Origin of the sequence: Paenibacillus sp. Aloe-11, from assembly GCF_000245715.1 — a bacterium.
Taxonomy (GTDB): domain Bacteria; phylum Bacillota; class Bacilli; order Paenibacillales; family Paenibacillaceae; genus Paenibacillus; species Paenibacillus kribbensis.
This window is the reverse complement of sequence record NZ_JH601039.1, coordinates 13,391-57,270: the sequence shown is the minus strand read 5'-3', so window position 1 is coordinate 57,270 and position 43,880 is coordinate 13,391. Positions and strand designations below refer to the sequence as shown.

Below are 43,880 nucleotides of genomic sequence, written 5' to 3'. Positions count from 1 at the left end.
CGCCAGTCCATAGGCTCCTCCTTCCACAAAAAAGCTGCGCAGACCGGCTGATACTAATTGCAGATTCGGGTCCTTGGTAATGAGCATCGGCCAAAAGTAGTTGTTGTACTGGTCGATGAACGTAATCAATACCATCACGGCAAAGGTCGAGCGAACCAGCGGCGCTATAATGGTCCATAAAATACGGAAGTGAGAAGCTCCATCCAACTGTCCAGCTTCCACCAGTTCGTGAGACACCTGCAGGAATGCCTGCCGGATCAGGAAAATAGAGAAAACACTGACACAGTTGGTTACGATTAATCCCGTATAGGAATCCAGCAGTTTAAGCTCGCTGAGAACCAGATAGCTAGGCAGATAGACGGCTGTACTCGGAATCATGTAGCCTACCAGAATCAGTCCAGTGAGTACACCTTTCATGCGAAAACGCATATGGGTGAGTGCATAGGCCATCATGCTGGAATTAACAATCTGCAACAGACAGATCGCCGCTGCTACAAACGTACTGTTCAGCATGTAGCGAGCAAATGGGGCAGAATTCCATGCATCCATATAATTGCTCCAGCGGAACGCTTCTGGCCAGAACGTTGGCGGGAACTGCCATATCTCGTCATTGGTCTTGAAACCGCTGATGGCCATCCAATAGAAAGGAAATGCCACAGTCAGACTGATCATGCCAAGCAGCAGGTAACGGATTACTTTACTTAGAGCTGTCATATTCATCAATAGTGCACCAGGCGTCGGCCAAGCAGGAAGGATATCCCTGATAGCAATACGCAAATCAGAATAATAACGACGGCAATGCCAGAAGCTTCGCCTACATTGAATGATTCAAACGCAGACTGATAATACATGTAAAGCAGTGTCCTTGTTGCCCCGGCCGGCCCTCCCTGTGTCATCACATTAATCTGGTCGTAGGCCTGAAGCGACTGAATCGTAAGGATGATGGACAGGAAGAATGTTGTTGGCGAAATCAACGGCAAGGTGATACTCCTGAATTTGTCCCAGCTGCCTGCCCCGTCAATCGACGCCGCTTCCAGCAAATCGGATGGCAGGTTACGCAAGGCTACCAGGTAAAATACCATCGACCAACCAATTGATTTCCACAGCGTAACGATCAGGACAGCTACAAGTGCCCAATTCGGATCTTGAAGCCAGCCAATCGGGGAAATTCCGAGCCAGCCGAGCAAAAGATTCGCGAGGCCTACCCGGGGCTCGAAGATCCATGACCATGCAATGGAGACGGCTACGGTTGGCGTGACCCAGGGTGAGAACAGCAATGTCCGAAACAGACCAGATGATTTAATATTTCTGTTCATTAAAAGGGCCAGCGCCAGTCCACCAACAATCGTTGGTATAACACTCCCAAGGCCAAATAGCAGAGTCACTTTCAGAGACTGATAAAATTCAGAATTCGTTAACAGATAGGTATAATTCTCCAAACCAACAAACCTTTTTTCCGGACTCATAAAGTCCCAATCTGTAAAACTCAGATAAACAATGTATCCCAATGGTCCCAGCCAAAAAACTAGCAGTGGGATCAAAGCAGGTAGGGTGAAAAGAATCGCTTCTGTCTCCCTCCATAGTCTCACACGCACTTCGCACACTCCTTGTTGTTCAAATTTTGTTTTACATTGATACGAAAATACTTCAAAACGTTCGTTTTTTCTATTATGTACAAAAATAATTGTACAGCACATTTGAAAAATTTAATTCCTGGTTATGTTAAAATAACGGGAGTCATGTAAAATATGAAGAATTAAAAGGAAATCCCATCCTTATAGTAGAGGTGAGATTGTGGGTAAAGAGGTTATGGAGGATCAGAATCATTCAGCGTTGCCTTGCCGGAGTGAATTGAGGGAGAAAGTGATTGATGCAATTGCCAATACGATGGATTTGTACGGGGTCAATCATTCATTTGGACAGTTGTATGGCATTATGTATTTCGAAGATAGGCCTATGACGCTGGAAGAGATGAAGACGTCTATGAACATGAGCAAGAGTAATATGAGTTACGCTGTACGTTCTCTTACCGAATCGCAAATGATATATAAATTGGAGGAAAAGCAGGAACGAAAGGACCTTTATTGGGCGGAGACCGACTTTTTTCGCACCTTTCAGAACTTTTTCGGAGCTAAGCTGCAAAGGGAAATTGACGTGATGGAGGAAAGTCTTCAAGAAGCTATCCCAGGATTATCCAAAATCATTCTGGCGGAAGCAACCCTGCCTGAAGAGAGGGAGAAAGCTTTGCAGGACCTGCATAAACTCCAGCACGCAGAGCGGTACTACATGTGGTTGCAGAAATTCGTAGACCAGCTGCGGAATGGTGCATTTTACGAAAATGCGTAGACTAAAAAGCAGACACGGAGAACAGACAGCAAAAAGAGTGAGCTTCGGGGTCAATCCAAACCTCGAAACTCACTCTTTTCTTCACGAAAAATGATCAGTTACACGCTCAATTTCTGCCCACAATTCGGACAGAAGTTAGCTCCTTCGTTTTTGGTACCGCAATTCGGGCAAAAATTAAGCTTTTTATGATCGCCAGAAGGAGTAGGAGCCTCGGAAACAGGCCTAGTCTCAGCCGGTGGCTGTTGGCCCTGGTTCACATTTTTCATCATTTCATTCGCTATATTCATCCCCATCATCATACTCGCCATATCGGCAGCAGCTCCGCCGCCTTTTACGTTGCCAGATGCAATACCGTCCGTCATCGTCACCTGCTGATACTTTTGCAGATTACCGATCATTTCATGAGAAGCTGTCTTCGTAATCATATCCTGGATCTCTTGCGGATAGTTGAAGCTCATCACATGGAAGCCGGTAATCGTCATGCCGTTGTCCATCACTTGCATGTCCAGGTCTTCTTGAATACCCTTCGAGATATCGGAAGCATTCGCCTGCAAATTAAACATGTCCTTCCCTTCTCTGCTGATCCACTTCATTAACAGCTGATCCAGCACAGAAGTAATCCGGATCTTCACATCTTCAACCAGATAGCTGTCTTTCACCCCGGCGATCTTGTCGATGAGTGTAACATAATCGTTCACTTTAAAATTAAATGTGCCATTGGCGCGAATAGGCATACCGCCCGGAAGCTGGGGAGTCGGGATTAAAACTGGATTCTGCGTCCCCCATTTGACGGTAAACTCCTTTGTATTAACGAACAAAACCTCTACCCTCATGCCGCTGTTAAAACCAAACTTGAACCCTTTTAACGTAGACAGGAACGGGATAATATCAGAGTCAATGCTATACGACCCTTCATTCTCAAAAATCCCCTCAATCTTGCCGTTATTTACAAAAATCGCGTCTTGACCGGAGCGGATAACCAGCTTGCTGCCTTTTTTAATCTCACGATTGCTCCACTTCCAAAAAATCATATCATCTCTGAATTCTTCCCATTCTACAACATTCGCAAATTGATTTCTAAAGAACCCCATTCTGCATCCATCCCTTCAGTTAAAATGATCCTCTGCTGCCGCTATGCGAATGACCGCCACTGGTGGTTCCGCCACCACCGCCTGAGCTGCTGCTACTGCTGCTCTTTTCAATCTTCCGCTTTGTTGTCGTTGTGTGAAGGTACATATCCCGATGCTCCAGAACCCCTGAAGTGCTTGCATCCTCGTAGGTCTGCCGATTTACCGTAACCCGACCCCCGGAATTGGACACCATCTTGCCGACGATAATGGCCGCCAATCCCAGTGCAATCGCCAAATGAAGCCAGCCTTTAAAAAATATACTGTCCGGATTCACCCCTGGGCGGATGGCCAAATATCTGTGCGCACCCAAAATATACTTTTGAAATGCCAGTCCATAGTTGCCGTTCGTCAGATCCGGGGTAATCTCATAGCGTATTTTATCTAGTCTATCGTCATCCAGATACCGTTCTGCCTTATAAAATCCGGCCAGGTACACCTCTCTATTTCTCATATCCATCGTCAAAATGACCGCATTACCATGTGATCTGTCATACCCCGGTCCATGATCATCATAAAAATCCTGCGTCATTTTCATAACATCCATATTGTCGGGATTCATAGTAGTAACAATAATAATGTCCGTTTCTCTTTCGGCTCCGTATTGATTAGCCATCGTGTTCAACACGTCATACTCTTCCTGATTAAGCAGTCCTGCTTCATCATAAATCAGTGGCTTCATGTCTGTCGTAGCTGCTTCGCCCTTCATTTCCATCGGAACAGCCAGAAAAACAGCGAAGAACAACGAAATGATAACAATCGCTCTAAGTCTTTTCACTAAGATCCCCCTCCCATGATCAGCCAAGTGATTAGCCTCAATGAAAAGAGAGTAATGCCGAAGATACCTGCAAACCAGGCCGTCACCTTGAACTTGCTAATCGGAGGCTTACCAACTACTTTACCCGTCTGGCCGTTCATCGCAAACGTATGCTCCAATTGGTTATAATCATAGTGTATGACCCATACCGGGAGCAGGACATAATCCGCTTGCTGTAATGTCGTATCAATTTGCTTTTCCGTGTAGTTCACGGACGTATACTCTGACACCGTAGATTGAATATAAGAATCAATATATTCCTTCACTTTGTCTTTCACTCGCGGGAAAAGCTCCTCTTCGTTATAGCTGTACTTCTCCGCAATATAGCCCGCCAGATATGGCGTTTTAAAGGGTTTTAGCTGATCGTAAGGAAACGGCTCCAATTTATCCATCAGCTCGTCATTCATTTTCTCCGCAGCATCAATCGGAACCTTCACATAATCCAGGCGGATTTTCCGATATACATCAAAATGCTGCGTTTCCTTATACTCGTAATCCCCGCTCGTATAGGTTCGTACTTTCATACCCTCGCCATAAGCCTCAATTTTATTATGTAAATCATATAACCAGAAGGGCACATACATCCCGGTTATCCCCTTGATCCGATCTGCTGTCATGAACCGGTTCGGCGTCAGCCGTCCGTTCTTGCACCATTTTTTGAAAGCATCTATCGCTTCTTCCTTGCTGATCGAAAAAGGAATCACCTGCGCCGGAGCCAACTCCCCGGTCAGTCGATCACCGAGAACCACGGCTGAACCGCAGAAGCTGCACACCGTTGCACTCGTCTCCATTTCAGTCATAATCACTGCTCCGCAGTTATTGCAATGATACTCCTGAACCTCATTTTCTGAAAAAATACGATTCATCAGAGGATCAGGAATGGATTCAATATTGTCCTCTCTCCCACAACTATGACAGGATAACATCCCTGTCTCACCGTCAAAGACCATGCCACTACCGCAGTTGGGGCATTTGTATTCAATAACCGGCATCTGCTCACCTCTATCCTGTAGAAACTGTTATGATTCCTTGTTGTTTATTTTCTCTTTGATTGCAGCCAGTTCATCTTCTGCATTCATACTCTTTTCATATTGTGCGAATAAATCATCCAGGTTGTCCTTCGTTCCTGCCCGGAGCTCGGCTATCGCCATCGCTTCATCATATGCCCTGTTCACCTTCTCTTCCATCGCTTCGAAAACAGAACCCTGGCTGCTCATGGAGTTCAAGGCTTGCTGTGCTTTGGCAACCGCCATTTTCCCTTTAAGCTCGGCACGCCGCGCTTCCAACTGCCCCATATCGGACATCAGCTTATCGTGCATTTGTTTCATACCTGCGGCGTTTGCCGAAGCTAAGTCATAGGAGGCTTGCAATTGTTCCAGCTTTTGCGCCTGCAAAGCTTTTCTCTCCAGAAACTTTCGAGCTTCCTCTTCATTTCCAGCTTCCACGGACTTACTGGCATAATGCTGGAGCTTCTTGATCTCGGCTCTGCATTCATCCCATGCTCTTTTCGCCCTTCTCTCATCAGCCAGTACTGAAGCAGTTTCCGCTCTCACCTTGCCCAGATCACTGCTCAAATTCCGCATATAATCGTCAATGGTCTTCTCTGGATCTTCCACCTTATCCAATATGGCGTTGACATTCACCTTCATAATATCCTTAAACCTCGACAAAATTCCCATGATGACCTCCTTCGAAAGGACTACATCCCACCATATCATACATCAAATCCGGTAAAATTTGTTCATCATAGCTAAATTCCAAAAGCTAATCCCATCTAGCCATCCATCCTCACTACGCGGAAATCAAAAAAAGTGCCTGAGCCCTGTCGAAATCATACGTTCAGACACGGGGTCAGGCACTTTGCATCGCATGAACAAATCATGTATTTCATTTTCTTGTGACGCTCGAAAGACACATCCGCAATAAGACCAAGCCTGTTTCGAACCTTGGGAGGTGTTTGACCAGACCACGCTAAATCCATTGAGTATATTGTTATTATTCATGTTATCCAAGGGCTTTTATAATCAATGGTGGAGGGGGAGATCACATTGGCTATCCGCTACAGCGTCATCATTCCAACCTATAATCGAGTCCAGCAGTTGTTGCTCACACTCACTTCATTTGAAACACAAACCTATCCAAAACACCTATTCGAAGTGATTGTAGCTGATGACGGCTCTACAGACGGAACGAAAGAAATGGTCGAAGGCTTCAAAGCATCCTATCCTCTTATCTACGTATCCCATCCGGAACAACGCGGTCGGTCTGCCGTTCGAAATTTGGGACTGCACCGTGCAAAAGGGCTATACATCATTTTCTGCGACGCTGACTTTTTGGTGTTGCCTGATTTCATTAGAATCGTGAGCCGTTATCACCGCAAATATCCCAAATCCGTGCTTTCAGGCATTCCTCACTCGTGGGACGATGCTTTTACCCATTATCACCCAGACTTTTCTCCGGAAGAAAAAGAGCATTGTCGGAGGATACTTACACAATCAGACCTATGGAATCCCGACTTTGAAGCAGCGAATGAAATCATTCCGATCATAACGACAGAGGATATCCTTCATCATACAGGTGCATTGTCAAAAGTAGTTAGCCCCACAAGAGTTCCCCCCAATATTAAAAAGCAATTCGCCACTACAGATGTAGCTCCCTGGCTGCTCCTGATTACACGTTGTGTATCCATCAGGCGCAGCCAATTGATCCGTATTGGCGGCTTTAATGAACGATTTGTACTCTATGGACTCGAAGACTGGGACCTTGGCTACCGGCTGCATCGATTGGGAATTCCTTTTTATTCCATCAAAGAGGTTGTCGGATATCATCAGGAACACCCAACCTACCTTAGAGGGAACGTTTTAAATACGGAAAATCTGAAAATCATGTTTGAAACCTACGGATTCAATGATTCCTCCTTAAATCTGCTCGCCCTTGTCCCCCCATCCGCGGATTTGGAAGTCTACAAAAGTACACTGCGAGTATTACACAGGGGATTCCGTTCCAAGCTGACACGCTCATCAGCCCTGCTGTTAAGAAGGACGCTGCGTTTGGCAGCCAAGCAGTTCTTTTATCAAAAAAATAATCCAGCATACCAAGAATCATTGAACCTGATCAAAAGAAAAGCAGCAAACCGAAAAAGCCGAGTCGCTCACGTGCTGCGAGAAATGCTGCTAAAGTCTGAAAAGCTGGTGGAATAATAGCTACTCATTTACAGCGTACAAAATCGCGTGTATTAAATCTTCCTTACGGGGATGAAAAGCCTCCTCCATAAGGATGCGAGCCCAACTTGGCAAGCAGCTTTATGGAGGGGCAGTCGGGGCCCTGTCCGAGGATAACGACAAAAATGTCGCTATTAGTTTACTATTCCTCAGGAAACTCCAGCATGCTTTCTGATTATTCATTACATATGGATTTTACCAGCGCTAAGAACTCAATACTTTAATGCTTTCATCGCACCAGTTGATTAAGCTGCTGAACTGACTTTTACCATAGCTCATTGTGATCATCCAATATTTGTGATTATGGTCTTTATGCTCTACATTAATAAGCCAACGTTCAAGTTCTTCAAAAATATGCAGGCTTTCCATTAGCTTTTCTTTATGCTCCTGTATGTGCTTTATAATCGTTTCAGGCGAAGAATTGCCGCCAAAAAACACCCTCAATAGCAGCTCATTTTTTTTGAGCATCACCACATGCTCCATGGGCTGAGAAAGCCAGTCGGACAACGTCTGCCTTCCCTGATCGGTAATGCTGTAGAGCTTCTTGTCAGGCTTCCCTTTTTGACGAATAACCTCGACCGTAATGTCCTTTCGGTCCAGTAGCTCTGCCAGGCTGGGATAGATCTGGCCGTAGTTCTCATTCCAAAAGTAGCTAGTACTTTGTTCCATATGTTGTTTTATATCATAACCGGTATGAGGACCCAGACTCAGAATTCCTAATACCGCAAACATTGTATTGGTTTTCCCTGACTGTCTCGCCATTATATATTATGCCTCCTAGTACCTCTAGCGAATCTCCGTAGTATGTCATGTTTTTATTAGACTAGACATAATTATAGCCCATTTGGACCAGCTTCACACTCAATCTATATATTATAAAAATATATATTATTATAATAATTAGTGTTGACAGGGATTTTACACCGTTTTATATTAACGATATCAACAAAACATCAATGAGCTTGCCAAGATGATGCCTCGGGTACACATATCATAAAGGTTTCAAGACATTGCTTGGTTAAACCTCAATAAGGAGATATCCGATTATGACCATAATCAATGTAAATTATCCAGCAGGCCGCATAACGCTTGAACAGCGTCGACTTTTGGCAGAAGGCTTGACGGATGCAGTGCTCGTTCCAGAGGTAGGTCAATATTGTCCGCCAGCAAGAGAAGGGTTCCAGGTCCATTTCACCGAACGTCCAAGAGATTACATGGCAATTGGCGGGCAATTGCTATCGGATCAGCCTGAACGTGATGTTATTACTGTCAATGTTCTGGTGATGGATGGTGACTGGCCTAACGACGTCCGCAAAAAAGTGCTTGAGAATATTCTTGGCAGTTTGACTAAAGTACTTGGTGTACCGGAACCATCCCCGACTTGGTGGGTATCTTTCCAGGTCATTGAAGAAGGCAGTTGGGGTTCCCGCGGCGGTGTCCTCTCCATTCTGGACTTGCTGGATTCAGGGGTATTTACGGAGGAGAAAATTAAGGCTATCAAGCAAAACTTTACACGATAACACATGAGGCTCAGCACTTCTAAAGGTGGGAGGAGCATTAATATCTTGTCGGCTGAAGGACTCGGGAAACACTGGGGAACCTTCCAAAAACGAAAAAACACCCATAAGGGTGTTTTTCATAAGAGTGCTCTTTATTTTCCTGTTAATGTTCTCACTTCAATAGGAAGCAAGTTCGCCTCGATTTGAGCCCGCTCTGGTTCATACCACTCTGGCAGCATTAATTTTTGCCCCAAAGAATCAGCAGGTTCATCGTTAGCAAATCCCGGTGGATCTGTAGCAATTTCAAATAGTATGCCGCCCGCTTCTCTGAAATATATAGCATTAAAATATTGGCGGTCTATGATTGGAGTCGTGTGATAGCCATAATTCTGGACTGTGTTTCTCCAGTCTTCATGTTGTTCGAAATCTTTTGCACGCCATGCAATGTGATGTACCGTGCCTGCTCCACCAATGCCTAAACCCATTTTGGCGAGTGGAACATCCACGATGTTGCCGATTTCTCCTACGGACTGATAACGGGCATATTCGGCGTCTTCACCGATTTTCGTAAATCCGAGTATGCCTTCCAATGCATCCATCGTTTTCTGTGGGTTGACGCTAAATAGCACGGCACCTCCAAACCCCTTAATTGCTTTATCGGCCGAAATACCACCGTAAGACCAAGTACTGTTCGCCCCCGCTTCACGTTCAACAAGCTCAAGACGTAGCCCCTCATTATCCTCGAATTGAAGATATTGTTCAGAAAAACGGCTCGTTTTCGTAACTTGAATATCAAAGCTTTCCAAACGCTGCTGCCAAAAATCAAGTGAACCTGGCGGTACCACATACGAGGTAATGCCCACCTGGCCACCTCCGATTCGCCCTTTGGGGGTTCCTGGTGCAGGGAAAAAAGTAATGATGGTTCCAGGGCTTCCTGCCTCGTTACCAAAGTATAAGTGGTAAACTTCAGGAGCATCGAAGTTGACTGTTTTCTTCAATAACCGAAGTCCAAGGATGCTAGCATAGAAGTCGACATTTTCCTGCGGATTACCCGCAAAAGCTGTAATATGATGGATACCTGTAGTTTGAAGTGACATATGAAACCCTCCTTTAATAGTAGGAACCTTTGTTTTTCGTGCTTAGTAATTTTTAATGGCCTGCATTCACGCTTTATTTAAGTATTGCATCGATGGAATATGAACCTGCTCCTGTCAACGCAATACCGATTACGATGGCCATAAGAACTAGCGGATATTCATAGCCGTTAGCTGTTGACCAGATTCCATTTGGTCCATGTACTTTGACAATCGCTCCGAGCATAGTTACCGTAATTAAGAGTGCAGCCAGCGGAGTGAGCAGTCCTAAAGCAAATAGAGCTCCTCCCAGCAATTCCATCAGCCCAGCGGACACTGCCATGAATACTCCGGGCTTAATTCCGATCGATTCCATCCAACCGCCGGTACCCTTTGGACCATAGCCGCCAAACCAGCCAAAAAGTTTCTGAGCTCCGTGCCCCACCAATAACAATCCAACCACCAAACGTACTAATAACAATCCACTTGCCAACATAAAAATCACTCTCCATATTATATTTTATTTAAAGATTTTTAAATTAAAGGTATTTGGCAAAAATTAAATTCATTGTTTAACTAATTGAGCCTGCTCTCTTCTTAGTTTTTCAGGAGTAACATCATCTCCATTCGGATCATAAATAGTGGAATTCAAGAGGATGCTTTTTACTGAACCCCGAAAAATTTGAAGGTATTCTTTGCGAAGATCGGTTTGTTCAGTCTTTTCAATTTCAGTTAATCCGACTTCTTGTGCTTTTTTTGCAAGCTGATTAATTCTGTTTAAAATTGTAAGCATGTGTATACCTCCATATTCAAAATGTTCTGATCAGTTATATCTTTAATTTATTTATCTTGATATAAAGATATAATATTTTTCTATCCGTGTCAATACTTTTTTAAAAAAAGATCAACCTTGGATTGCTTCACACACCAATATGAGAATCTTTAAACATTTCTGTTGGAAAAAGGTGTAATATTATGAGTGACAACTCGCAAAAATGGGCAGAAGTTACAATCAATGGGACGTGCAGAAAAGCCAGAAGAAATTGCCAAAAATTTTTTTCTTACAAACTATTAACCGAAAGAAAGGGGAAATCAACATGACAAACCAGTTACAAACAAAAGTATTTATTAGTAGCGATCAACATGATGGGTTCGGTGTAAGCTCGACTATTATATATGGTCCTACTGAAGCGTTACTCTTCGATGCTCAATTTAGCCGTTCTAACGCACTTCGTTTAGTAGCCGAAATTCTTGAAACAGGTCGTGAACTAAAACAAATCTTTATCAGTCATTTTCACCCAGACCATTATCTAGGATTGGGCGTAATAAAAGAAGCATTTCCAAACGCACGTGTAATGGCATACAAAGAAGTAGCTGAAGAAGCTAATGAGGCTTTCAGCTTCAAAATCGATTACTGGGGAACTGAGGTCCTAGGCAATAACGGCTCTAAAACGCTGGTAAATATTGAACGCATAGAAGAACCGCATCTCACAGTTGATGGTGAACAAATAGACATTCTGGGATTAATGCGAGGCGACGCTGAACATGAAGCCATTTTGTGGATTCCATCCATTAAAACGCTAGTCGCTGGTGATCTGGTTTTCTCCGATGCACATCTTTGGGTAGCTGATGCTCGATTCCCAGAGGATCGACAGGCATGGCTTGATAACCTCGACACATTAGAAGCATTGAAGCCAGAAGTCATCATCCCTGGGCATGCTCCAAATGACAGACCTTACAATCCAGATGGTATCAAATTTACACGATGTTATTTGAAAGATTTTATGCATCATCTCAAAGAATCAACAGATTCTGCCGACCTAATAGCAAGAATGGAACAACTTTACCCAGACCTGGTAGTGCATATTTGTTTAGAATTGAGTGCCAAAATTTTAAAAGATAAATACCGTTGGGAAGGCGACTGGCCTCATTCACTTCGCGACACGGATGCTGTAATCTGAGATGACGAGTAACAAGCAGAGATGCTGGTGCAAAAGCCATTAGCTTACATCTGGGAAAGGTGAGTTCATGGCTCTTATTAGTACAAACTACAAAAAAATCAGTTAAATTTTATATATTTAGCGAAATAGGAAAGTATAATAACAGAAAAATGCAGGATGTCAAAACATAGGAGGAAATCATGGGCCGACTCGTTCATTTCGAAATTCATGTAGATGACATGGAACGTGCCAAGAAGTTTTATGGCGAGGTATTTGGATGGACATTTGAGGATTGGAGTGACTATGCTGGAACGCCTTATTTTGGAGCTGTGACAGGCGATGCAAATGAACCCGGAATCAACGGGGCCTTGATGCAACGTCAAGGTGCTTCCCCCCAACCTGGTCAGGCTATGAATGGTTATGCATGTACTATGGGAGTGGAAGATTACGATTCTACTGAAACAAAAATTCTTAATCTTGGAGGCAAACTTGCACTGCCAAAGCATGCACTGCCTGGAATGGCGTGGCAAGGGTATTACATGGACACAGAAGGAAATATTTTTGGTATTCATCAGCCAGATGAGCATGCAAAATAGAGTTATACAACAATAGCCCGACCTCACACGGTCGGGCTATTATACGTTCGTTCAAGTAGCGATAGAGCCTCTGTCGGTAAACAATACAGCTACGGAAAAGGACCTGAGCATTCATAAACGTGTGCACATCAATTCATATGCAAACAAAACTAAATAAACCAGTCGCCGGTTCAATTCCGGCAACTGGTCACTTAAACTTGAATGGTGTTTTGGTCCCTGTCTCATCAGATAATCTATTTCAATTCCATGTAATAAAGATTTGTAGGATTATCTTTTGTAATGGTATGTGCGCCAGGAGCAAGTGATACGCTGACAATACCATCAGTTATTGGATAACTGGTTCCATCAACCTTGATTTTTGTTCCGTCTGCTGAATTAAACACTAATGTTAATGTTGAAGCTTCCGTAGTGGTAAACCCAATACTGGTCGAGCTCTCGATTTTTAAGCATTGAGTTAGAGTCAAACCATTATACTCCACAGTTCCCTTGTTTGCCGACAGATTCCCTTTAATATCAAAGAAGTCGCTGTCGGTTCCAGCTATGGTGAAGTTATGAACTTGTTCTCCGGGTGTTGGTACCGGAACAGGAGTCGGTGTCGGTTCTGGGGTTGGTTCTGGAGTTGGCCCCGGTGTCGGTTCCGGAATAGGCGTTGGTGCTGGCTCTGGTGTTGGTTCCGGAGTTGGTTCTGGAATAGGAGTCGGCGTTGGCTCCGTTGAGATTGAATTCCCCCCTACAGACACAAGTTGAGTTGTGTAGCTTCTTATTTTAGCCATTAGAGCTGAATTAAGTGCATACGACGTGTCATCAACGGAATTATCAAATTCCCATGTAAAGTCTCCGTTATTCAGGCGTCCAGCTTTTGCAGTAACAATTTGTTCAACATCGCTTACATTATCAATGTCAGCACCATTTACTCCAGTATCGACGCTTGTATCAAAGTTGTTATACGCTGTTCCTCCTTTTAGTGCTTTGTATGAGCTTGGTACGGTCTCATTTCTCGACGAAGCTAAGTACGCATCAAATGAGCTTTTATTTGCCGGAGCTGTCCCGTTATTGGAGTTGGCATAAATCAGACTGGCAGCATCAACTATACTATTGTTGTAGGCCTTAATCACACCTCCGTTTTCGCCCGAAAATGTACCTTCCCCTAAAGCATCCGTACCTTGCAAAGAACTCAGCATTGGATATTTAGCATGTCTAAAATAATTAGATTCTACAAAGGCTGAAGCTCCCATTGTAGCACCGACACCATATTTTGAAACTCCATCAAAGAAGTTATTATATATATGAACAGATGCCACTCTTATACGTGGATGACGGGAGTCTGAATGATCAAACCAGTTATGGTGGAAGGTGACAAAGAATTCTGACGATTCACTTAAGCCGACCAGAGCCGATTTTCCTGAATCCCAGTAGTGATTATAAGAGATTGTAATATACGTTGATCCATTTTTAACGTCTGTGGAACCATCTCCCTTTGCTTGGTCAGCATCTCCTCCTGCAGATCCATAGAATATATCATTATTATGCACCCAAACATTGGCATTTCCTGTATCCATTGAAATACCGTCATCAGGGAACAACATCAGACCCAGGTTTCTCACTTCCACATTTCCGGTATATCTAAGAAGCATTCCCCATCCGTAAGCATAAGCATCGTCTCCGATACCTTCAACCGTCATATTCATTTCCGAATAATTTTTTTTGCCTTTTACTTGAAGATATCCGCTGCTATTCAGTTGTCCCTTCATGTCATCTTTTGTAACTTTTCCAATAAATCTGATTGCAAGTGGTGTTGTATCATAGCCTTTTTGTCTTAATGCCAAAATCTCGCCTAGACCTTTACCTGTTTGAACACGACCTGAGCTGTTGGTTTTCACATCGAGAGTCACTGTTTGTGCAGTCTCGGATGTTACATAAAGAACCTGGGCACCACTCTTAAGTGTTCCGTCAGCATTATAAGCACCTGAGCCTGTGCCATATTGCGATTTTGATGAGAAAGCAAATCCGGATCTATCATATGACGCTACGGATAGCTTTTTTGAAACAGCACTTACCGTTGATCCGCCTGGCAGCCTGGCTTCAACCTTCATTACATAATCTCCAGCTGCAAGACCTACGGCATCAGCTCTCCAATAGGAAGGGTATTTTCGGATTAATTCATTATCAATTTGTTGATAGTAAGAATCTGACGCGTTTACAGGTTTAACATATACATTATATCCCTCCGCATTGCTTTCAGGTGACCATTCTACATACGCAGTTTCATTCCAGCCTCCACCGTCGATGATCGAAAGACCAGCAGCATAAGCTGTAGTACCTTGCAATCCTATTAAAGATATTACAAGAGAAAACAATAAAACAATACTCATTACATTTGTAATCCTCTTTTTCATTTCCAATCCTCCCAAATTTGATTTGTTGCATACACCATTGAACCGTTATCAAAATACCGACAAGTTTCTCGATCCACCTCCCCTCGTGTAATCATATTAATGAAACACTTATCCAAACTTTATAATGAGAAAAAAGTCACAATACATGAGTCAAACTAATGCGACTTACATTCAAACTACAGCGTCTATCCATAATCTTCAAGGGGGAGAAATTAGTATTATATAAGCCCCTTTCCCATAATTTCGAACTAATTCGTCATCATTCGTCAATATCCCCCTCCTTTCAACGTCCTGAATTGCGGTGTATATTAGGAGATATTTCCTGGTTCATTTTTGCTAGAAATTAATTGGATGAATATCCCTACGGGTAGAAATATGACACTAACCAGTGCATTTTCCATAGTAATAAAAGGCCAAAAGTTTAAGACGTATGCAGAGGAACTAAAGTTGGAAGCGATCCGCCTGCACGTTAAGGGAAACTGGACGTACCGGCAGTTAACGACCACTTGGGAATACAAAGATAAAGCTCAGATGAAGTGCTGAAAGCGTAAATACCAAGAATGGGTGAATTGGGTCTGTTGGATCAGCGGGGAAAATGAGCCCAATATACTGATCAGAACCGCAATGTTTAAAAGCTCCGACTGAAAAATGGACTCCCAAGAAATTGTTGGGAAATCTGGAGTCGGGAGGGAAAGTCGGCCGAACCAAGCATGCCGAGAGCTTCACGGTAGACATGGTCAATCACAAATACGCATTTGAGGAATTGGCCGAAATAATTAAGAAGTATTGTGTGATAATTAAATCATACGGAGATGTAAAAAAGCGACCGATCATGGTCGCTTTTTCTAGTGGTATAAATGGAGGAAAGGGGAGTCGAACCCCTGTCCAAAAATATCGCCACACAGGCTTCTACGGGTGTAGTCACGGTTTTGATGTCACCCTAGCAAGGGTTCGTTGTATAGCTCGTTTACTTGCCTTAACCTACTACTAATCTTTTCGGCTGGGGATGATCGTCCGAGCCAACTATTGGAGGCACCGAGAACTGCACTTGGATACAGCTAGTATAATCACTCCCTTTATATGGATAACTGCCAGCATTCACTTTGACAACAACACAATATTTTGCAAAGATAAATTTTACAAGAACCGTGAACCCCAAATTAACCCCCAGTAGGAGGAATTATGTTTAAGATAGAAACCTATGATTATACCAATAAAAACTTTGATGAATGGGACATCCCTTTTGACTATCACTGCGTCTACATATTAGAAAATGGTAAAGAGGCCTACATTGGTGAAACCAACAACTCCATCAGAAGAGCGAAGGAACACGATAGCAACTCCCAAAAAAATAAGAATAAAAAATACCTTTTTAACAAAATGCATATAATTACTGGATCACCAATGGAGGAAACACCAGCCAAGCATTATGAAAACCTGCTAATAAAACTAATGAAGGTTGATAAAAAGTTTCATATTGTAAATGGAAGTGACGGCCAAAAGCCGCATTACCAAAGAAAGAATGATTTTGAACGGTATTTTGATAAGCTATGGTTCCAACTTGAAGAAAAAGGGCTGGTAAAAACGAAAGAATTTAATACGATCATTAACTCAAATGCATATAAGTACTCTCCTCATACTACCCTAACCGAAGAACAACACAAGACCTTAACAAGTATTGTTCACACCATTGATTCAGGTGAGACTCTACCACATGAACCGACTTTCAATACAAGGCCAATTCTCATAAGAGGTGATGCGGGAACCGGGAAAACTGTTGTAGCCACTTCACTGTTCCATTATTTAAAAAGCAATGAGCGTTATAGAGATAAAAAAATCGCATTGGTGTATGCAAATCCCTGCACTCGCAGCGAAATTCAAGAAGTTTTTAAGAATACGGAGGGGTTGAGCAAAAAAGACGTTATCAGCCCAGTGGAAGTCACCAAACAACACTACGACATTATTATTTGCGATGAAGCCCAACGACTGAGAAGAGGTAAAAATCTCGGAATGTATCACGTACATTTTAAAACAGGGAATGCCCGACTCGGATTCGATAAAACACACGATGAATTGGATTGGATTATGGCTAATTCCAACTGCCAGATTCTATTCTATGACGGAAAACAAAGTACAAGTCCTTCCGACATAACACGCGAACAATTTGAAGAAAGACTGTATGAAAGAAAGCGGGGGATTCGTCCTATAGAGCTAGATGAACAGATGCGAATAAAAGCTGGCGATAGCTATGTCCCTTACATCTACGATGTGCTTTATCAAAAAACTACTAACAATCTTGCATTTGAAAACTATGATTTTAAACTTTTCACCTCGTTTTCCGATATGGTGAACGCCCTTGATGTAAAGGAAAAAGACATGGGGCTATGCAGGCTTTGTACGGGATATGCCTGGGAATGGAAAGGTAAAGAAGACAACAAATTAGTAGATATCAGTATTGACGGTGTTAACATTAAATGGAACAGTCAGACAGGCGGTTGGTTAAGCAATTTAAATGCTAAAAAAGAGATGGGTAGTATTTATACATTGCCTGGACTTGATTTAAACTATGCTGGAGTTATTATTGGTCCAGATCTCGTTTTTGATAAATTGGACAATATGATAAAAATAAATAAGGATAATTTTTTCGACAACAAAGTAAAGAATGGAATAACTGTTGAAGAACTGAAAGCTTACATTCTTAATACATATGCGGTTTTTCTAACTCGTGGTATCAGAGGAACATACATCTATGTTTGTGACGATAACCTAAGAGAGTATTTTGAGAGGTATATTCCTTATTACTAACTACATAAAGTTGCACTCCGGTTGACTTTACCACCGATGCTTATTCTACGAGTCAACCCGCTGCTCTCCGTAGACAGCAAAACCCGCTAACCATCAGGTCAGCGGGTTTTGTTGTAATTTCCATATGGAGGCGAGGGGAGTCGAACCCCTGTCCGAAGATAACGACACATAAGCTTCTACGGGTGTAGTCACAGTTTTGATGTCACCCGAGTACCGCCCCGTAACCGGCTGTACGTTGGGTCAGCCTGATTGTCTTCTTCAGCACACCCCAGGCGGAGATGTGACAGCGTATCCCACTATAGGTTAGCCCCTACATCCGGCACATGGGCGATGCAGGAGAGGAGCACGCTCACAGGTTATTAAGCTGCGAAAGCGTAGTTGTTTTGTTGTTTGCCGTTTAATAGGCTTTAGCGTTGATGAAGTGGACGCGTCCCCACTACCCGCTACCCATGCTCGAACTATCCCCGTCGAATCCATAAACGCCCCCTCATTAAAAAAGGGCTCCACGGATAACCGGAAATACCGGAGCATAAGCATGCATAATATCGGAAGCTGAATCCTGAGATTCAACAGTCGAACCAAGTTAAGCACAAAATACATTGAAAGCTTACTACTTCGTTAGTATACCATATTACATGTCATAACGAAACGGAATAAAGCCATTTCAGCTCGATAAAATAGCACCATTACAGGAACAAGTAGCTTATCCACGTAATTTGTACCATACATGATAATGCAGCAGCTTATCTCGCAATTTTTTGCTTCTCACGCAGAGCGCGTTGGATATCACGCTGTGCATCACGTTTGGCAGCCGTTTCCCGCTTGTCATACTGCTTTTTACCTCTACCCAATCCAAGCAGCAGTTTGGCATAGCCGTTGCGTACGTAAATCTTGAGCGGTACGATCGTATAGCCTTCCTGTTTGGACAGACCTATAAGCTTACGAATCTGCTCTTTGTGCAGCAGTAGCTTACGCGTACGCGTCGGATCGGTTGGATTGTTGCGATTACCTTGCTCAAAGGGACTGATGTGCATATTGTGAATATGAATCTCGCCATTACGGATCGTAGCAAAAGCATCACTGATGTTGGATCGACCATTCCGCAGAGACTTAATTTCCGTTCCCGTTAACACCATGCCCGCCTCGTAGGTGTCCTCAATAAAATAGTCATGGGAAGCTTTTTTGTTCTGGGCGAGCACTTTCCCGTCTGCCTTCTTACCCATGAATACCACTCCTTTGAATAACGTAATCAACTTCTAAATCCAAGCATTTCATCCGATGGCTACAAAGCTCCGCCTAGAAACATATTGTAACAAAATTCAGATGGTAAAAGCAAGAAAGACAAGCCCTCACTCCAATACTCACGGATTCATATGATGGACATACTTCAAAATCAAAGTGGCCTCCATCTAATCACAGCAGACGGAAGCCACCCTCATACATACCTTCAAATCAGTTTTACACCCTGACAGAAACGCTTCAGCCAGCAATAAGCATAAGCGGTCTATCCTGCTTACTTCTTCTTTTTCCTCACAAATCCAGCAGTGCTATTGCCGCCTCCGCCGCCTTTATTCTTCCGTTTGCGACGCCCGGCACCTTCACCGCTTGATCCGGCGTCACTGCCTGGTGTAGCCGCACTGCCGATAAAAATACCGCTAGCAGATGTCTTCTTCTTCCGGCGTTTGCTCGTACCGGCGATTGGCGAATTATATCCGCCCTTGCCACTACCAAAGCCAAAACTGCCTGCCGAGCCGACTCCGGCTCCGTTTCCACCACCGCGGCCTGTGCGACCTGTGGTGCTAATGCCTCCGCTGCCGGCCTCTTTAGGCTTCCCAGCCGCCTCACGACCGCCTTTGCGCTCTCTGCCAGCCTTGTCCTTGCCGCCTTTGCGGTCACGTCCTTCGCGGCCTTTACCGCGGCCCTCGCCACGTGCAAAGCCTCCGCCTTGTCCCGAACCGCCCGTCCGCTCACGGCGTTGCCGCTGCTTCATATCGACAAGCTCGAAGTCAATCGTGTAATCCTCCATATTAACGCGCGCGACGCGAACCTTAACCTCATCTCCGATGCGGAATACCTTGGAAGTGCGTTCACCGATTAACGCCATATGCTGCTCGTCAAAATGGTAATAGTCATCCGTAAGCGCACTCAGACGCGTCAGACCCTCCACCGTATTGTCCAACTCGATGAATATACCAAAGCTAGTTACGCTGCTGATGATGCCCTCGAACTCCTCGCCAACCTTGTCCAGCATGTATTCAGCCTTTTTCATTTGCTCTGTGTCGCGCTCTGCATCCACAGCCACACGTTCTCGCTCGGAGGATTGCTGCGCAATATCCGGCATGCGTGCAGTCAGATATTCCTGACGCTCATCTGTCAAAGCCCCGCCATTCTCCAATACCTCACGAATGACACGGTGAATCACCAAATCAGGATAACGGCGAATTGGCGATGTAAAATGAGAATAATACTCCGCAGCCAGTCCAAAATGCCCTGTAGACTCTGCATCATACTTGGCCTGCTTCATCGAACGCAGCATCATCGTGCTAAGCACTGTCTGCTCCTTCGTGCCCTGAATGTCCTCCAGCAACGTTTGCAACGCACGCGGGTGAATGGAATTCCCACGGCCTTTGATCTGATGTCCAAAATTAGCGGCAAACGCCATGAAATTTTGCAGCTTCTCTGGGTCCGGGTCCTCATGAATCCGGTATAGGAAAGGCACCTTGAGCCAGTGGAAATGCTCGGCCACAGTTTCATTGGCCGCCAGCATAAATTCCTCGATAATTTGCTCGGCTATCGTACGATCTCTTTTTACGATATCGACAGCTTTACCTTCATCGTCCACAATCACTTTCGCTTCATCAAAATCGAAATCAACCGCACCCCGGCGCATCCGGTTAGCACGCAGCTTCAATGCCAGTTCCTTCATCGTACGGAATACTTCTACTAGATCTTTGTACCGTTCCATCAGTTCGGCATCTTCCTCTTCGAGGATTTTGCGAACGTTGGTGTATGTCATTCGTTCCTTCGTTTTAATCACACTGGTGAAAATATCATGCTTTACAACCTTCATATGCTCGTTGAATTCCATTTCACAGGACAAAGTCAAGCGATCCACCTGCGGATTCAAAGAACAAATCCCGTTGGAAAGCCGGTGTGGAAGCATAGGAATGACACGGTCGACCAAATAAACGCTACAGCCGCGGTTATAAGCCTCCTGATCCAGCTTGGAGTTCTCACGCACATAATACCCTACGTCGGCAATATGAACGCCCAGACGGTAGTTTCCGTTCGGCAGACGCTCTACATTAACCGCATCATCCAGGTCTTTGGCATCCTCGCCATCAATTGTTACAATAATCTTATCACGCAAATCGCGACGTCCCTGACGTACAATTTCTTCTTCCGTAATCGCATCGGGAGCCTGATCTGCTTCCGCTGTCACTTCATCGGGAAAAGCCTCTGGAAGCTGATGCTTGCGAATCACCGACAAAATGTCGACGCCCGGATCGTCCTTGTGACCCAGCACCTCCAGCACTTCGCCTTCCGCTGCCGCCCGTCCTTCCGGGTAGCTCACAATACGCACAACGACCTTTTGCCCGTTCACAGCTCCGTTGAAGCTGTCCTTTGGAATAAAAATATCCCGATTAATGCGCTTATCATCCGGCAAAACAAAACCGTATGCTTCGTGGCTCTGAAACACCCCCACCACTTGAAGCACAGCGCGCTTCACGATCCGCACGACTTCGCCTTCCAATCGGCCACCCGCAGGTCCCTTTGACGTCACTCTTACCAGCACCGTGTCTCCATTCATCGCGCTCTTTAAATCGTTAGCATGAATGTATACATCCGGGTGCTCCCGGTCCTCTGGAATCAAAAAAGCAAAGCCCTTGGCATGAGCCTGCAAGCGCCCGCGCTGCAAATCCATTCGTTCCGGCACACCATAACGGTTTGTGCGGGTCAGCAGAATTTTCCCATCTTCCTCCAGCGCGTTCAAGAGCTTAAGAAATTCGCGAAACTCTTCTGCGTCCTTAATGTCAAAATGCTGCTCCAGCTCCTGGTATGTCATAGGCTTGTATGCGGTCTCTCGCATAAAATCAAGTAGTTGTTGCTCTGTTATCATAATTTTGTCCACCTCGGGCAACCTTTAATTTTCAGTAATAATCCGCATGTTCCTTGTTCCTGTTACAAGGCTCTTATATACTCATACCCTAGTATACACGAATTTAATCGACGGCATCCCTGCCTGTCTAAAATCCAAAAAAGCCTCCGTTTCCAGTGAAACGAAGGCTTAATGTACATATTTATCTTATTTTGCAAAAAATGCAACCAGAACGGCAACAATCATAAAACACGCACCCAAAACAGCAGTTGCACGTTGCAAAATCAAATCCATACCGCGAGCTTTTGTCTTGCCGAACAGATGCTCAGCACCGCCAGAGATGGCACCGGACAAACCTGCACTTTTCCCCTTTTGCAGTAAAACGACCGCAATAACAGCAATCGAGAACACAATGAGCAGCACTTTCAAAAAGATTTCCATGAAAAATCCACCTCCTGAGCTTATACATCTGTTTTGCAAAAAACACAGCCTCTTTTATGAAAACATGTCCATATCATGTTATGATAGCCGGAAATTAACGCAAAACACTACTTTCATTCTACCACAACTTCCAGTAGATAACAACCAGCTATGGAGATTACCCCCTATCAGGCCTTTACAAAGATGCATCTACATGCTCATCTACTTATTTACACGTATACATGCAGGCAGATAACAAAAACAGACCTGCTCACAGTAGCGTGCAGGTCTGTTGGATCATTGCGTAAAAGCTTCGAGCGTCCAAGCCTCGTGATCATCAACCACAAAGCTTGAAACACCGTCAGCATGTTGGCGCAATATTATTTTTTCAGGTTGTAGAAAGATTTCAGGCCGTGGTATTGAGCCAGTTCACCCAGTTGATCCTCAATGCGGAGCAATTGGTTGTACTTCGCAATACGGTCAGTACGGGAAGGAGCACCTGTTTTGATTTGGCCTGCATTTGTTGCAACAGCGATATCAGCGATTGTGCTGTCTTCGGATTCACCGGAACGGTGAGAGATTACAGCTGTGTATCCTGCGCGTTTAGCCAATTCGATAGCGTCGAATGTTTCAGTCAGCGTACCGATTTGGTTTACTTTGATCAGGATGGAGTTACCGATGTTTTCTTCGATACCTTTAGCCAGACGTTCTGTGTTCGTTACGAACAGGTCGTCACCAACCAATTGGATTTTGCTGCCCAGTTTCTCAGTGAGCAATTTCCAACCTTCCCAGTCATCTTCGGAGCAACCATCTTCGATGGTAACGATTGGATATTTATCAACCCAAGAAGCAAGCAGGTCAACGAACTCAGCAGAAGTGAAGGATTTGCCTTCGCCTTCCAGTGTGTATTTTCCATCTTTGTAGAACTCAGTGGAAGCAACGTCCATACCGAGGAATACGTCAACGCCTGGTTTGTAACCGGCTTTTTCGATTGCTTCGATAATCGTGGACAGAGCTTCTTCGTTGGATTTGAAGTTAGGAGCAAAACCGCCTTCATCACCAACAGCTGTGTTCAAACCTTTAGAGTTAAGTACAGATTTCAGGTTGTGGAAGATTTCCGCACCAATACGCAGAGCTTCTTTGAAAGTAGGAGCGCCTACAGGCAGAACCATGAACTCTTGAACGTCAACGTTGTTGTCGGCATGAGCGCCACCGTTAACGATGTTCATCATTGGTACTGGCAATTGTTTAGCGTTGAATCCACCCAGGTAAGTGTACAGCGGCAAGCCCAGAGCTTCAGCAGCAGCGCGAGCAACAGCCATGGATACAGCCAGAATTGCATTTGCACCCAATTTACCTTTGTTATGTGTACCATCCAATTTGATCATCAAAGTGTCGATTTCTACTTGGTTCAAAGCATCCAAGCCGATCACTTCAGGAGCGATGATTTCGTTCACGTTTTTAACAGCTTGCAGAACACCTTTACCCAGGTAACGGGATTTGTCGTTATCGCGAAGCTCTACAGCTTCGTGAGCACCAGTGGAGGCACCGGAAGGAACGATGGCACTACCGATAGCGCCGGATTCCAGATATACTTCAACTTCAACCGTAGGGTTACCACGGGAGTCGAGGACTTCGCGAGCGTACACGTCAGAAATAATAGTCATTTGTACTTAATCTCCTTTGTGAATCATAATTTATTGGTCAAGCCTATATTTATTAAATCAAGCTTACTTGCGGGATGCAATCATAGATTTTCCTGTCATTTCCGCAGGCTGCGGAAGCTGCATTAAATCCAGAAGCGTTGGAGCTACGTCAGCCAGAATTCCATGCTCACGCAAAACGATATTTTCGTCAGTCAAAATGAACGGAACCGGATTCGTCGTATGAGCTGTGAACGGGCGTCCCTGCTCATCAATTTCCATATCCGCGTTACCATGGTCGGCAATGATAATAACCACGCCGCCTTTGGCTTTAACCGCGTCAACAACACGTCCAACACATTCATCCGTCACCTCTACCGCCTTAATAGTTGGTTCCAGCATGCCGGAGTGTCCAACCATATCGGGATTGGCAAAGTTCAGGATGATTGCGTCATGCTTGTCAGCTTCGATTTCCTTCACTGCTGCATCCGCAACCTCATACGCACTCATTTCAGGCTTCAGATCATACGTAGCTACTTTTGGCGAATTGATCAAAATACGAGTTTCGCCAGGCAGTTCTACATCGCGTCCGCCACTGAAAAAGAAAGTAACGTGCGGATACTTTTCTGTCTCAGCAATACGCAATTGCTTTTTGTTGTTTTGTACCAGCACTTCGCCAAACGTATTATCCAGGTTTTTCGGTTCATAGGCTACAAAGCCTCCAACCGTTTCACTGAACAAGGTCAGGCAAACAAAGTGCAGATCCTTAGGCCATTTTGGCCCACGGTCAAAACCACGGAAATCCTCATTGGTAAATACTTGAGACAGTTGAATCGCACGGTCAGGACGGAAATTCAAGAATACAACAGAGTCATTGCTTTCGACCAGCCCTACAGGACTTCCGTCGGCCTTTACAATCACAGTTGGCTCCACAAATTCGTCGAACACTGATTTTTCATACGATTCCTTTAATGCTTCCAGCGGGTCAGTATATTGAGGACCTTCCCCGTATACGATTGCACGGTAAGACTTCTCAACACGTTCCCAGCGTTTGTCGCGGTCCATTGCGTAATAGCGTCCTTGTACGGTCGCAATTTGGCCAATGCCCACTTCCTGAATTTTAGCGATCAGCTGTTGCATGAAGCCTACACCGCTGTCAGGCATAACATCGCGTCCGTCCATGAAAGCATGAACGTACACTTCAGTTAAGCCTTCTTTTTTCGCCAGGTCCAGCATAGCGAACAGATGGCTGATATGGCTATGCACGCCGCCGTCGGACAGAAGTCCGTACAGGTGAAGCTTGGTATTGTTCTTCTTGGCATGCTGAACTGCTTTAACCAATGTTTCGTTATCGAAGAATTCACCCTCGCGAATGGACTTCGAAATACGAGTCAAGTCTTGATACACAGTGCGGCCTGCGCCGATGTTCAAGTGACCTACTTCGGAGTTACCCATTTGACCTTCCGGCAGGCCCACTGCTTCACCAGAAGCGGTCAGCGTTGCATGAGGATATTGTTTTAAATATCGGTCGTAATTCGGTTTGTTGGCCTGTGCAACCGCATTGCCTTCCACGTTGTCGCGCAGTCCGAATCCGTCCATAATAATTAAAGCTACCGGTTTTGGTGCTGCCATCTTACTTCGCCCCCTCAACAAGCGCGATGAACGACGCCGGTTGAAGACTGGCACCGCCCACAAGCGCGCCGTCGATATCGCTTTGACCCAGGTACTCAGCAACATTTTCAGGTTTTACACTGCCACCGTATTGAATACGTACAGCATTAGCTGTACTTTCATCATACAGCTCTTTAATCAGACTGCGGATATAGGAGATCACTTCATTCGCATCCTGCGAAGTGGAGGATTTTCCTGTTCCGATCGCCCAAATTGGCTCATAAGCAACAACGACTTGTGCAGCCTGATCCTTGGCCAAGCCAGCAAAAGCTGCTACAGTTTGCACTTTTACAACCTCTTTGGTTTGACCTGCTTCACGGTCTTCCAGCTTTTCCCCTACACATACGATCGGAGTCAGGCCGTGGCGGAATGCCGCATGAACCTTTTTGTTTACCGTTTCGTCTGTTTCGTTGAAATACTCACGGCGCTCGGAGTGTCCGATCACAACGTAGTCTACGCCCAGATCCTTCAACATTCCGCCGCTGATTTCACCTGTGAACGCACCATCTTCTGCAAAATGCAGGTTTTGTGCGCCAATTTTAATAGATGTGCCTTTTACTGCTTCAACCAGAGCAGGAAGATTTGTAAATGGAGCACAGATTACACTTTCCACTCCTGCAACCTCTGCTTTACCTTTGACCTCTTCGATGAAGGTCTTAGCTTCTGGAACGGTTTTGAACATCTTCCAGTTACCCGCGATAATCGGTGTTCTCAATGGTTTCAACTCCTAACTATTAGATGCCCTAAAGCCTTTATTACGCGTTAAACGCTTGATTACTTATCGTTAAGTGCAACAACACCCGGAAGTGCTTTGCCTTCCATAAATTCCAGGGATGCGCCGCCGCCAGTGGAAATGTGATCCATTTTGTCAGCCAGGTGGAATTTCTCAGCCGCAGCCGCAGAATCACCGCCACCAATGATGGTGTATGCTTCTGTTGTTGCGCAAGCTTCCGCTACTTCACGAGTACCGCCAGCGAAAGGTTCCATTTCAAATACGCCCATTGGTCCATTCCAAACAACCAATTTGGAGTTTTTGATCACATCAGCATAGATTTTACGAGTTTTCGGTCCGATATCTACGCCTTCCCAATCTGTAGGAATACCGTCAATGTCCACAATGTTCGTGTTCGCTGTAGCGCTGAAATCGTCAGAAATAACGATATCTACCGGAAGATAGAATTTTTTGCCGAGCTTCTTCGCTTTTTCGATAAATCCAAGAGCTACGTCCAGTTTGGATTCATCCAGCAGGGATTGACCCACTTCATAACCTTGAGCTTTAAAGAATGTATAAGCCAAACCGCCGCCAATGATTACGTTATCTGCAATGTTCAGCAGGTTGTCGATCACGTCGATTTTGTCTTTTACTTTGGAACCACCGATAATGGCTGTAAAAGGACGGTCTGGGTTCGAAAGAGCTTTACCGATTACAGACAATTCTTTCTCCATCAGCAAGCCGGAAACAGCAGGAAGAAAATGCGCGATACCTTCTGTGGAAGCATGAGCACGGTGTGCTGCACCAAATGCGTCATTCACGAAAATGTCAGCCAGTTCAGCAAATTGCTTCGCCAGCTCAGGATCATTTTTCTCTTCTCCTGGGTAGAAGCGTACATTTTCAAGCAACAGCACGTCGCCGTTTTGCAATTCAGCCACTTTTGCTTTAACAGCCTCACCAACTGCTTCGTCCACCTTAACAACAGGCTTTTTGAGCAGTTCAGACAGACGCACACCAGCAGGAGTCAGACGCATGGATTCAACGACCTGACCTTTTGGACGTCCAAAGTGACTCGCCAAAATAACTTTTGCACCTTTTTCAATCAGGTAGTTAATTGTTGGCAAGGTTTCGCGAATACGCTTGTCATCCGTAATTTTACCGTCCTCAACCGGAACGTTAAAATCTACACGAACAAACACCCGTTTTCCATTCAGTTCTATATCACGTACGCTCTTTTTGTTCATCTCCATATTCCTCCGCACCCTTTTAATTTTACGAAACAGGAATTTAAGGCACATTTTGATATATAAAGAGCGGAAACAATAACTGCTGTTTCCGCTCTATGATGTTGCTCGATAAGAAATTTCTTATTTAGCCAATTTAGCGAAGTATTCCAACGTACGGATCAATTGTGCAGTGTAGGACATTTCATTGTCATACCAAGCTACAGTTTTAACCAGTTGTTTGTCGCCAACAGTCAGAACTTTAGTTTGAGTTGCATCAAACAAGGAACCGTAAGTGATACCTTTGATGTCGGAAGAAACGATTTGATCTTCAGTGTATCCGTAAGTTTCAGGATCGGAAGCTTCTTTCATCGCTGCGTTGATTTCATCAGCAGTTACATTTTTCTCCAGAACTGTTACCAGCTCAGTCAGGGAACCTGTTGCTACTGGAACACGTTGAGCTGCTCCGTCCAATTTACCTTTCAACTCAGGGATAACCAGACCGATTGCTTTAGCAGCACCAGTTGTGTTAGGGATGATGTTTTCAGCTGCTGCGCGAGCACGACGGAAGTCACCTTTAGCATGTGGAGCATCCAAAGTGTTTTGGTCGCCAGTGTAAGCGTGAATTGTAGTCATCAAGCCTTCAACGATACCAAATTTGTCTTGCAGTGTTTTAGCCATAGGAGCCAGGCAGTTTGTTGTGCAAGAAGCACCGGAAATTACAGTTTCAGTTCCGTCCAGAATTTCATGGTTTACGTTGTAAACGACAGTTTTCATGTCGCCAGTAGCTGGAGCGGAGATAACAACTTTTTTAGCGCCGCCTTTCAAGTGTTTCTCAGCAGCTTCTTTAGTTGTGAAGAAACCTGTGCATTCCAGAACGATGTCTACACCCAGGTCTCCCCAAGGCAGTTCTTCAGGGTTGCGGTTAGCCAAAACTTTAACTTCTTTGCCGTTTACTTTGAAGAAGCCTTCATGTACTTCTACTTCTCCTTGGAAAGTACCTTGTGTTGTATCATATTTCAACAGATGTGCCAGCATTTTGGAATCTGTCAAGTCATTGATTGCTACTACTTCAATACCTTCCACGTTTTGAATACGGCGGAAAGCAAGGCGTCCAATACGTCCGAAACCGTTAATACCAACTTTAACTGTCATGAGTGAGTTCCTCCCAAAGTTCGTTTAGTTTAGTTTTATATATTCAAGACAGGCCCGAAAGCCCGTCAAGACAACACATTTAATCAATCCGTATTAACCTTTTAAATAATGGCTTACAATCTCGGCAGCAGCGCCTTCATCGGTGACAAGAATGTCTTCTTGGCCGAAACGCAGCACTGCATGAATAGCAGCCGCCTTGCTCTTGCCTCCAGCTACACCTAGAACCGTCTCCGTACGCTTGATGTCCTCCAGGCGGAGTCCAAGCGTCAGCATTCTGTGAACAACGACGCCGTCTTCGTTAAAATAATAACCAAACGATTCGGCAACCGCGCCCTCATTGCTGATCTGATTAAAGGTTTCAAGGTCAAGCTTGCGTCTGTGGGCCATCGCTATGGCGTTGCCTATCCCGTGAATGATAATACGACTCTCTCGAATCAGGCTCAATATATCCTGAATATTCGTATCCTCAAGCAAGGAGTTGTAAGCATGATTGCTGAGCAAATCCGGTACATGGAGCAGACGGTATTGAGCGCCGACCTTGCGAGCCATCGTGGAAGCAATGGTGTTAGCCTGCATTTCCATGCTCTCTCCCAAACCCCCGCGTGCCGGTACAAACCATCCGCCCTTAAGCGGGCCGTTAGCAGGTAATGTCAGTTGTTCCGCCACATCTGCAATCGTCGTACCACCTGTTACAGCGACCACGTCCTCGTCATCCATAACACTCAGCAGCGCCTTTGCTCCAGCACGGCCCAACTCCTGCTTCGCCAACGGTGAAGCATCCGAATCCCCTGGAACGACAACCACCTTCTTCAAGCCGTAGGCTTGACGAATCTGATCCTCCAGTTGGGACAGGCCGAACAAGTTGTTCGCAATCGGCTCCAGCTGTTCCAGCAGATCCAGTCCTGCTTTGCTCACCTTCATGCCCACACTCTCAATCTCAATGAGCCCTTGGGCCTTGAGGAGATCGGTTTCGGCGCGCAGCACGCGCTCGGTCATATCCAGTGAAGCTGCCAGCGTTCTGCGTCCAATGACATCGGACAACATGATCTGGCGCAGGATCGTGTACCTTTTTTTCAAAACATCCATGAGGTCGGGCAGAAGCTGCTTCTGTATTTCTAATATCTTTCGCATGCTTTCCACTCCCGCACACTTCTAAGTTCTTTCTCTAATACTATATCTTCGTCTGGTCTTAAAATGTCCCGGGATAACTTTTTAAGTCCCACGTATATCTTACCCAATATTTGCTTCACTTGCAAGTCTATCTGAACCTATATTTCTCAACTTTTTATGTGAATATGCGCACATAATAAAAGCTTGCAATTCACTGCCGTATATCATATAATCATCTTTGTTTCCAATTAGCTGATGAATTAGCTTTTAATTGTACAAATTACTTTGCGCCCGTGGTCCAACGGATATGACGTAGGCCTCCGGAGCCTGAGATCGAGGTTCGATTCCTCGCGGGCGCGCCATTTTAAATGAACACTTTAATGCTTCTATATCATCATTTTAACCAACAAGAGCCCTTTGCGCTCTTTTTTTTGACCATTAGTTTGACTTTCTTTGACTTTTTGTTTGAAATTGTTTATCATGTGGTTATTACGGCAACAGTTTATAAAGTAGGGGCATGTAATCGGCATGTCCACCAAATCCATTAACGATATTTAAGGGAGGTTTTTTGACGTGAGCTATGTTCCTATGGTAGTAGAGCAAAGTAACCGCGGCGAACGCGCCTATGACATTTATTCCAGACTGTTGAAGGATCGCATTATTTTGTTGGGCTCGGACGTCAATGACGTTGTAGCCAACTCTATTATTGCACAAATGCTGTTTTTGGCTGCCGAAGATCCTGAAAAAGATATTCACTTGTATATTAACAGTCCTGGCGGCTCCATTACAGCCGGTATGGCCATTTTCGATACGATGCAATATATTAAGCCTGACGTGTCTACAATTTGTGTAGGTATGGCAGCCTCCATGGGTGCGTTCTTGCTGAACGCTGGTGCCAAAGGCAAACGCTTTGCTTTGCCGAACAGTGAAATTATGATTCACCAACCATTGGGTGGTGCACAAGGTCAGGCAACGGATATCGAAATCCGCGCCCGTCGCATTCTGAAAATGCGTGACAAATTGAACCGCATTCTCGCAGATCGCACAGGTCAACCACTGGAACGCATTGAAAAAGACACAGACCGTGACTATTTCATGTCCGCTGATGATGCCAAGGAATACGGTATTATTGATAAAGTGCTAACTAGCTCCACTACAGCAGGTATTTAAGAGAAGTTAGTACCTCGGAAAAGCTAGAAATAAAAAAGCTGCCCCGGATATTCGTATCCGGTAGGCAGCTTTTTTGGTACTATTCATTTTGTCCTGCAAAAGGCTTGCCGCCTTGAGGCAGCAGTTGAGCAAACGAGTAGGTGAACTCTGGAATTCCATACGCGTACGGTGCATATTCATATAAATCAAACACGATTGTTACTCCACTGTTGGTCACATAAAAATTTTGATCCGCCTTCAGCTCTTTAAATTTATCAAAACCTTCGCCGCCCTGCAGCGCATCGACTTTTTTCTTCAAATCAGCATTGAGGAACTTTTTGTAGTTCGGATTTGCTTTCAATACGTCAGATAATTGCAGCTGTTTACCATCAGCGAGCGAGAACGTATATCCTTTACGTGCCGTCATACCGTGTGCGCCACCTGTATACGAATAATCCTGCATAATCACACTCAAAATACCATCCTTGTTATAGGCAATCGCAAAATCATTCCAGAACTCATACGGTCTTTCTGTTGTAGCCTCTCCCTCAGCCACCATCTTTTTGCCTGCTGCCAATACTCCCTCCGCATGCTTTTTAAGCACACTGTTAATCGCCTGCTGAGCCTCAGGATTCAACTGACTGCCGCTGATTTGCGGGTACTTCACCTTGTAAGACACCTTCGCATTACTCGAAGCGGGAAGCGTTTGCGACGTAACGGTGATCGGATTTAGCTGGCTTTTACTCAACGTTACTGTTTTTTGGGCTGCATTCCACTGAGCATCGATACCCAGATAGTCTTTCAGGAGACTCATAGGAATGTATAACTTCCCGGCAATCTGTTTAGCGTCCATGCTGCGCGCGTTGATTCCGTTCACATTGACATTGGCTTCTGAGGAAGAGGACATGATGTAAAGTTTGTTGTACCCACTGCCTACAGTGTAGGTAGCCTCCTTGGCATCATAGCTCACTGGAATCCCTAAGCTGTCTCGCAGCGCTGCTACTGGAATCAACGTACTTCCGTTTACCTGGACTCCTCTGGTCGACAATGTTTTGCCATTCCATTGAATGGAGACTCCCGGTTGCTGTACTGCAGTTTGTTGTTTGGTCGACGCTGCTTCAGTATAGGAAACGGGAATAACTGCGACTCCTGTCAGAATTCCTGCTGCTAGCAGAGCAGAGCCCCATTTTTTCGCGTGCTTGTTCATCATTAAGTATTCCTCCTATTACATCTCTGTCTCGTCTATGTGTTTTGATTACCTGTCTTATTATATCTATACCTCACTGTATGTAGTTTACAATCTGTATACGCTCTGATTTCAATCTATACATCTAACACCCCCTAGCTATGACAGACTCATTACAAAATGGTTGCGATATGGAAAAAAAGCCAGCAAGCTGACCTGCAGAAAGACAGGCCGCTTGTGGCTTCGTTTAAAGATCTGTATTAGTTCATTTCGTATTGAGCCGACACCTGAACTTTCACCGTCACTTGGCCTGACTGAATCTCTGTTCCACTCCCTAAATCCAGCATCGATTTTGCCATTGCATTCTCACGTTGTGTAAAAATCTGAGCCTCTCCGCCATCTACCGTCACATTCACAAGCGACCCTAATCCGCGTTTAGCTGCCTTAGCTACAGCACTGGCTTTAGATTGAGCGTTGCCAAGCGCCTTGCCAATAGCCTCTTCTTCATACACAGAAGGATTTTCTACTGAAAATTGTACATTATCCACATTGTTCGCCCCGGAATTTGTAGCTTCATCCAGCAGCTGGCCGATTTTGTCCAAATTGCGGTATTTCACGGAAAGTGTATGGTTTGCGATATAGCCCTTGAGCTTTTGCCCTTCTTTTTCGTTATAGATATAGTTAGGCTGCACATAGAATTGGCTAGTCTGAATGTCGTCTGCACTAATGCTCCATTTTTCTTTCAGCAATTGTGTAACCTTGCTTATTTTCGCAGCATTGGCTTTTTGGGCAGCGGCTGCTGTATTTCCCTCTGATTGCACACCGATGGAAAGATAAGCAATATCGGGCTTAACCAGTACTTCTCCGCTTCCATTCACATTGATCACGCTGTTTACCGTCGTGGCTGTGGATGCGGCATAAGCGCGATCTGCCCCTGTCCACAATCCCCCAGCTACTCCCCCTGCCAATAATGCTCCTGCAAGAACTGCTGTGCTTATCGTTTTTGTCCAATGTCTCATCGTACCCAACCTCTTTCATGAAAATGTTTGTACCTTTCAGACGGAAAAGACGAAAAAAGGTTGCAGTCAAGGTTTCACATTTTTAAAACAAGCATGAGATATAAATGATATGTAGCTTAGACCAATTCCATATGTCCTATCCACAAAACTAAAAAAGGGATTCGGCCCTTTTTATGGATATAAAAAAAGCCCCTAAGGGCTTTTCACGAAAAGAGCGTATACCGTACTACAAAATAGACAGCCGCTTACTGATTTTCCAGCTCTACCTTGCTAACCAGACTTACTAAAGCGTTTACAGCCTGTTCGGCGTCCGCGCCTTCAGCACTAATATAAATTTCAGTACCTGTACTGATGGCAAGACTCATAATACCCATGATGCTCTTGGCATTAACCTTCTTGTCTTCTTTTTCCACAAAAATTTCAGATGAATATTTATTCGCTTCCTGTACGAATAACGCAGCAGGTCTGGCGTGCAGTCCTGTTTTCAAGCGTACGACTACCGGATGTTTTGACATGTCAGCTTACCCCCTCATCAAATAAATCTGGACACTACTTACTCCATTTTATTTATCACATTATAACATTAACCCGGGACAGACACTAGAAAAAAAACTAATTAAAGCGGCAAAAAGCCCCAAAGACATTCTTTTTTTACGGAATCAGGCCATTTTCTCCCCTGATTTTGTCCGCCATCTCGTCAATCTTGCGAAGACGGTGATTTACACCGGATTTACTGACGACCCCTTTGAGCATTTCCCCGACCTCTTTCAAGTTCAAATCAGGATGGGCCAGTCGGATTTCTGCCACTTCCCGCAGCTTGTCCGGCAAGGTCTCCAAACCAACTTCCCTCTCCAGCAGCTTGATGTTCTCAATTTGCCGGACCGCAGCGCCGATCGTTTTGTTCAAATTGGCTGTTTCGCAGTTGACAATGCGATTTACGGAGTTGCGCATATCGCGCATAATACGTACATCCTCAAATTTGAACAAGGCTTGATGCGCCCCAATGATGCTTAGCAGCTCAATGATCTTCTCGCCTTCCTTGATGTAGAGAATAAAGCCCTTTTTTCGCTCAATACAGCGGGCATTCAGATGAAACTCATTCGCCAGATCTACCAGTGCCTGACAATGCTCCTCATACATCGAGGAAATTTCAAGATGGTAAGACGATCCCTCCGGGTTGTTCACAGAGCCACCGGCCATAAAGGCCCCTCGCAGATAAGCCCGCTTACAACAGTTTTTCCGAATAATCTCCCGATTAATCCCGTCCGTGAACAAGAAGCCTTCTGACACGATGTACAAATCCTTCAACAGCTCTTGTACACCATTAGGAATACGGACAATGTACACATTATTTTTTTTCAAGCGCATTTTTTTCCGTACAAGCAGTTCAATGTGAAGCTGAAAATGCTTTTTGATCAAGGAGTAAATCCGCCTTGCAATCGCGGCATTTTCTGTGGACACGTCCAATATCACCCTTTTATTCGACAGTTGTACGGATCCGAGCATACGTATAAGCGCAGACAGCTCCGCTTTTTCACAGCAGGGCTGGCTTTCAATCATCGTAAGCTCTTTTTTCGTTTGTGCCGCAAAGGACAAGGGACTCACCTCCTTCTTAATATCCAGTTTTGTACCAATTGGTAAATGTGCTGGCTCAGTTTATCTGCATCATGCCGTAAATACGTGCGGAACAGAACTAACGTATCTGCCACCACTTTATATCCCCGGTCATTCAGTTCGCCCATGTCGACTTGGACTGGCTTGGCACCCTGCTCGGCATACATTTCCTGCACTTGAGGGGGGATTTCTCCGTTATTTACAATGACATAGTCGAAGAGATGGTGACCTACATGGTCGAAAATAGCCTGCAGATGATCTCCCACCGTATAGCCATCAGTTTCACCCGGCTGGGTCATGACATTGCAGACAAAAATTTTGATAGCGTCGGATTTCACGACAGCCTCAGCGAGCTTTGGAACGAGCAGATTGGGTAAAATACTGGTATACAAACTGCCGGGCCCAATCAGAATCGCATCGGCTTCATTAATGGCCTCTACAGCCTCAGGCAACGGCTCCACGTGAGTCGGTTCAAGAAAAACACGCTTGATTCTCTGACCCGCTTCCGGGATTTTGGACTCTCCGGTAATCACCGTGCCATCCTCCATTTCCGCACTCAACACAACGCCCTCTTCGGCTGCCGGTAGTACACGCCCCCGAACAGCAAATACACGGCTAAGCTCACGCACCGCCGTCACAAAATCACCTGATATATCGGTCATCGCCGCCAAGATCAGATTGCCCAAACTATGGCCTGATAATCCCGATCCTGCGCCGAAACGGTATTTTAGCATATCTGACATCACTGGTTCTACGTCAGCCAAGGCAGTCAACACATTGCGAATGTCCCCTGGAGGGGGCATCTGCAGCTCACTACGCAATATCCCGGAGCTTCCGCCATCGTCAGCGACTGTCACAATAGCCGTAATATCCAGCGGCTTTTGCTTCAAGCCCCGCAGCATGACAGACAAGCCGGTTCCCCCGCCCATAACAACAATACGCGGGCGCTCCCGTTGTGATCCGGTCTCTTTCATCATTTCACCTCATTAATGCCGGTCCCGGTCAGCATCCCGATGCGAAACAGAAACGGATTCTGTCTCGCTGGCACCCAGCATTTTTCCTAAATATTCCGATATTGCAACAGAACGATGCTTACCGCCGGTACAGCCAATACCGATAATAACCTGGCTCTTGCCTTCTTTACGGTATTGTGGGATCAAAAAATGTAACATATCCAGCAGCTTGGTCAGGAATGCCTGAGTCTCAGGCCATTTCATAACATAATCATACACATCGCTGTCCTGTCCCGTGTTGGGACGAAGATGGTCCACATAGTGAGGATTAGGCAGGAAGCGCACATCGAATACAAGATCGGCATCAATGGGAATACCATATTTAAAGCCAAAAGAAGTAATGTTCACGGAAAGCATACTGCTCTCCAGATGCGAAAATCTCGAAATGATCCGAGCCTTTAAGGTTGCGGGCTTCATCGTGCTTGTATCAATAACCTCAGAAGCGGAGCTTTTCAGTTCCTCCAGCATTTTACGTTCCAGGCGGATTCCGTCCAAAGGCATACCGTCTGGAGCAAGTGGATGACGTCGACGACTTTCCTTGTATCGTTGTACAAGAACGCCGTCATTGGCATTCAAGAATAGAATTTCACAATGAATCGTAAAGTGATCTTTAATATAATTTAATGATTCCGATAAAGCAGTAAAAAATTCTCGTCCGCGCAAATCAATGACGAGTGCCACTTTACCTATTTTTCCGTTAGACTGCTCGATCAGTTCGGCAAATTTGGGAATCAGCACAGGGGGCAAATTGTCAACGCAGAAGAAGCCCAAGTCTTCCAGGCTCTGCACCGCAATGGTCTTCCCTGCACCTGACATCCCCGTAATAATAATGAGCGTTGCCCACGGCGCAGCATTTTTTAGGTTGTCTGTCATATGGACTTCCCTCTCCTTTTGCTTCTTCGCTCTATGTGAGTACCCGTTATCAGCAACCTGTAGATCAGGAACGCAGCAGCAAGCCCGCAGCTCCTACGATACCCGCGTCATTACCCAGCAGTGCCGGGGCAATGGATACTCCTTGCTGAAGCGGCTCAGGTGCCAGCTTAGCGTATACGCGACGCATTTCTTCAAACAAGAAGTCACCTGCTTTGGACACACCGCCGCCTACAATAAACAACTCCGGATTGAGCACCGCCGCCACGGCTGTCATCGATTTCCCCAAATAAAAAGCAGCCCGGTTTACGATACGTAATGCGACCTCATCACCAGCTTTGGCAGCATCAAATACTTCTTTGGCAGCAATTTGATCCTCCAGTGCCAGAGAGGTCCGATCACCACGCTCTACAGCGTCTTTTGCCATACGAATAATGCCTGTTGCGGAAGATACGGTCTCCAGACAACCCATTTTACCGCATCCACACTGAATGGCCTCCAAATCAGGCACTACGCTCATATGTCCAATTTCCCCGGCCATACCCGAGAAGCCTTGATATATTTTACCATTAATAATAATGCCGCCGCCAACACCTGTTCCCAGGGTATAGCATACGCAGTTTTCTATGCCTTTGCCTGCTCCGGCCCATGCTTCGCCAAGTGCAGCAACATTAGCATCATTGTCTATCTTTACCGGCTTGCCGATCCGTTCCTCCAAAATCGCACGAATCGGTACGTCACGAAAGCCAATATTGGGCGCGAGGACAATAACACCTTCGCGAACATTCGTAAACCCCGCAACACCCGCACCGACACCCTTTAGTTTATCCCACTCATAAGGAGATTGCTCAACAATGTGACGCACATATTTTTCGATATTGCTGATTACAACATCTACGCCCTTATCGGTTTCGGTTGGCCCCTCGTAAGTGTGCAAAAGCTGTCCGTTTTCATTACAAATGCCTACTTTAATCGCTGTACCGCCCAAATCGACACCCACATAGATACTTTCAGACATGTTTCAAGCCACCTTTATGTTTACTTAAAAACTTTGTATGAAACATATAAATAAAATCATGACTTCGTAATCGTGATCCTACGTTCCAACTATAATTGAAGCCCCCGTTACGGTCAAGGACACTTGCCTATTGAAAGATGTACGATTAGCGGAACTTTTGACCTCAATGATCCACAAAAAGGAAAAAGCCTGTGCAAACGCAGCAGGCTTTCTCTTCCTGAACATCGGGGATCGCATATAACAGGACTACCCTTACTCCATCCTAGCCATATTCTGAGCTATAAGCTGTCTTTATTGATCCAGTGTTTTGCTCCAGTCATGAACAGCGCTGCCCTCGAGATACTTCTCGCAGTCCATAGCCGCCATGCAGCCCGTACCCGCAGCCGTAATAGCTTGGCGGTAACGATTATCCTGCACATCTCCACACGCAAAAACGCCGGGGATGTTCGTTTCCGTCGTGCCTGGCTTTACTTGAATATAGCCGTGATCATCTGTATGGATTTGACCGTTCAGAAAGCTTGTATTTGGTGTATGCCCGATCGCTACGAACACGCCATCCGCCTCAATCAACTCATCCTGATTGTTTTCATTATTGTGTACCTTCAAGCCCTTCAATCCGGTTTCTCCCGTTACGACTTCCAGAGGAGTCCGGTTTAAGGCCCAGTGTACTTTTTCATTCTCACGTGCGCGGTCTTGCATAATTTTAGACGCCCGCAGCTCATCACGACGATGAACCAGGGTTACACTGGAGGCAAACCGGGTCAAGAAGCCCGCTTCCTCCATCGCCGAATCGCCGCCGCCGATCACAATGATCTTTTTCCCACGGAAAAAGAAGCCGTCACAGGTTGCACACGTGCTGACTCCGCGCCCTACATTGTCCTGCTCACCCGGAATGCCGAGATATTTGGCAGACGCGCCTGTAGCAATAATAACCGACTCCGCCTCAATGATGCCTTTACCCTCTACCTTCACTTTAAAAGGGCGCTTGCTGAGATCGACTTCCTCTACCCAGCCGGAAGTAAATTCAGCGCCAAAGCGTTCAGCCTGCTTGCGCATGTTATCCATCAATTCAGGCCCAAGGATACCTTGCTCAAAACCCGGGAAATTTTCAATTTCGGTCGTCGTGGTAAGCTGCCCGCCGGGCTGCATTCCCTCAATGATCAGCGGATTCATGTTAGCGCGCGCCAAATAAATAGCGGCCGTGTAGCCTGCGGGACCTGTACCAATAATTATGGATTTATACATACGTTTGTTGCCTCCTTTAAGTGATGTTTGGAGCAGGTCTCAGACCTGCTTTTTAAACGTGGAGAGCGGCTGCTTCAGCTTCTGCTTGATACCACACACACTGTCAATCTGGCGTGCATAGCGGCTTACAGTCGATACGGAAATACCGTAGCGGTCGGCTACTTCCTGATAGGTGACTGGATGATGATGCATTTTGGCTGTCAAATATTCCAGCGCCGCTGCCCATCCCTCGGTATGCTGAACCATCGGAACTTCCGGAGCAAGTCGATCCGAATACTCCAGCCAAAGCGATCTTAAATCGTGCTGCATGGCCGGATCTGACGGTTTGCTCATGACGGTCAGCACCTTATCGAGCACTGCTTGCCATTGCGGATCGACCGGAGAAGCAGATACATCCCCTTCGATTGGATGACAATCCCTTTCGGCTTCCAACCGCTCCATCTGTTCTGCTTGCGGAGCCATTTCCTGCACGCCATGCTCCTGATCCGTCAGCTCTTGCAGGACATGCAAGGCACGCTGTTTCAGCTCATCCTCCTGATCCGGATCTTCTACAAAGGACTCCAGTGCCTGGCGCACCTCATCATCACCGATCAGACTCAGCGCCTGAATGACCTGCAACTGAGTTGCCCGGTCTCCGTGGCGCAAAGCCCAGAAGAAGGATGACCGTATAAGCGGGTCCTTCTTCATGCTGTCAGGCACTTGCTCAGCACCGAACTTCTCCCACATGCGGAATTGTTCCTCAAAAGGGAGATGATAATGGTAGCTGAGCATTTGCAGCGGTGTACCCTCCTGCTGGAGCTCCTCCAGCCGGGACAGGAAAAAGCGCGGAACTTCTGAGGAAGCATCCTGCTTTTGCAAATGACTCCACAGCCGCCGGGCTTCCGCATATCTTCCCGTATTGCTGGCAGCTACCGCCGTGTAATGGTACAAGGAAGCGTCAGCACTGTTCTCTCCAGTGCCATGCAGCAACCTGCGGAAATGTCTGTAGGCCTCCTCATGGCGTCCAAGAATCCCCATGGTGGTCGCCAGCTTGAATACCTGCTCCTCCTGAAACGGGATGGTGACCGCCAAGGTTTGAACCAGGCGATCCAATTCGGGGCCGCCTCCCTCATGCTGATAAAAGATTGCCAGATTGCACAAAGCGTGCAAATTCCCCGGCTCATCCTCCAGCACTCGAAGAATAACGGTTTTGGCATTTTGGAACAATCCCATGTAGTAATAGGCCAATGCCAAATTATTACGCGCAGCGAACATATCGGGCTGTTCCTCCGAAATTTGCTTGAGCAATTGAGCTGCCTGCGCGAATTTCCCTTCCTCCAGCAGGACGCGGGCCTGATCATGCTCGACCACTCCCTGCCGGGCCTTAATGCGGTTCAGCTTGGTTGGACGGTCCAGCTCATAATAGAGCAGTTCCATCATTTCCTCGGCTTCATCAAGAAACTGCCCTTCCTCGTCCTCCTCCAGGTACGTGACCAAGGCTTTCTCCGCTTCTTCAAATTGCTCCATATTAGCGTAATTATTCGCCATATAGAAATAACACTCTGTCATCGACGGATCTACGTCGCTCAGAACAGAGGACAGGATCTCATTCGAGCCTGCATAATCCCCCATCTCTGATAATATACCCGCCATATTGCAATGATTCACCGGATTATCCGGTTCATATTCAACGGCTTTACGAAAATATTTCAATGCCTTGTCATAATGATTGCGATCAAGCGAGCGCACAGCTTTCTCAAAAAAGAAAGATGCGTCGAAACGCAAAGCAATAATCTTAGGGCTAAGTTGTTCCGATGCTCGCAGATGTTTCCCTTTCATAAATAACCAAGGCACCTCCTTTAAATGTAACTGGCATGTTCATACCCTCCAGTATACCACAACTTCAAAACGACTTGACAGTCAGTTGTGTCCCATTCCAAAAAACGGATGATGTTTGTTTTTCAATAAACACGTACCGCTAGACACGTGCAAGCGGATGCGCCAATAGCCGAGCGCATTTCCTCTTCAGAAGGCAGCGTTCGGCTAGTTGCTAGATATATATTTAGACCAAATCAACACGAAAATTAAAGTGTCAGCGGCACCATCGCACGCTCGCGATGCTGAAATACTGCAAGCTCGCGATAGCGGACTTCATATAGGAGAGCACGCGCCTTCTCCAAGTGCTCGGACAGCTTCGCCGGATCATGGGCATCCGAGCCTACAGTCAGCGGGATGCCTAGCGATAAAGCCGCCTCCAGCATGCGGCGGCTCGGGAACATTTCCGCACAGGGCTTGGATAGCCCTGATGCATTCAGCTCCATCGCCCGACCGCTGCGGGCAACGGCTGAGAGTGCGGAGCGCTCCAGTTCACGCAGCTCCTCCTCTTCCTCCGGCTTCGGATGATGGCCGAAGCGCTTAATGACATCCAAATGACCCATGATGTCATATAAACCGGTAGCTGCCGCCTTGGAAACCGCATCGTAATACGTGCGGTATACCTCCAGCACATTTTTGCCCTCCCAATGGTGTACCTGACGGAAGTCCGTGACATCCCATTCACCTAGGAAGTGGACGGAGCCAATCACATAATCCCACGGATACGCGGTGATCATATCTTCAATTTCTCGTTCCCAGCCCTCAATGTAGTCGCCTTCCAAGCCGACACGAATGTCAATTTGGTCTTTATAGCGTTCCTTCAGCTCCAGACACTCTTCTACATATCGGGGCAGCTCCTCCATTGGCATCGCCATTTCCGGGTAATAGTCAGCTGGTTTTACATGCAACAGCGGCATGTGATCCGATAAACCGAGCTGATCCAGACCCAGCCGAATCCCCTGCTGCACATACTCCTCCAGGCTTCCTATCGCGTGACCGCACCGGGCATGATGCGTGTGATAGTCAATTTTCATGCGGCCCTCGCCCCTTTCTGCACCATAAGACCCATTTTAATCACGACGAGGACGCTCATGACGACGATTCAGCTCAGCCAGCACATCATCCAGCGGCAGCTTGCGCTCTTGCAGCAGCACCAGCAGATGATAAATTAAATCGCTGACCTCCAGACGCAGCTCCTCATTATCTTTATTTTTGGCGGCAATGATCGTCTCGGAAGCTTCCTCGCCAACCTTTTTCAGGATTTTGTCTACGCCTTTATCAAAAAGATAGGTCGTGTAGGCTCCTTCGGGGCGTGTCTCTTCGCGCTCCTTAATGATCGCTTCCAATTGGGCAAGCACCTCAAAGCGGTTTGCCGCAGCATTGGCCGTTCCACCCGTCTCTACCGCCTCTGCTTGCCCCGCCGCTGCATTGCCAGTGGCAGAAGCTACAGTCGTTCCCGGCGCAGAAATCTCACGGAAAAAGCAGCTCGTCGCTCCTGTATGACAGGCAGGACCGTTCGGAATAACACGCACAAGCAGAGCATCACCGTCACAATCCAGCTGGATGGAGGTGATTTTTTGCGTATTGCCGGAGGTTGCCCCCTTATGCCACAGCTCCTGTCTGGAACGAGACCAAAACCAGGTCTCTCCCAATTCCAGAGACAGCTTCAGCGACTCGCGGCTCATATAAGCCAGGGTCAGCACCTGAAGCGTAGCATCATCCTGTACAATGGCTGAGACAAGTCCCGCTTCATTCCAGCGGATATTATCCAATATCTGCTCCAGAGATAGCTGCTCGTTTAATTCATTGCTCATCGTATCTCCACTCCTCTGCGCTTCAAATCCCGTTTTAGCTCAGGGATTCCTACTTCTTTATAGTGAAAAATCGTTGCCGCCAGTCCAGCATCCGCCTTGCCTGCCGTAAACACGTCATAAAAATGCTCCTGCTTGCCAGCTCCACCGGAAGCAATGACCGGAATCCCCACTGCATCCGACACCGCAGCCGTGAGTGGCAGGTCAAATCCATCCTTGGTTCCGTCCGCATTCATGCTGGTCAGCAGAATTTCTCCAGCCCCCAGCTGTTCGGCTTCCTTGGCCCAGGCCAAAGCGCGGATACCGGATGGCGTGCGACCTCCGTGCGTATATACTTCCCACTCGCCCCACGCCTCATTGTACTTGGCGTCAATTGCAACAACGATGCATTGCGAGCCAAAGCTGCGCGCACCCTCCGCGATTAGCTGAGGGTTACGGACAGCCGCCGTATTCACGCCAATTTTATCGGCCCCGGCACGCAGAATGCGTTTCATATCATCGACATGGGATATGCCGCCGCCGACCGTGAAGGGAATGGAAATTTCTCCGGCCGTCTGGCGAACGACCGCTTCCATGGTGGCACGGCCTTCAACCGACGCGGAAATATCCAGAAATACAATTTCGTCCGCCCCTTCCCGGTCATACAGCGCCGCCAGTTCCACCGGATCGCCTGCATCGCGTAAATTTACAAAATTGACGCCCTTAACGACCCTGCCATCCTTTACATCCAGACAGGGAATAATACGTTTAGCCAGCATGCTTACTCCCCCTATGCCCTTGCTACAGCTTGTACGGCGGCCTGTAAATCAATGCTTCCTGTGTACAATGCCTTACCCACAATGGCACCGCCTACACCTTCTTGTGCATACGCGCTCAGTGTGATCAGATCATCCATCTGACTGACACCTCCGGAAGCAATAACGGTACGTCCGCTGCTTTTCGCAAGTGCTACGATCGCCTCCACATTCGGGCCCTGCATCATTCCATCGCGGGAAATGTCTGTAAAGATGAACATCTCCGCCCCCTTGGCGGCCAGTTCAGCGGCCAGTTCATCCGCGCGTACCTCCGAGGTTTCGAGCCACCCGCGCGTGGCTACATAGCCATTTCGTGCATCCAGACCGATAGCAATCCGATCACCGTAGGCAGCTAATACCGCTTCGGTAAAGGCACGGTCCTCAATCGCCGCCGTGCCCAAAATCACACGGCTCACGCCCAATGACAACAGTCGCTCCACATGCTCGCGTGTTC

General features: G+C 46.1%; 40 protein-coding genes, 1 tRNA gene and 1 other RNA gene. 8 read left to right on the top strand and 34 right to left on the bottom strand.

Features of this window, described 5'->3' with window-relative positions:
- Together WG8_RS00970 and WG8_RS00965 are read right to left on the bottom strand one after the other, a co-directional pair.
- Nucleotides 1–720: carbohydrate ABC transporter permease (locus WG8_RS00970; protein ID WP_007428178.1), on the bottom strand; the 720-nt coding region annotated here is incomplete at its 3' end.
- Nucleotides 720–1,595 (bottom strand): carbohydrate ABC transporter permease, encoded by an 876-nt coding sequence (locus WG8_RS00965; protein WP_007428177.1) that lies wholly within the window; start codon nt 1,593–1,595, stop codon nt 720–722. The genes WG8_RS00970 and WG8_RS00965, both read right to left, overlap by 1 nt.
- A gap of 214 nt (nt 1,596–1,809) precedes the next feature.
- Here WG8_RS00965 and WG8_RS00960 point away from each other — a divergent pair, with 214 nt between their 5' ends.
- Complete coding sequence (locus WG8_RS00960) at nt 1,810–2,346, top strand: GbsR/MarR family transcriptional regulator (RefSeq protein ID WP_007428176.1); 537 nt, start codon at nt 1,810–1,812, stop codon at nt 2,344–2,346.
- A gap of 98 nt (nt 2,347–2,444) precedes the next feature.
- Here the strand turns inward: WG8_RS00960 and WG8_RS00955 are convergent, their stop codons facing one another.
- From WG8_RS00955 to WG8_RS00940, 4 genes are read right to left on the bottom strand one after another with little or no spacing between them, the layout of a single operon-like run.
- Entirely contained in the window at nt 2,445–3,437 is a 993-nt protein-coding gene (locus WG8_RS00955; protein ID WP_007428175.1) for an SPFH domain-containing protein, read from the bottom strand.
- Nucleotides 3,438–3,456: 19 nt separating this feature from the next.
- Nucleotides 3,457–4,251 (bottom strand): TPM domain-containing protein, encoded by a 795-nt coding sequence (locus WG8_RS00950; RefSeq protein WP_007428174.1) that lies wholly within the window; start codon nt 4,249–4,251, stop codon nt 3,457–3,459.
- Nucleotides 4,251–5,282: a hypothetical protein gene (locus tag WG8_RS00945; protein WP_007428173.1), complete on the bottom strand. Its 1,032-nt coding sequence runs from the start codon at nt 5,280–5,282 to the stop codon at nt 4,251–4,253. The genes WG8_RS00950 and WG8_RS00945 overlap by 1 nt, the downstream gene beginning before the upstream one ends.
- 27 nt (nt 5,283–5,309) lie before the next feature.
- Nucleotides 5,310–5,969 carry a PspA/IM30 family protein gene (locus WG8_RS00940; RefSeq protein WP_007428172.1) on the bottom strand — a complete coding sequence of 220 codons (660 nt, stop codon included), beginning with the start codon at nt 5,967–5,969 and terminating at the stop codon, nt 5,310–5,312.
- Nucleotides 5,970–6,338: 369 nt separating this feature from the next.
- Here WG8_RS00940 and WG8_RS00935 point away from each other — a divergent pair, with 369 nt between their 5' ends.
- Nucleotides 6,339–7,490 carry a glycosyltransferase gene (locus tag WG8_RS00935; protein ID WP_007428171.1) on the top strand — a complete coding sequence of 384 codons (1,152 nt, stop codon included), beginning with the start codon at nt 6,339–6,341 and terminating at the stop codon, nt 7,488–7,490.
- Nucleotides 7,491–7,715: 225 nt separating this feature from the next.
- On the opposite strand, the gene WG8_RS00930 is transcribed toward WG8_RS00935, so the two are convergent.
- A complete protein-coding gene (locus WG8_RS00930) occupies nt 7,716–8,273 on the bottom strand; it encodes a PadR family transcriptional regulator (RefSeq protein WP_007428170.1) in 558 nt (185 codons plus the stop codon).
- Between the two features lie 284 nt (nt 8,274–8,557).
- On the opposite strand from WG8_RS00930, the gene WG8_RS00925 reads away from it, so the two are divergent.
- Nucleotides 8,558–9,031 carry a tautomerase family protein gene (locus tag WG8_RS00925; RefSeq protein WP_007428169.1) on the top strand — a complete coding sequence of 158 codons (474 nt, stop codon included), beginning with the start codon at nt 8,558–8,560 and terminating at the stop codon, nt 9,029–9,031.
- A gap of 131 nt (nt 9,032–9,162) precedes the next feature.
- Here WG8_RS00925 and WG8_RS00920 read toward each other — a convergent pair whose 3' ends face one another.
- The 3 genes from WG8_RS00920 to WG8_RS00910 all read right to left on the bottom strand — a co-directional run bounded on the left by WG8_RS00920 (nt 9,163) and on the right by WG8_RS00910 (nt 10,876).
- Nucleotides 9,163–10,107, bottom strand: a complete 945-nt coding sequence (locus WG8_RS00920) for a ring-cleaving dioxygenase (RefSeq protein WP_007428168.1) — start codon at nt 10,105–10,107, stop codon at nt 9,163–9,165.
- A 73-nt stretch (nt 10,108–10,180) separates the two neighbouring features.
- Nucleotides 10,181–10,579, bottom strand: a complete 399-nt coding sequence (locus tag WG8_RS00915; protein WP_007428167.1) for a DoxX family protein — start codon at nt 10,577–10,579, stop codon at nt 10,181–10,183.
- Between the two features lie 69 nt (nt 10,580–10,648).
- Complete coding sequence (locus WG8_RS00910; protein ID WP_043890659.1) at nt 10,649–10,876, bottom strand: DUF896 domain-containing protein; 228 nt, start codon at nt 10,874–10,876, stop codon at nt 10,649–10,651.
- Between the two features lie 304 nt (nt 10,877–11,180).
- Here WG8_RS00910 and WG8_RS00905 point away from each other — a divergent pair, with 304 nt between their 5' ends.
- Together WG8_RS00905 and WG8_RS00900 are read left to right on the top strand one after the other, a co-directional pair.
- A complete protein-coding gene (locus WG8_RS00905; RefSeq protein WP_007428166.1) occupies nt 11,181–12,044 on the top strand; it encodes an MBL fold metallo-hydrolase in 864 nt (287 codons plus the stop codon).
- Nucleotides 12,045–12,223: 179 nt separating this feature from the next.
- On the top strand, nt 12,224–12,619 hold the full coding sequence (locus WG8_RS00900) for a VOC family protein (protein WP_007428165.1): 396 nt from the start codon (nt 12,224–12,226) through the stop codon (nt 12,617–12,619).
- A 233-nt stretch (nt 12,620–12,852) separates the two neighbouring features.
- Here the strand turns inward: WG8_RS00900 and WG8_RS00895 are convergent, their stop codons facing one another.
- Nucleotides 12,853–15,015, bottom strand: coding sequence for a pectate lyase family protein (locus tag WG8_RS00895; protein WP_007428164.1), 2,163 nt, complete (start codon nt 15,013–15,015; stop codon nt 12,853–12,855).
- A 1,182-nt stretch (nt 15,016–16,197) separates the two neighbouring features.
- On the opposite strand from WG8_RS00895, the gene WG8_RS00885 reads away from it, so the two are divergent.
- Entirely contained in the window at nt 16,198–17,820 is a 1,623-nt protein-coding gene (locus WG8_RS00885) for a DNA/RNA helicase domain-containing protein (protein WP_007428163.1), read from the top strand.
- 122 nt (nt 17,821–17,942) lie between these two features.
- Here WG8_RS00885 and ssrA read toward each other — a convergent pair.
- The 10 genes from ssrA to WG8_RS00840 all read right to left on the bottom strand — a co-directional run bounded on the left by ssrA (nt 17,943) and on the right by WG8_RS00840 (nt 29,874).
- Nucleotides 17,943–18,307: a transfer-messenger RNA gene (gene ssrA, locus WG8_RS26130) on the bottom strand.
- Between the two features lie 256 nt (nt 18,308–18,563).
- Nucleotides 18,564–19,043 (bottom strand): SsrA-binding protein SmpB, encoded by a 480-nt coding sequence (gene smpB / locus WG8_RS00880; RefSeq protein ID WP_007428162.1) that lies wholly within the window; start codon nt 19,041–19,043, stop codon nt 18,564–18,566.
- A gap of 290 nt (nt 19,044–19,333) precedes the next feature.
- Nucleotides 19,334–21,940, bottom strand: coding sequence for a ribonuclease R (gene rnr / locus WG8_RS00875; protein WP_007428161.1), 2,607 nt, complete (start codon nt 21,938–21,940; stop codon nt 19,334–19,336).
- A gap of 186 nt (nt 21,941–22,126) precedes the next feature.
- Nucleotides 22,127–22,360, bottom strand: coding sequence for a preprotein translocase subunit SecG (gene secG, locus WG8_RS00870; protein ID WP_007428160.1), 234 nt, complete (start codon nt 22,358–22,360; stop codon nt 22,127–22,129).
- Between the two features lie 359 nt (nt 22,361–22,719).
- On the bottom strand, nt 22,720–24,006 hold the full coding sequence (gene eno, locus WG8_RS00865; RefSeq protein WP_007428159.1) for a phosphopyruvate hydratase: 1,287 nt from the start codon (nt 24,004–24,006) through the stop codon (nt 22,720–22,722).
- A 63-nt stretch (nt 24,007–24,069) separates the two neighbouring features.
- Nucleotides 24,070–25,614 carry a 2,3-bisphosphoglycerate-independent phosphoglycerate mutase gene (gpmI, locus tag WG8_RS00860; RefSeq protein WP_007428158.1) on the bottom strand — a complete coding sequence of 515 codons (1,545 nt, stop codon included), beginning with the start codon at nt 25,612–25,614 and terminating at the stop codon, nt 24,070–24,072.
- A 1-nt stretch (nt 25,615) separates the two neighbouring features.
- Entirely contained in the window at nt 25,616–26,368 is a 753-nt protein-coding gene (tpiA, locus tag WG8_RS00855; protein WP_007428157.1) for a triose-phosphate isomerase, read from the bottom strand.
- A 59-nt stretch (nt 26,369–26,427) separates the two neighbouring features.
- The gene (locus tag WG8_RS00850) at nt 26,428–27,609 is read right to left on the bottom strand and encodes a phosphoglycerate kinase (RefSeq protein WP_007428156.1); all 1,182 of its coding nucleotides are present in this window, start codon (nt 27,607–27,609) and stop codon (nt 26,428–26,430) included.
- Nucleotides 27,610–27,732: 123 nt separating this feature from the next.
- Entirely contained in the window at nt 27,733–28,743 is a 1,011-nt protein-coding gene (gene gap / locus WG8_RS00845; RefSeq protein WP_007428155.1) for a type I glyceraldehyde-3-phosphate dehydrogenase, read from the bottom strand.
- 93 nt (nt 28,744–28,836) lie between these two features.
- Complete coding sequence (locus tag WG8_RS00840) at nt 28,837–29,874, bottom strand: sugar-binding transcriptional regulator (RefSeq protein WP_007428154.1); 1,038 nt, start codon at nt 29,872–29,874, stop codon at nt 28,837–28,839.
- Nucleotides 29,875–30,140: 266 nt separating this feature from the next.
- Here WG8_RS00840 and WG8_RS00835 point away from each other — a divergent pair.
- Nucleotides 30,141–30,215: transfer RNA gene (locus WG8_RS00835), tRNA-Arg, on the top strand.
- A 211-nt stretch (nt 30,216–30,426) separates the two neighbouring features.
- Nucleotides 30,427–31,023 carry an ATP-dependent Clp endopeptidase proteolytic subunit ClpP gene (gene clpP / locus WG8_RS00830; protein ID WP_007428153.1) on the top strand — a complete coding sequence of 199 codons (597 nt, stop codon included), beginning with the start codon at nt 30,427–30,429 and terminating at the stop codon, nt 31,021–31,023.
- A gap of 79 nt (nt 31,024–31,102) precedes the next feature.
- Here clpP and WG8_RS00825 read toward each other — a convergent pair whose 3' ends face one another.
- The 13 genes from WG8_RS00825 to WG8_RS27605 all read right to left on the bottom strand — a co-directional run.
- Nucleotides 31,103–32,209, bottom strand: a complete 1,107-nt coding sequence (locus tag WG8_RS00825; RefSeq protein WP_043890664.1) for a PdaC/SigV domain-containing protein — start codon at nt 32,207–32,209, stop codon at nt 31,103–31,105.
- A 239-nt stretch (nt 32,210–32,448) separates the two neighbouring features.
- Nucleotides 32,449–33,207: an SIMPL domain-containing protein gene (locus WG8_RS00820; RefSeq protein ID WP_007428151.1), complete on the bottom strand. Its 759-nt coding sequence runs from the start codon at nt 33,205–33,207 to the stop codon at nt 32,449–32,451.
- 245 nt (nt 33,208–33,452) lie between these two features.
- Nucleotides 33,453–33,722 (bottom strand): HPr family phosphocarrier protein, encoded by a 270-nt coding sequence (locus tag WG8_RS00815; protein WP_007428150.1) that lies wholly within the window; start codon nt 33,720–33,722, stop codon nt 33,453–33,455.
- A gap of 136 nt (nt 33,723–33,858) precedes the next feature.
- Nucleotides 33,859–34,803: a DNA-binding protein WhiA gene (gene whiA / locus WG8_RS00810; RefSeq protein ID WP_007428149.1), complete on the bottom strand. Its 945-nt coding sequence runs from the start codon at nt 34,801–34,803 to the stop codon at nt 33,859–33,861.
- A gap of 5 nt (nt 34,804–34,808) precedes the next feature.
- Complete coding sequence (locus WG8_RS00805) at nt 34,809–35,795, bottom strand: gluconeogenesis factor YvcK family protein (RefSeq protein WP_007428148.1); 987 nt, start codon at nt 35,793–35,795, stop codon at nt 34,809–34,811.
- A gap of 12 nt (nt 35,796–35,807) precedes the next feature.
- On the bottom strand, nt 35,808–36,707 hold the full coding sequence (gene rapZ, locus WG8_RS00800; protein WP_007428147.1) for an RNase adapter RapZ: 900 nt from the start codon (nt 36,705–36,707) through the stop codon (nt 35,808–35,810).
- A gap of 64 nt (nt 36,708–36,771) precedes the next feature.
- Complete coding sequence (locus WG8_RS00795) at nt 36,772–37,722, bottom strand: ROK family glucokinase (protein WP_007428146.1); 951 nt, start codon at nt 37,720–37,722, stop codon at nt 36,772–36,774.
- Between the two features lie 291 nt (nt 37,723–38,013).
- Nucleotides 38,014–38,967: a thioredoxin-disulfide reductase gene (trxB, locus tag WG8_RS00790; RefSeq protein ID WP_007428145.1), complete on the bottom strand. Its 954-nt coding sequence runs from the start codon at nt 38,965–38,967 to the stop codon at nt 38,014–38,016.
- A 39-nt stretch (nt 38,968–39,006) separates the two neighbouring features.
- Complete coding sequence (locus WG8_RS00785; RefSeq protein WP_007428144.1) at nt 39,007–40,785, bottom strand: tetratricopeptide repeat protein; 1,779 nt, start codon at nt 40,783–40,785, stop codon at nt 39,007–39,009.
- A gap of 245 nt (nt 40,786–41,030) precedes the next feature.
- Nucleotides 41,031–41,855 carry a histidinol-phosphatase HisJ gene (hisJ, locus tag WG8_RS00780; RefSeq protein WP_007428143.1) on the bottom strand — a complete coding sequence of 275 codons (825 nt, stop codon included), beginning with the start codon at nt 41,853–41,855 and terminating at the stop codon, nt 41,031–41,033.
- A 36-nt stretch (nt 41,856–41,891) separates the two neighbouring features.
- A complete protein-coding gene (gene hisIE / locus WG8_RS00775; RefSeq protein WP_007428142.1) occupies nt 41,892–42,635 on the bottom strand; it encodes a bifunctional phosphoribosyl-AMP cyclohydrolase/phosphoribosyl-ATP diphosphatase HisIE in 744 nt (247 codons plus the stop codon).
- Nucleotides 42,632–43,390, bottom strand: a complete 759-nt coding sequence (hisF, locus tag WG8_RS00770; RefSeq protein ID WP_007428141.1) for an imidazole glycerol phosphate synthase subunit HisF — start codon at nt 43,388–43,390, stop codon at nt 42,632–42,634. The genes hisIE and hisF overlap by 4 nt, the downstream gene beginning before the upstream one ends.
- A gap of 11 nt (nt 43,391–43,401) precedes the next feature.
- Nucleotides 43,402–43,880: HisA/HisF-related TIM barrel protein (locus WG8_RS27605; RefSeq protein WP_007428140.1), on the bottom strand; the 479-nt coding region annotated here is incomplete at its 5' end.

What these genes read in the sequence shown, in the direction of transcription:
- WG8_RS00940 (WP_007428172.1), bottom strand. Translation starts at nt 5,969, where the DNA reads ATGGGAATTTTGTCGAGGTTTAAGGATATTATGAAGGTGAATGTCAAC.
- hisJ (WP_007428143.1), bottom strand. Translation starts at nt 41,855, where the DNA reads ATGAAAATTGACTATCACACGCATCATGCCCGGTGCGGTCACGCGATA.
- WG8_RS00850 (WP_007428156.1), bottom strand. Translation starts at nt 27,609, where the DNA reads ATGAACAAAAAGAGCGTACGTGATATAGAACTGAATGGAAAACGGGTG.
- WG8_RS00925 (WP_007428169.1), top strand. Translation starts at nt 8,558, where the DNA reads ATGACCATAATCAATGTAAATTATCCAGCAGGCCGCATAACGCTTGAA.
- WG8_RS00895 (WP_007428164.1), bottom strand. Translation starts at nt 15,015, where the DNA reads ATGAAAAAGAGGATTACAAATGTAATGAGTATTGTTTTATTGTTTTCT.
- WG8_RS00960 (WP_007428176.1), top strand. Translation starts at nt 1,810, where the DNA reads ATGGAGGATCAGAATCATTCAGCGTTGCCTTGCCGGAGTGAATTGAGG.
- rnr (WP_007428161.1), bottom strand. Translation starts at nt 21,940, where the DNA reads ATGATAACAGAGCAACAACTACTTGATTTTATGCGAGAGACCGCATAC.
- rapZ (WP_007428147.1), bottom strand. Translation starts at nt 36,707, where the DNA reads ATGACAGACAACCTAAAAAATGCTGCGCCGTGGGCAACGCTCATTATT.
- hisF (WP_007428141.1), bottom strand. Translation starts at nt 43,390, where the DNA reads ATGCTGGCTAAACGTATTATTCCCTGTCTGGATGTAAAGGATGGCAGG.
- WG8_RS00825 (WP_043890664.1), bottom strand. Translation starts at nt 32,209, where the DNA reads ATGAACAAGCACGCGAAAAAATGGGGCTCTGCTCTGCTAGCAGCAGGA.
- WG8_RS00930 (WP_007428170.1), bottom strand. Translation starts at nt 8,273, where the DNA reads ATGGCGAGACAGTCAGGGAAAACCAATACAATGTTTGCGGTATTAGGA.
- WG8_RS00955 (WP_007428175.1), bottom strand. Translation starts at nt 3,437, where the DNA reads ATGGGGTTCTTTAGAAATCAATTTGCGAATGTTGTAGAATGGGAAGAA.
- WG8_RS00885 (WP_007428163.1), top strand. Translation starts at nt 16,198, where the DNA reads ATGTTTAAGATAGAAACCTATGATTATACCAATAAAAACTTTGATGAA.
- WG8_RS00840 (WP_007428154.1), bottom strand. Translation starts at nt 29,874, where the DNA reads ATGCGAAAGATATTAGAAATACAGAAGCAGCTTCTGCCCGACCTCATG.
- hisIE (WP_007428142.1), bottom strand. Translation starts at nt 42,635, where the DNA reads ATGAGCAATGAATTAAACGAGCAGCTATCTCTGGAGCAGATATTGGAT.
- WG8_RS00785 (WP_007428144.1), bottom strand. Translation starts at nt 40,785, where the DNA reads ATGAAAGGGAAACATCTGCGAGCATCGGAACAACTTAGCCCTAAGATT.
- WG8_RS00915 (WP_007428167.1), bottom strand. Translation starts at nt 10,579, where the DNA reads ATGTTGGCAAGTGGATTGTTATTAGTACGTTTGGTGGTTGGATTGTTA.
- secG (WP_007428160.1), bottom strand. Translation starts at nt 22,360, where the DNA reads ATGGAAATCTTTTTGAAAGTGCTGCTCATTGTGTTCTCGATTGCTGTT.
- eno (WP_007428159.1), bottom strand. Translation starts at nt 24,006, where the DNA reads ATGACTATTATTTCTGACGTGTACGCTCGCGAAGTCCTCGACTCCCGT.
- smpB (WP_007428162.1), bottom strand. Translation starts at nt 19,043, where the DNA reads ATGGGTAAGAAGGCAGACGGGAAAGTGCTCGCCCAGAACAAAAAAGCT.
- WG8_RS00920 (WP_007428168.1), bottom strand. Translation starts at nt 10,107, where the DNA reads ATGTCACTTCAAACTACAGGTATCCATCATATTACAGCTTTTGCGGGT.
- WG8_RS00945 (WP_007428173.1), bottom strand. Translation starts at nt 5,282, where the DNA reads ATGCCGGTTATTGAATACAAATGCCCCAACTGCGGTAGTGGCATGGTC.
- WG8_RS00795 (WP_007428146.1), bottom strand. Translation starts at nt 37,722, where the DNA reads ATGTCTGAAAGTATCTATGTGGGTGTCGATTTGGGCGGTACAGCGATT.
- WG8_RS00900 (WP_007428165.1), top strand. Translation starts at nt 12,224, where the DNA reads ATGGGCCGACTCGTTCATTTCGAAATTCATGTAGATGACATGGAACGT.
- WG8_RS00820 (WP_007428151.1), bottom strand. Translation starts at nt 33,207, where the DNA reads ATGAGACATTGGACAAAAACGATAAGCACAGCAGTTCTTGCAGGAGCA.
- WG8_RS00805 (WP_007428148.1), bottom strand. Translation starts at nt 35,795, where the DNA reads ATGAAAGAGACCGGATCACAACGGGAGCGCCCGCGTATTGTTGTTATG.
- trxB (WP_007428145.1), bottom strand. Translation starts at nt 38,967, where the DNA reads ATGTATAAATCCATAATTATTGGTACAGGTCCCGCAGGCTACACGGCC.
- gpmI (WP_007428158.1), bottom strand. Translation starts at nt 25,614, where the DNA reads ATGGCAGCACCAAAACCGGTAGCTTTAATTATTATGGACGGATTCGGA.
- gap (WP_007428155.1), bottom strand. Translation starts at nt 28,743, where the DNA reads ATGACAGTTAAAGTTGGTATTAACGGTTTCGGACGTATTGGACGCCTT.
- WG8_RS00815 (WP_007428150.1), bottom strand. Translation starts at nt 33,722, where the DNA reads ATGTCAAAACATCCGGTAGTCGTACGCTTGAAAACAGGACTGCACGCC.
- WG8_RS00910 (WP_043890659.1), bottom strand. Translation starts at nt 10,876, where the DNA reads ATGCTTACAATTTTAAACAGAATTAATCAGCTTGCAAAAAAAGCACAA.
- WG8_RS00905 (WP_007428166.1), top strand. Translation starts at nt 11,181, where the DNA reads ATGACAAACCAGTTACAAACAAAAGTATTTATTAGTAGCGATCAACAT.